Source organism: Saccharopolyspora sp. NPDC049357 (assembly GCF_040677225.1).
Taxonomy (GTDB): domain Bacteria; phylum Actinomycetota; class Actinomycetes; order Mycobacteriales; family Pseudonocardiaceae; genus Saccharopolyspora.
This window is the reverse complement of record NZ_JBFAQJ010000035.1, coordinates 1-56,432: the sequence shown is the minus strand read 5'-3', so window position 1 is coordinate 56,432 and position 56,432 is coordinate 1. Positions and strand designations below refer to the sequence as shown.

51 protein-coding genes (1 of these 51 running past the window's edge) are annotated in these 56,432 nt (G+C 70.2%); 28 read left to right on the top strand and 23 right to left on the bottom strand.

The window, feature by feature from the left end:
* On the top strand, positions 1-1,041 hold the 3' portion of the coding sequence (locus AB0J91_RS24940; protein WP_363873167.1) for a hypothetical protein. The gene continues 162 nt to the left of window position 1, outside the view; only the last 1,041 of its 1,203 coding nucleotides appear in the window; its start codon lies beyond the left edge, outside the window; its stop codon occupies positions 1,039-1,041.
* Here the strand turns inward: AB0J91_RS24940 and AB0J91_RS24935 are convergent.
* The 7 genes from AB0J91_RS24935 to AB0J91_RS24905 form a co-directional block, all read right to left on the bottom strand.
* Positions 1,038-1,868 (bottom strand): methylenetetrahydrofolate reductase, encoded by an 831-nt coding sequence (locus AB0J91_RS24935; protein ID WP_363873165.1) that lies wholly within the window; start codon positions 1,866-1,868, stop codon positions 1,038-1,040. The two genes, AB0J91_RS24940 and AB0J91_RS24935, sit on opposite strands and share 4 nt — an antisense overlap.
* Positions 1,865-2,488 carry an MBL fold metallo-hydrolase gene (locus tag AB0J91_RS24930; RefSeq protein WP_363873162.1) on the bottom strand — a complete coding sequence of 208 codons (624 nt, stop codon included), beginning with the start codon at positions 2,486-2,488 and terminating at the stop codon, positions 1,865-1,867. Before AB0J91_RS24930 ends, AB0J91_RS24935 begins: the two co-directional genes overlap by 4 nt.
* The gene (locus tag AB0J91_RS24925; RefSeq protein WP_363873159.1) at positions 2,485-3,570 is read right to left on the bottom strand and encodes an S-(hydroxymethyl)mycothiol dehydrogenase; all 1,086 of its coding nucleotides are present in this window, start codon (positions 3,568-3,570) and stop codon (positions 2,485-2,487) included. Before AB0J91_RS24925 ends, AB0J91_RS24930 begins: the two co-directional genes overlap by 4 nt.
* A gap of 14 nt (positions 3,571-3,584) precedes the next feature.
* Positions 3,585-4,178 carry a sarcosine oxidase subunit gamma family protein gene (locus tag AB0J91_RS24920; RefSeq protein ID WP_363873156.1) on the bottom strand — a complete coding sequence of 198 codons (594 nt, stop codon included), beginning with the start codon at positions 4,176-4,178 and terminating at the stop codon, positions 3,585-3,587.
* Positions 4,171-6,987: a 2Fe-2S iron-sulfur cluster-binding protein gene (locus AB0J91_RS24915; protein WP_363873153.1), complete on the bottom strand. Its 2,817-nt coding sequence runs from the start codon at positions 6,985-6,987 to the stop codon at positions 4,171-4,173. The genes AB0J91_RS24920 and AB0J91_RS24915 overlap by 8 nt, the downstream gene beginning before the upstream one ends.
* On the bottom strand, positions 6,984-7,247 hold the full coding sequence (locus tag AB0J91_RS24910) for a sarcosine oxidase subunit delta (RefSeq protein ID WP_132673143.1): 264 nt from the start codon (positions 7,245-7,247) through the stop codon (positions 6,984-6,986). The genes AB0J91_RS24915 and AB0J91_RS24910 overlap by 4 nt, the downstream gene beginning before the upstream one ends.
* Before the next feature lie 105 nt (positions 7,248-7,352).
* Positions 7,353-8,582 (bottom strand): sarcosine oxidase subunit beta family protein, encoded by a 1,230-nt coding sequence (locus AB0J91_RS24905; RefSeq protein ID WP_363873151.1) that lies wholly within the window; start codon positions 8,580-8,582, stop codon positions 7,353-7,355.
* A 421-nt stretch (positions 8,583-9,003) separates the two neighbouring features.
* On the opposite strand from AB0J91_RS24905, the gene AB0J91_RS24900 reads away from it, so the two are divergent.
* The 4 genes from AB0J91_RS24900 (at position 9,004) to AB0J91_RS24885 (ending at position 14,903) form a co-directional block, all read left to right on the top strand.
* The gene (locus AB0J91_RS24900; protein ID WP_363873148.1) at positions 9,004-11,469 is read left to right on the top strand and encodes an FAD-dependent oxidoreductase; all 2,466 of its coding nucleotides are present in this window, start codon (positions 9,004-9,006) and stop codon (positions 11,467-11,469) included.
* Positions 11,470-11,515: 46 nt separating this feature from the next.
* Complete coding sequence (locus tag AB0J91_RS24895; RefSeq protein ID WP_363873145.1) at positions 11,516-12,871, top strand: L-serine ammonia-lyase; 1,356 nt, start codon at positions 11,516-11,518, stop codon at positions 12,869-12,871.
* Between the two features lie 10 nt (positions 12,872-12,881).
* Positions 12,882-13,718, top strand: a complete 837-nt coding sequence (purU, locus tag AB0J91_RS24890) for a formyltetrahydrofolate deformylase (RefSeq protein WP_363873142.1) — start codon at positions 12,882-12,884, stop codon at positions 13,716-13,718.
* A gap of 66 nt (positions 13,719-13,784) precedes the next feature.
* Positions 13,785-14,903, top strand: a complete 1,119-nt coding sequence (locus AB0J91_RS24885; RefSeq protein ID WP_363873209.1) for an aromatic ring-hydroxylating dioxygenase subunit alpha — start codon at positions 13,785-13,787, stop codon at positions 14,901-14,903.
* 100 nt (positions 14,904-15,003) lie between these two features.
* Here the strand turns inward: AB0J91_RS24885 and AB0J91_RS24880 are convergent, their stop codons facing one another.
* Positions 15,004-16,434: an MFS transporter gene (locus AB0J91_RS24880; protein WP_363873139.1), complete on the bottom strand. Its 1,431-nt coding sequence runs from the start codon at positions 16,432-16,434 to the stop codon at positions 15,004-15,006.
* A 321-nt stretch (positions 16,435-16,755) separates the two neighbouring features.
* On the opposite strand from AB0J91_RS24880, the gene AB0J91_RS24875 reads away from it, so the two are divergent.
* Together AB0J91_RS24875 and AB0J91_RS24870 are read left to right on the top strand one after the other, a co-directional pair.
* Positions 16,756-17,091 carry a bifunctional 3-phenylpropionate/cinnamic acid dioxygenase ferredoxin subunit gene (locus AB0J91_RS24875; protein WP_363791800.1) on the top strand — a complete coding sequence of 112 codons (336 nt, stop codon included), beginning with the start codon at positions 16,756-16,758 and terminating at the stop codon, positions 17,089-17,091.
* Positions 17,091-18,254 carry an FAD-dependent oxidoreductase gene (locus AB0J91_RS24870; protein ID WP_363873136.1) on the top strand — a complete coding sequence of 388 codons (1,164 nt, stop codon included), beginning with the start codon at positions 17,091-17,093 and terminating at the stop codon, positions 18,252-18,254. The genes AB0J91_RS24875 and AB0J91_RS24870 overlap by 1 nt, the downstream gene beginning before the upstream one ends.
* Positions 18,255-18,475: 221 nt before the next feature.
* Here AB0J91_RS24870 and AB0J91_RS24865 read toward each other — a convergent pair whose 3' ends face one another.
* Entirely contained in the window at positions 18,476-19,141 is a 666-nt protein-coding gene (locus AB0J91_RS24865) for a GntR family transcriptional regulator (RefSeq protein ID WP_363873206.1), read from the bottom strand.
* A 185-nt stretch (positions 19,142-19,326) separates the two neighbouring features.
* Positions 19,327-19,917, bottom strand: coding sequence for a TetR/AcrR family transcriptional regulator (locus AB0J91_RS24860; protein ID WP_363873133.1), 591 nt, complete (start codon positions 19,915-19,917; stop codon positions 19,327-19,329).
* 144 nt (positions 19,918-20,061) lie between these two features.
* Here AB0J91_RS24860 and AB0J91_RS24855 point away from each other — a divergent pair, with 144 nt between their 5' ends.
* On the top strand, positions 20,062-21,240 hold the full coding sequence (locus AB0J91_RS24855) for an NADH:flavin oxidoreductase (protein ID WP_363873203.1): 1,179 nt from the start codon (positions 20,062-20,064) through the stop codon (positions 21,238-21,240).
* 225 nt (positions 21,241-21,465) lie between these two features.
* Here AB0J91_RS24855 and AB0J91_RS24850 read toward each other — a convergent pair whose 3' ends face one another.
* On the bottom strand, positions 21,466-22,266 hold the full coding sequence (locus AB0J91_RS24850; RefSeq protein WP_363791792.1) for a crotonase/enoyl-CoA hydratase family protein: 801 nt from the start codon (positions 22,264-22,266) through the stop codon (positions 21,466-21,468).
* A gap of 152 nt (positions 22,267-22,418) precedes the next feature.
* On the opposite strand from AB0J91_RS24850, the gene AB0J91_RS24845 reads away from it, so the two are divergent.
* From AB0J91_RS24845 to AB0J91_RS24835, 3 genes are read left to right on the top strand one after another with little or no spacing between them, the layout of a single operon-like run.
* Positions 22,419-23,537 (top strand): acyl-CoA dehydrogenase family protein, encoded by a 1,119-nt coding sequence (locus AB0J91_RS24845; protein ID WP_363873130.1) that lies wholly within the window; start codon positions 22,419-22,421, stop codon positions 23,535-23,537.
* Positions 23,537-24,616, top strand: coding sequence for an acyl-CoA dehydrogenase family protein (locus AB0J91_RS24840; RefSeq protein WP_363873127.1), 1,080 nt, complete (start codon positions 23,537-23,539; stop codon positions 24,614-24,616). Before AB0J91_RS24845 ends, AB0J91_RS24840 begins: the two co-directional genes overlap by 1 nt.
* Positions 24,613-25,827: a CoA transferase gene (locus AB0J91_RS24835; RefSeq protein WP_363873124.1), complete on the top strand. Its 1,215-nt coding sequence runs from the start codon at positions 24,613-24,615 to the stop codon at positions 25,825-25,827. Before AB0J91_RS24840 ends, AB0J91_RS24835 begins: the two co-directional genes overlap by 4 nt.
* Here AB0J91_RS24835 and AB0J91_RS24830 read toward each other — a convergent pair.
* Together AB0J91_RS24830 and AB0J91_RS24825 are read right to left on the bottom strand one after the other, a co-directional pair.
* Positions 25,811-26,419, bottom strand: coding sequence for a class I SAM-dependent methyltransferase (locus tag AB0J91_RS24830; protein ID WP_363791784.1), 609 nt, complete (start codon positions 26,417-26,419; stop codon positions 25,811-25,813). The genes AB0J91_RS24835 and AB0J91_RS24830 overlap by 17 nt on opposite strands.
* Positions 26,420-26,476: 57 nt before the next feature.
* The gene (locus AB0J91_RS24825; protein WP_363873121.1) at positions 26,477-27,316 is read right to left on the bottom strand and encodes a PaaX family transcriptional regulator C-terminal domain-containing protein; all 840 of its coding nucleotides are present in this window, start codon (positions 27,314-27,316) and stop codon (positions 26,477-26,479) included.
* A 123-nt stretch (positions 27,317-27,439) separates the two neighbouring features.
* Here AB0J91_RS24825 and AB0J91_RS24820 point away from each other — a divergent pair, with 123 nt between their 5' ends.
* Together AB0J91_RS24820 and AB0J91_RS24815 are read left to right on the top strand one after the other, a co-directional pair.
* Positions 27,440-28,306 (top strand): amidohydrolase family protein, encoded by an 867-nt coding sequence (locus AB0J91_RS24820; protein ID WP_363873200.1) that lies wholly within the window; start codon positions 27,440-27,442, stop codon positions 28,304-28,306.
* Positions 28,307-28,398: 92 nt separating this feature from the next.
* Positions 28,399-29,715, top strand: a complete 1,317-nt coding sequence (locus AB0J91_RS24815; protein ID WP_363873118.1) for an MFS transporter — start codon at positions 28,399-28,401, stop codon at positions 29,713-29,715.
* A 259-nt stretch (positions 29,716-29,974) separates the two neighbouring features.
* On the opposite strand, the gene AB0J91_RS24810 is transcribed toward AB0J91_RS24815, so the two are convergent.
* Entirely contained in the window at positions 29,975-30,211 is a 237-nt protein-coding gene (locus tag AB0J91_RS24810) for a response regulator transcription factor (RefSeq protein WP_363792267.1), read from the bottom strand.
* 390 nt (positions 30,212-30,601) lie between these two features.
* Here AB0J91_RS24810 and AB0J91_RS24805 point away from each other — a divergent pair, with 390 nt between their 5' ends.
* Positions 30,602-31,885 carry a glutamate decarboxylase gene (locus AB0J91_RS24805; protein ID WP_363873115.1) on the top strand — a complete coding sequence of 428 codons (1,284 nt, stop codon included), beginning with the start codon at positions 30,602-30,604 and terminating at the stop codon, positions 31,883-31,885.
* A 19-nt stretch (positions 31,886-31,904) separates the two neighbouring features.
* The gene (locus AB0J91_RS24800) at positions 31,905-32,837 is read left to right on the top strand and encodes a nitrilase-related carbon-nitrogen hydrolase (protein WP_363791776.1); all 933 of its coding nucleotides are present in this window, start codon (positions 31,905-31,907) and stop codon (positions 32,835-32,837) included.
* Between the two features lies 1 nt (position 32,838).
* On the opposite strand, the gene AB0J91_RS24795 is transcribed toward AB0J91_RS24800, so the two are convergent.
* Positions 32,839-33,609 (bottom strand): 5-oxoprolinase subunit PxpA, encoded by a 771-nt coding sequence (locus tag AB0J91_RS24795; RefSeq protein ID WP_363873112.1) that lies wholly within the window; start codon positions 33,607-33,609, stop codon positions 32,839-32,841.
* A gap of 179 nt (positions 33,610-33,788) precedes the next feature.
* Between AB0J91_RS24795 and AB0J91_RS24790 the strand changes: the two genes are divergently transcribed.
* From AB0J91_RS24790 to AB0J91_RS24775, 4 genes are read left to right on the top strand one after another with little or no spacing between them, the layout of a single operon-like run.
* Positions 33,789-34,682 (top strand): carboxyltransferase domain-containing protein, encoded by an 894-nt coding sequence (locus tag AB0J91_RS24790; RefSeq protein WP_363873197.1) that lies wholly within the window; start codon positions 33,789-33,791, stop codon positions 34,680-34,682.
* Positions 34,679-35,659, top strand: coding sequence for a biotin-dependent carboxyltransferase family protein (locus tag AB0J91_RS24785; protein WP_363791771.1), 981 nt, complete (start codon positions 34,679-34,681; stop codon positions 35,657-35,659). The genes AB0J91_RS24790 and AB0J91_RS24785 overlap by 4 nt, the downstream gene beginning before the upstream one ends.
* Before the next feature lie 20 nt (positions 35,660-35,679).
* Positions 35,680-35,919, top strand: coding sequence for an acetyl-CoA carboxylase (locus AB0J91_RS24780; protein WP_363873109.1), 240 nt, complete (start codon positions 35,680-35,682; stop codon positions 35,917-35,919).
* Positions 35,916-37,268, top strand: coding sequence for an acetyl-CoA carboxylase biotin carboxylase subunit (locus AB0J91_RS24775; protein WP_363873106.1), 1,353 nt, complete (start codon positions 35,916-35,918; stop codon positions 37,266-37,268). Before AB0J91_RS24780 ends, AB0J91_RS24775 begins: the two co-directional genes overlap by 4 nt.
* Before the next feature lie 39 nt (positions 37,269-37,307).
* Here AB0J91_RS24775 and AB0J91_RS24770 read toward each other — a convergent pair whose 3' ends face one another.
* The 5 genes from AB0J91_RS24770 to AB0J91_RS24750 form a co-directional block, all read right to left on the bottom strand.
* Positions 37,308-38,786, bottom strand: coding sequence for an amidase (locus tag AB0J91_RS24770; protein WP_363873104.1), 1,479 nt, complete (start codon positions 38,784-38,786; stop codon positions 37,308-37,310).
* Positions 38,787-38,855: 69 nt separating this feature from the next.
* Positions 38,856-39,500: an alpha/beta hydrolase gene (locus AB0J91_RS24765; RefSeq protein ID WP_363873101.1), complete on the bottom strand. Its 645-nt coding sequence runs from the start codon at positions 39,498-39,500 to the stop codon at positions 38,856-38,858.
* 3 nt (positions 39,501-39,503) lie between these two features.
* The gene (locus AB0J91_RS24760) at positions 39,504-39,824 is read right to left on the bottom strand and encodes a biotin/lipoyl-containing protein (RefSeq protein WP_363873098.1); all 321 of its coding nucleotides are present in this window, start codon (positions 39,822-39,824) and stop codon (positions 39,504-39,506) included.
* Positions 39,817-40,806: an alpha-ketoacid dehydrogenase subunit beta gene (locus AB0J91_RS24755; protein ID WP_363791758.1), complete on the bottom strand. Its 990-nt coding sequence runs from the start codon at positions 40,804-40,806 to the stop codon at positions 39,817-39,819. The genes AB0J91_RS24760 and AB0J91_RS24755 overlap by 8 nt, the downstream gene beginning before the upstream one ends.
* The gene (locus tag AB0J91_RS24750; protein ID WP_363873095.1) at positions 40,799-41,770 is read right to left on the bottom strand and encodes a thiamine pyrophosphate-dependent enzyme; all 972 of its coding nucleotides are present in this window, start codon (positions 41,768-41,770) and stop codon (positions 40,799-40,801) included. The genes AB0J91_RS24755 and AB0J91_RS24750 overlap by 8 nt, the downstream gene beginning before the upstream one ends.
* A gap of 241 nt (positions 41,771-42,011) precedes the next feature.
* Here AB0J91_RS24750 and AB0J91_RS24745 point away from each other — a divergent pair, with 241 nt between their 5' ends.
* The 5 genes from AB0J91_RS24745 (at position 42,012) to AB0J91_RS24725 (ending at position 47,134) form a co-directional block, all read left to right on the top strand.
* Positions 42,012-43,529, top strand: a complete 1,518-nt coding sequence (locus tag AB0J91_RS24745) for a helix-turn-helix domain-containing protein (RefSeq protein ID WP_363873092.1) — start codon at positions 42,012-42,014, stop codon at positions 43,527-43,529.
* Positions 43,530-43,629: 100 nt separating this feature from the next.
* Complete coding sequence (locus tag AB0J91_RS24740) at positions 43,630-44,874, top strand: FAD-dependent oxidoreductase (RefSeq protein WP_363873089.1); 1,245 nt, start codon at positions 43,630-43,632, stop codon at positions 44,872-44,874.
* A complete protein-coding gene (locus AB0J91_RS24735; RefSeq protein ID WP_363791750.1) occupies positions 44,871-45,032 on the top strand; it encodes a hypothetical protein in 162 nt (53 codons plus the stop codon). Before AB0J91_RS24740 ends, AB0J91_RS24735 begins: the two co-directional genes overlap by 4 nt.
* Before the next feature lie 22 nt (positions 45,033-45,054).
* Positions 45,055-45,189 (top strand): hypothetical protein, encoded by a 135-nt coding sequence (locus AB0J91_RS24730; protein WP_363873086.1) that lies wholly within the window; start codon positions 45,055-45,057, stop codon positions 45,187-45,189.
* 142 nt (positions 45,190-45,331) lie between these two features.
* The gene (locus AB0J91_RS24725; RefSeq protein WP_363873082.1) at positions 45,332-47,134 is read left to right on the top strand and encodes an NAD(P)/FAD-dependent oxidoreductase; all 1,803 of its coding nucleotides are present in this window, start codon (positions 45,332-45,334) and stop codon (positions 47,132-47,134) included.
* 210 nt (positions 47,135-47,344) lie between these two features.
* Here the strand turns inward: AB0J91_RS24725 and leuD are convergent, their stop codons facing one another.
* Both leuD and leuC read right to left on the bottom strand, forming a co-directional pair.
* Positions 47,345-47,956, bottom strand: coding sequence for a 3-isopropylmalate dehydratase small subunit (leuD, locus tag AB0J91_RS24720; protein ID WP_363873079.1), 612 nt, complete (start codon positions 47,954-47,956; stop codon positions 47,345-47,347).
* Positions 47,957-49,357: a 3-isopropylmalate dehydratase large subunit gene (gene leuC, locus AB0J91_RS24715; RefSeq protein WP_363873076.1), complete on the bottom strand. Its 1,401-nt coding sequence runs from the start codon at positions 49,355-49,357 to the stop codon at positions 47,957-47,959. It abuts the gene before it with no gap.
* A gap of 158 nt (positions 49,358-49,515) precedes the next feature.
* Between leuC and AB0J91_RS24710 the strand changes: the two genes are divergently transcribed.
* Complete coding sequence (locus tag AB0J91_RS24710; RefSeq protein ID WP_363873073.1) at positions 49,516-49,998, top strand: Lrp/AsnC family transcriptional regulator; 483 nt, start codon at positions 49,516-49,518, stop codon at positions 49,996-49,998.
* A 5-nt stretch (positions 49,999-50,003) separates the two neighbouring features.
* On the opposite strand, the gene AB0J91_RS24705 is transcribed toward AB0J91_RS24710, so the two are convergent.
* On the bottom strand, positions 50,004-51,425 hold the full coding sequence (locus AB0J91_RS24705) for an SLC13 family permease (protein ID WP_363873071.1): 1,422 nt from the start codon (positions 51,423-51,425) through the stop codon (positions 50,004-50,006).
* Positions 51,426-51,805: 380 nt separating this feature from the next.
* Here AB0J91_RS24705 and AB0J91_RS24700 point away from each other — a divergent pair, with 380 nt between their 5' ends.
* From AB0J91_RS24700 to AB0J91_RS24690, 3 genes are all read left to right on the top strand, one after another.
* Positions 51,806-55,249: an indolepyruvate ferredoxin oxidoreductase family protein gene (locus tag AB0J91_RS24700; RefSeq protein WP_363873068.1), complete on the top strand. Its 3,444-nt coding sequence runs from the start codon at positions 51,806-51,808 to the stop codon at positions 55,247-55,249.
* Between the two features lie 99 nt (positions 55,250-55,348).
* On the top strand, positions 55,349-56,005 hold the full coding sequence (locus tag AB0J91_RS24695; RefSeq protein WP_363873065.1) for an SDR family NAD(P)-dependent oxidoreductase: 657 nt from the start codon (positions 55,349-55,351) through the stop codon (positions 56,003-56,005).
* A 78-nt stretch (positions 56,006-56,083) separates the two neighbouring features.
* A partial coding sequence (locus AB0J91_RS24690) for a cupin domain-containing protein (protein ID WP_363873062.1) occupies positions 56,084-56,432 on the top strand: 349 nt, incomplete at its 3' end.

The window sequence follows — 56,432 nt, the reverse complement described above, 5'->3', positions numbered from 1 at the left end:
CCGGACATGCCCGAGCGCGTCACCCGGCGGCTCGCCGGCGACCTGCCCGAACTGCTCGGCGACGAGGAGCTGTCGTGGGCCGTCGAGGTCGACGTCGACCCGGTGACCGCGGGCAGGCACAACACCCGCGACATCCTGGCCTCCACCCGCGAGCGGATGGACCACCACCAGTGGGACTACGCCATCTGCCTGACCGACCTCCCGGTGCGCGCCAACGGCCGTCCGGTGGTGGCCGAGGCCGACCTCGACCGCGACGTGGCCGTGGTGTCGCTGCCGGCGCTGGGCGGAACCCAGGTGTACCGGCGGTCCAAGCAGGTCATGCTGCAGATGGTCGACGAGCTCACCGGCCGCGACGGCGGCGGCGAGAACCGCTACGGCCTGGACAGCAAGCTCTCCAGGATCCTCGCGCCGGTGGAGCGCCAGGAGCACGACGGCGAGCACGAGGCGGACGTCCGCTACACCACCACTCGCAGGCGCGGCCGGTTGCGGCTGCTCAGCGGCATGGTGCGCTCCAACGAGCCCCCGCAGCTGATCTTCGGCCTGCGCAGCGCGCTGGCCGCGGCGGTGGCCACCAGTGCCTTCGGCCTGTCGTCCACCACGATCTGGCAGATCGGCGATCAGCTCGGGGCGTTCCGGCAGGTCATCGCCGCGGTGCTGTCGGTGGCACTGCTGGTCGGCTGGTTGATCGTCGCGCACGGGTTGTGGGAGAAGAGGCGCGACAGCAGCGAGAACGACCGCGATCAGGTGTTGCTCTACAACACCTCCACGGTGGCGACGCTGACCATCGGGATCGGGGTCATGTACCTCGGGCTGTTCGTGATCAACCTGGTGGTGGCGCTGTACCTCGTGCCACCGAGCCTGCTCGCCAGCAGCCTCGGCCACCCCGCCGACTTCACCCGGTACCTGGCGCTGGCCTGGGGATTCACCACCATGGGAGTGGTCGCCGGAGCGCTGGGCTCCAGCCTCGAATCCGATCGGGCGGTGCGCCAGGCCGCCTACGGCTACCGCGAGGAGCAGCGCCGCCGCGAGCAGGAGCGCTAGGACAGGCCGGCGAGCCGGTCCTGCCGCCAGCGCTCGGTTCCGGCCAGGTCGTTGAAGGTGAACAGGTGGAATCCGCTGATCGCGTTACCCGGTGAGGTGATCTGGTCGGTCAGGCCGGTGACCAGCTTGTCCGGCCGGTAGCCGCTGGGCAGGAAGAAGCGCCAGAACATCGCCGACTGCTTGGCGAGGAACCGCGCGGACTGGCCGAGGCCGAGACCGGCCGAGACCCGGATCAGCTTCTGCCGGTTCACGCTGCCCGGAACCCCCACCCGGACCGGCGTGGTGATGCCGGAGTCGTGCAGGCGCCCGGCCCAGCCGACGGTGGTCGCGGGGTTGAAGCACAGCTGGGTGACGATCTCGTGCGCGTGAACGGTCTTGCGCCGCAACGCTTCGGCGATCACCGAGTCCGGGATCGTGCCGTGGCCCTCCGGGTACCCGGCGATGCCGATGTGGGAGAAGTCGTGCCCGCCCTCGGCGAGCGCGAGCAGCAGGCTCTCCGCGTCGGGGAAGTCGCCGGCGGGCACGGCGGCGTCACCGCCGACGACGAACACGCGGTCCACGCCCGACTCCAGCAGCCGCGCGGCGATCTCGTCCAGTTCGGCCCGGTCGCGAACCAGCCGGGCCGCCAGGTGCGGGGCTGCGGCGTAGCCGTTCTTGCTGAGCCGGACGGCCAGGTCGACCGTCGGCTCCAGCCCCCTGGCCTCGGTGGTGGTGACGGTCAGCAGCACGTCCCGGGGGACGTGGGCGAGGACCTTCTCCTCGGTGCTGCTGAAGGGCAGGACCTCGTAGGAGGCGTTGCGCAGCGCGGAGGCCAGCACCGCGCTCACCGGGACACCCACTCGTCGAACTGCGCCACGACCTCGCCGATCGTGGTGCCCGGACCGTGGCCGGGCCGGACCCTGGTTCGCGCGGGCAGGGGCAGCAGCCGGGACCGGATCGAGTTGATGATCGCGTCGCGGTCGGAGAACGAGCGCCCGGTCGCGCCGGGTCCGCCGGCGAACAGGGTGTCGCCGGTGAACACGGTCGCCAGGTCCGGGCAGTAGAAGCACACCGATCCGGGGGTGTGGCCGGGGGTGTGGATGACCTGCAGGCTCAACCGTCCGATGTGGAAGGTCTGGCGGTCCACCAGCCGCCCGTCCGGTTCCCGGGCCGGGTGGGTCAGCTCCCACACCGGCCGGTCCATCGGGTGCAGGTACAGCGGTGCGCCGACGGCGTCGGCCAGCTTCGGAGCCATCCGCACGTGGTCGTCGTGGGCGTGGGTGGCCACCACCGCGACCACCTCGCGGTCCGCGACGAGGTCGAGGACCGCGTCGACGTCGTGCGGCGCGTCGATGACGAGGCACTGGTGGTCGTCACCCACGACCCACAGGTTGTTCTCGACTTCGTGGACCTCGCCGTCGAGGGAGAACTTCCCCTCGACGGTGGCGTGGTCGACCCGGATGCTCAATTGAACGTCACCACCGAACGCAGCACTTCGCCGCGGCCCATCTTGGCGAAGGCCGCTTCGACGTCATCAAGGGAGATCTCCTCGCTGACGAACTTCTCGAGCGGCAGCCGGCCCTGCAGGTGGAGCTCGGTGAGCATCGGGAAGTCCCGTTCGGGGAGGCAGTCACCGTACCAGCTGGACTTCAGCGCCCCGCCGCGGGCGAAGACGTCCAGCAGCGGCAGCTCCAGCCGCATCGACGGGTCCGGCACGCCGACCAGCACGGCCGTGCCCGCCAGGTCGCGGGCGTAGAACGCCTGCTCGTAGGTCGCGGGCACTCCCACCGCGTCCACGACCACATCCGCTCCGTGCCCATCGGTGAGCTCGCGGATCGCCTCCACGGTGTCGGACTCGGAGGCGTTGACGGTGTGCGTGGCGCCGAACCCCCGCGCCCACTCCAGCTTCTCGGGATCGGTGTCCACGGCGATGATCCGCCGCGCACCCGCCATGGCCGCCCCGGCGATGGCCCCGTCGCCGACGCCGCCGCAGCCGATGACGGCCACCGAATCACCCGGACCGGCCTGCCCGGTGTTGACCGCGGCACCGATCCCGGCCATCACACCGCAGCCCAGCAAGCCGGCCACGGCCGGTCGCGCCGCCGGGTCCACCTTCGTGCACTGTCCTGAGTGGACGAGCGTGCGCTCGGCGAACCCGCCGATGCCCAACGCCGGCGAGAGCGGAGTGCCGTCGGCGAGCGTCATCGGCCGGGAGGCGTTGTGGGTGTCGAAGCAGTACTGCGGGCGTCCGCGCTTGCAGGCCCGGCAGTTCCCGCACACCGCTCGCCAGTTCAGCACGACGAAATCGCCCGGCTCGACGTTGTGCACCCCCTCGCCGACGGAGTCGACGACCCCGGCCACCTCGTGGCCGAGCAGGAACGGGTAGTCGTCGCCGATGCCGCCCTCGCGGTAGTGCAGGTCGGTGTGGCAGACACCGCACGCCTGCACCCGGATCACGGCCTCACCCGGGCCCGGGTCGGGCACGTGGATGGTGGTGACCTCCACCGGCTTGCCCTTCCCGGTGGACACGACGGCGCGCGCTTCGGTCATGTCAACGCTCCTGTTCAGCGGTTCTGGTGGTGTTCGGCGGCCGCGTCGCGGAGCCAGTCGGCGAGGTAACGCGCGAACGAGGCGCGGACGAAGATCCAGTAGTTCGGCGGTTCGGCGTCACGGCACAGCAGCAGCACGCCGGTGCGGGCCAGCAGGGTCTGCGCGCAGCGGTCCGGCCCGAAGCTGCGCCGGTGCAGGTCCAGCGCACAGCCCTTCGCCAGCAGCTCGGCGGCTTTCGGCCCGGCGACCTCGATGATGGTGCGGTGCGCCGAGACGTCCACGACGGCGCCGTGCTCGTCGCCGAGGGCTTCGGCCACCGTCGCCTGGATCCGGTCGGCCTCGCCTTCCGGACCGACCAGCAGCCACTCGTCCGGTCCGAGCCAGGCGACGAGGAGCCGTTCGGTGCGGGACACCTGCCCGGCCTGGTTGGGCAGCATCGTGCCGAGCGCGGTGCCGATGCGTTCGGCGGCAGGGCTCTTCGGGTCGACGCGCAGCGTGACCTGGGCGGTGAACGACACCTCGGACAGGTGCAGCGCCCCGGGCACCGAGGCGTCGGTCAGCACGTCGGCGTGCGCGGCCAGCGGGGATTCGCCGTAGGGCTCAGCCATCGCGGCGGGCTCCTTCCTTGTCGTAGAAGACCGGTTCGGTGATCTCCACGGGCACCAGCTGGTCGCCCACGTGGCTGTAGATCGTCTGCCCGATGCGATCGCGACCGCCTGCGACGAGCGCGAGCGCGAACGGGCGGCCCAGGGCCGCGCTGCGGTAGCTGGAGGTGACGTGCCCCAGCATCGGCACCGGCGGTTCGGGCAGCTCGCCGGTGGCCACCAGCTGCGATCCCTCCGGCACGACGGGGGAGTCGGCTGGCGGGAGCAGTCCGACGAGGTGCTTGCGGTCGGATCGGGTGGTGTCGGCGCGGGTGAAGGAGCGCATGCCGAGGAAGTCGTCCTTCTTCTTCGACACCGCCCAGCTCATCCCGAGGTCGTGCGGGGTCACCGTGCCGTCGGTGTCCTGGCCGACGATGGGGAAGCCCTTCTCCGCGCGCAGCACGTGCATCGTCTCGGTGCCGTACGGGGTGATGCCGAACGGCACGCCCGCGTCGTGCAGCACCTCCCACACCTCGCGGCCGTACCAGCGCGGCACGTTGATCTCGAAGGCCAGCTCGCCGGAGAAGCTGATCCGGCACACCCGCGCCTGGCGGCCCGCGACGATGCCGTCCTGCCAGGCCATGAACGGGAACGACTCGTTGTCCAGCTCGATGCCCGAGGACACCGCGGCCAGCACGTCGCGGGAGCGGGGCCCGGCCAGCGCGATGGTGGCCCACTGCTCGGTCACCGAGGTCAGGTGCACGCGCAGGTGCGGCCACTCGGTCTGCAGCCAGTCCTCCAGCCACTCCAGCACTCCGGCGGCACCACCGGAGGTGGTCGAGATCAGGTACCGGTTCTCGCCGGTGCGCATCACCGTGCCGTCGTCGAAGACCATGCCGTCGGCGGTGCACATCAGCCCGTACCGGATCCGGCCGATCTTCAGGGTGCTCATCTTGTTGGTGTAGACGAGATCGAGGAACTCGGCGGCGTCCGGGCCCTGCACGTCGATCTTGCCGAGCGTCGAGACGTCCTGCATGCCCACGCCGGTGCGCACCGCGTCGCACTCGCGCAGCACCGCCGCCTGCATGTCCTCGCCCGGCAGCGGGTAGTACCAGGGTCGCTTCCACTGGCCGACGTCCTCGAACGGCGCGCCCTGCTCGACGTGCCAGTCGTGCATCGCGGTGACCCGGATCGGGTCGTAGAGGTCGCCCCGGTCCCGGCCGGCCAGCGCGGCGAAGGCCACCGGCGTGTAGGGCGGGCGGAACGTGGTCGCGCCGACCTCGGAGAGCTCGACGCCGAGCAGCTGGGAGATCACCCCGGAGGACAGGATGCCGGAGGTCTTGCCCTGGTCGTGGGCGGTCCCGATGGTGGTGAACCGCTTGATGTGCTCCACGGAGTCCATGCCCGCCCCGACGGCCTTGCGGACGTCGGACACGGTCGCATCGCGCGCGAGGTCCACGTACTGCTCGTCCTCGCACGCGCAGGTGAGCAGCCACGTCGGCTGCGGTGCGACGACCGGCGGGCACGCCACCGCGGGCACCTCGGCGAAGTCGGCGTCGAACCCGGCCTCGCGCGCCGCGTCGCTGCCCGCCTCGGAACCGGTGCGCAGGCAGTCGTAGGTGCCGAAAACCCCTGCGGCGGAGCCGATCGAGCGGACACCGCGCGCGCTGCGGTCCGGCACGAACGCGCCGATCTCCGCCGAGTAGCGCAGGGTTCCGCGCGACTGGCTGTGCAGGTGGACCGCCGGGTTCCAGCCACCGGAGACCAGCAGCAGATCGCAGTCCAGCTCGACGGTCGCCTCCTCGCCCCGCCGCTGCACCGTCGCCCCGCTCACGCGGCTGGTGCCCGCGGTGCCGATCAGGGCGGAGCCGTTGCGGACGGGGATGCCGCGCTCCACGCAGCGCGAGGCCCACACCGTCGACACCACCGGCCGGACGTCCACCACCGCGGCGATGGCGACCCCGGCGTCGTGCAGGTCGATCGCGGCGGCGTAGGCGCTGTCGTTGGTGGTGAACACGACCGCGCGCTCGCCCGCGAGCACCCCGTAGCGGTGCAGGTAGGTGCGGGCGGCTCCGGCCAGCATCGTGCCGGGGCGGTCGTTGCCGGGGAACACCAGCGGGCGCTCGTGCGAACCGGTGGCCAGCACGACCTCGCGGGCCCGGATGTGCCAGGTCCGCTGCCGGACGAAGGAGTCCTCGCCGTGGTGCTCGACGGCGACGAGGTAGTTGTGGTCGTAGTGGCCGAACACGGTCGTGCGCGGCAGCGCGGTCACCTCGGGGGTGGCGTCGAGCTCGGCCACGACCCGCTGGACCCAGCTGCCGGCCGGCCTTCCCGACAGCTGCTCACCGCTGCCCAGCAGCTGGCCGCCGAACTCGGTGCCCGCATCGGCGATGATCACCCGGGCACCGCTGCGCGCGGCGCTCAGCGCCGCCGCGAGACCGGCGGGTCCGGCACCGACCACGAGGACGTCGCAGTGCGCGTGCGTCGTCTCGTAGCGGGCCGGGTCGGGTTCGGTCGCCAGCCGTCCCTGTCCGGGCAGCCCGGTGGCGGCCAGGCCGTCGCGCAGCTCGACGGTGGTCGCGGTGAGCATCGGCTCCGGGAACGGCTCGTCGATCTGCACCAGCGCGTTCGGTTCCTCGGGGCCCGCGGCCATGATCCCGCGCGGGCGCCCGTGCTTGATGCTGGTGGTGACCTGGTGGACGCCGTTGGCCAGCAGCGCCGAGGCGAGGGTGTCGCCTTCGAAGCCCTCGTACTCCCGTCCGTCGAACCGGAAGCGCAGGGCGCGGTCCCGGTCGATCCGGCCACCCTCGGCCAGCCTGAACTCGTTGCTCACCTCGTCACCGCCCCGTCGTCGTGGAGGATCTCGTTGGTCCTGGTGTCGCGGCGCAGGGTGAACCAGCGCCGGCAACCCGCCTGGTGGTTCCACCGCTCGGCGAAGGCGCCCTTCGGATTGGCGCGGTAGAACAGGAATCGAGCCCAGTCCACATCGGACACCGCCTGCGGATCGGCGGGGTAGGCGACGTCGGCCTGGCCGCCGTAGTGGAACTCGGTCTCGTTGCGCGGCCCGCACCACGGGCAGGGGATCAGCATCATGGGAGCCTCCTTAGGGGATGTGCGGGGTAGCCGCTGCTTCAGGTGTGGGACTCAGCCGGCTCCGCTACCCGCACCGCCAAGCAAAATGGGGCTGGAACAGTTGTCTCAGTGCGCCACGCCGGCGGCGCCGTGTTCGTCGACCAGGGCGCCGGTGGTGAACCGGTCGAGGCTGAAGGGGGCGTTGAGCGGGTGGGGTTCGTCGTGGGCGATGGTGTGGGCGTAGCACCAGCCGACGCCCGGTGTCGCCTTGAAACCGCCTGTGCCCCAACCGCAGTTGATGTAGAGGTTCTCGAACGGGGTCAGGCCCATGATCGCCGAGGCGTCGGGGGTCACGTCCACGACGCCGGCCCAGGTGCGCAGCACGTGCGCGCGGGCGAACATCGGGAACAGCTCGACCGCGGCGGTCAGCTCGCGCTCGATGGTGTGGAACGACCCGCGCTGCCCGTAGGAGTTGTAGGCGTCGATGCCGGCGCCGAGGACGAGTTCTCCCTTGTGCGCCTGGCTGACGTAGACGTGCACCGCGTTGGACATGACCACCGTCGGGTGCACGGGTTCCAGCAGCTCGGAGACCAGCGCCTGCAGCGGGTGGCTCTGGATCGGCAGCCGCAGCCCGAGCTCGTCGGCCAGCACCGAGGTGTGCCCGGCGGCGGCCAGCGCGACCTTGCCGGTGGCGATGTCACCGCGCGTGGTCTTCACGCCGACGATCCGGTCGCCGACCTTGTCGAAGCCGGTGACCTGGCAGTTCTGCACCAGGTCCACGCCCATCCGGTCCAGGGCGCGGGCGAATCCCCACGCGACGTGGTCGTGCTTGGCGATGCCCGCCCGGGGCTGCCAGGTGGCGCCCATGACCGGGTAGCGCAGGTCCGGTGAGGTGTTGAGGATCGGGCAGATCTCGGCCACCTGCTGCGGATCGAGCCACTCGGCGTCGATGCCGTTGAGCCGGTTCGCCCCCACCCGCCGGACGCTGTCGCGGACCTCCTGCAGCGAGTGGGCGAGGTTGAGCACGCCGCGCTGGGAGAACAGCAGCGGGTAGTCCAGCTCCTCCTCCAGCCCCTCCCAGAGCTTCAGCGCGTGCTCGTAGAGCCCGGCGCTTTCGTCCCAGAGGTAGTTGGAGCGGATGATCGTGGTGTTGCGGGCCATGTTCCCGCCTGCGAGCCAACCGCTTTCGAGCACCGCCATGTTGGTGATGCCGTGGTTGACGGCGAGGTAGTAGGCGGTGGCCAGGCCGTGACCGCCGCCGCCCACGATCACCACGTCGTAGGACGGTTTCGGGTCGGCGGGGCCCCAGAGCCAGTCCGGGTGCTCAGGCAAGTCGGCGCCGGGAGTGCGCGGCATGAGAGCCCTCCGTTCGATGGGCGGTGAGCGAGTGCTCGACAGGGGGAGAGGCACTTATGGACAACTGACATATCAGATGGATACCAAAGGTAGCAGCGCATGCCGCGTGGTCAAGGGCTGAAGCCCGGCCGTGTGGAAATCGCGGCGCTCATCTGGGCGTCGCCGCTGGTGGGGGCGCCCGGAAGGGTCGGTGCTCGTGGAGCGGAACGTGCCCGTCGGTGGAATTTCGGCGGCACGTGTTGACCGCGAAACCCGGTGACGCTTATTTTGATGTGCAGTTGATATATCAGTCCTCAGTCAGAGGGCGCCGATCACCTCCGCGCGGCTCCAACCGGTGCCGGAACTGCTCCCCTCGCAACGCATCCCGCCTCGTCGGAGGCGGAGTCTCCCCAGCTTCACACCCGCTCGTTAGGAGACCACCATGAGCACGACCCCTCGCGTCGTCATCATCGGAGCCGGGATCGTCGGCGCGAACCTGGCCGACGAGCTCACGAGCCGCGGGTGGAACCAGGTCACCGTCGTCGACCAGGGGCCGTTGCCGCTCACCGGCGGCTCGACCTCCCACGCGCCCGGCCTCGTCTACCAGACCGGCCCGTCGAAGACGATGACCGAGTTCGCCACCTACACCGTCGAGAAGCTGCAGGGCCTCGACGACGACGGCGACCGGTGCTTCAACCAGGTCGGCGGCCTGGAGATCGCCACCACTCCCGAGCGGCTCGCCGACCTGCACCGCAAGCACGGATGGGCCACCTCCTGGGGCGTTCCCGGCGAGGTCATCGGACCCGAGGAGTGCGCCAAGCTGCACCCGCTGCTCGACGTCGAGAAGGTCCTCGGCGGGTTCCACACGCCCACCGACGGGCTCGCCAAGGCCGCCCGTGCGGTCGTCGCGCTCGCCCGGCGCTCGGTGGCGCGGGGAGCCCGGTTCCGGGGCGCGGTGACCGTCACCGGGATCAACCACAGCCACGGCCGGGTCACCGGCGTCGAGACCGACCACGGCGAGATCCCCGCCGACATCGTGGTGTCCTGCGCCGGGTTCTGGGGCCAGGCCATCGGCGAGATGGTCGGCATGACCGTGCCGCTGCTGCCCATGGCCCACCAGTACGCCAAGACCGACCCGCTGCCCGAACTGGCCGGGCGCAACGACGAGCGCACCGAGGCCAACCTGCCGATCCTGCGCCACCAGGACCGCGACCTCTACTACCGCGAGCACGTCGACCGCCTCGGCATCGGGACCTACGCCCACCGCCCGATGCCGGTGCGGCTGAGCGATCTCCCGCAGGACGAGGAGACCTCGGAGCGGGCGATGCCGTCGATGCTGCCGTTCACCGAGGAGGACTTCGCCGCCTCCTGGGAGCACAGCAAGCGGCTGCTGCCCGCGCTGGAGACCGCGAAGGTCGACACCGGCTTCAACGGCGTCTTCTCCTTCACCCCCGACGGCGGACCGCTCGTCGGCGAATCCCCCGACGTGCGGGGGTTCTGGATCGCCGAGGCCGTGTGGGTCACGCACTCCGCCGGTGTCGCGCGGTCGGTGGCGCAGCTGCTGGTCGACGGGCGCAGCGAGGTCGAACTGCACGGCTGCGACGTGCACCGCTTCGACGAGCTGGAGACCGCGCCCGACTACGTCGAGGAGACCTCCTCGCGCAACTTCGTGGAGATCTACGACGTCAAGCACCCGCTGCAGCCGAAGTTCTCGCCGCGCGAGCTGCGGGTCAGCCCGTTCCACGCGCGCCAGAAGGAACTCGGCGCGGTGTTCCTCGAAGCCCACGGCTGGGAGCGCCCGCACTGGTTCGAGGCCAACGCCCCGCTGGTCAAGGACCTGCCGATGGAGTGGCAGCCGCCCTCGCGCGACGCCTGGTCGGCGATGTTCCACAGCCCCGTCGCCGCGGTGGAGGCGTGGAAGACCCGCACCGCCGTCGCGCTCTACGACATGACCTCGCTCAAGCGGCTGGAGGTCAGCGGGCCCGGCGCGCTGGCGTTCCTGGACCGGCTCACCACCAACAAGGTGGACAAGTCGGTCGGGTCGGTGACCTACACGCTGATGCTCGACGAGGCCGGTGGCGTGCGCAGCGATCTCACCGTCGCGCGGCTGGGCGAGCAGCTGTTCCAGATCGGCGCCAACGGCAACCTCGATCACGAGTACTTGCGGCGCAACCTGCCCGACGACGGCAGCGTGACCCTGCGCGACATCACCGGCGGCACCTGCTGCATCGGCGTGTGGGGCCCGCTGGCGCGGGACCTCGTGCAGCCCCTGAGCCGGGACGACCTGTCGCACGAAGGGCTGAAGTTCTTCCGCTGCAAGCAGATCCACATCGCCGGGATCCCGGTCACCGCCATGCGGGTGTCCTACGTCGGCGAGCTCGGCTGGGAGCTCTACACCAGCGCCGAGTACGGCCAGCGGCTGTGGGACGTGCTCTTCGAGGCCGGCCGGGAGCTGGGAGTGGTGGCCGCCGGGCGGGCCGCGTTCAACAGCCTCCGGCTGGAGAAGGGCTACCGCGCCTGGGGAGCGGACATGACCACCGAGCACAACCCCTACGAGGCCGGCGTCGGGTTCGCCGTCCGGATGCAGAAGGGCGAGTTCGTGGGCCGCGATGCCCTGGCGGGCATCGAGGCCGACTCCGTCGAGCGGCGGCTGGCGTGCCTGACGATCGACGACGGCCGCAGCGTCGTCCTCGGCTCGGAGCCGGTGTTCCTCGACGGGGAGCCCTCGGGCTACGTCACTTCGGCGGCCTTCGCCCACACGCTCGGCACGCCGATCGCCTACGCCTGGCTCCCGGCCTCTGCGGAGGTCGGAACGCAGGTGCAGATCAAGTACTTCGACCGCCTCGTCTCGGCCACGGTCGCGGCAGAACCGCTGGTCGACCCCGAGATGCACCGCATCCGCCGATGACCGCCGGAACCGAGACGAGCGCCGCCCACGACCAGATGGAGCATTCATGAGCCTGTCCGTCTTCGACTTGTTCAAGGTCGGCATCGGGCCGTCGAGTTCGCACACCGTCGGGCCGATGCGGGCAGCGAACCTGTTCGTCGACCACCTGCGCGAGTCCGGGGCGATGCCCCGGGTCGCGCAGGTGCGGTGCGAGCTGTTCGGCTCGCTCGGCGCCACCGGGCACGGCCACGGCAGCGTCAAGGCCGTGGTGCTCGGGCTGACCGGGGAGCAGCCGCACCTGGTCGACCCGGTGGCCGTGGAACCGCAGGTGCGTGCGGTGCGGGAGGAGCACCGGATCAGCCTCGGCGGCGAGCACAAGATCGCCTTCGACGTGGACTCCGACGTCGTGCTGCACCGCAGGAAGCGGCTGGAGTTCCACAGCAACGGCATGACCTTCGAGGCCGTGGACGAGGACGGTGCACGGCTCGTGCACCGCGAGTACTACTCGGTCGGCGGCGGTTTCGTCCTCGACGAGGACGAAACCGGCAACCCGGTGCTGGTCGAGGACGCCACCCCGGTGGCCCACCCGTTCCGCACCGCCGCCGAACTGCTCGCCCACACCACCCGCACCGGGCTGCGCATCAGCGACGTGGTGCTGGCCAACGAAGCCGCCTGGCGCACCGAGGAGGAGACCCGCGCGCACCTGCTGCACATCTGGCAGGTGATGCGCGAGTGCGTCGAGCAGGGCGTGCGCACCGGCGGGGTGCTGCCCGGTGGGCTCAAGGTACGCCGCCGGGCCCGCGAACTGCGGGCGAGCCTCGACGACGATGCCGACGCGATGGAGTGGGTGACCCTCTACGCCCTGGCCGTCAACGAGGAGAACGCCGCAGGCGGGCGGGTGGTGACCGCCCCGACCAACGGTGCCGCCGGGATCGTGCCTGCGGTGCTGCACTACGCCCACCGCTTCCTGCCGGGCTTCGACGACGACGCCGTGGTCCGGTTCCTGCTCACCGCGGGTGCGGTCGGCGCGTTGTTCAAGGAGAACGCCTCGATCTCCGGCGCCGAGGTCGGCTGCCAGGGGGAGGTCGGCTCGGCCTGCTCGATGGCTGCCGCCGGACTCGCCGAACTGATGGGCGGCACGCCCGAGCAGGTGGAGAACGCCGCCGAGATCGGCATCGAGCACAACTTGGGTCTCACCTGCGATCCGGTCGGCGGGCTGGTGCAGATCCCGTGCATCGAGCGCAACGCGGTCGCGGCGATCAAGGCGATCACCGCCGCCCGGATGGCGCTGCGCGGCGACGGGGAGCACCACGTCTCGCTGGACAAGGCCATCAAGACGATGCGCGAAACCGGAGCCGACATGAAGGACAAGTACAAGGAGACCGCTCGCGGCGGCCTCGCGCTCAACATCGTGGAATGCTGAGGAGAATCCTGTGACGTTCACCCTCACCCTGAGCTGCCCGAACCGCACCGGCATCGTGCAGGCCGTCAGCTCCTTCCTCTTCGAGCACGGCTGCGACATCGGCGAGTACCGTCAGTTCGACGACGCCGTGCGCGGCCGCCTGTTCCTGCGCGTGCAGGCCACCGGTGAGGTCGACCCGGACGACCTCACCCGCGCATTCGAGCCGGTGGCAACGGAGTTCGGCATGGACTACGCCTTCCACTCGGACCGGCCGGCCCGCGTGCTGGTGATGGTCTCCAAGCTCGGGCACTGCCTCAACGACCTGATCTACCGCTGGCGCGCAGGCGCGCTGGGCGCCGAGATCGTCGCCGTGGTCTCCAACCACGAGGACCTGCGCCCGATGGCGGAGGCCGCCGGGCTGCCGTTCCACCACGTCCCGGTCACCGCCGACACCAAGCCGGAGGCCGAGGCGCGGCTGCTGCGGATGGTGGACGACTACGCCGCCGACCTGGTCGTGCTGGCCCGCTACATGCAGGTGCTCTCCGATCAGACCTGCAAGGCGCTGCACGGCCGCGCGATCAACATCCACCACTCGTTCCTGCCCGGTTTCAAGGGTGCCAAGCCCTACCACCAGGCCTACGACCGCGGTGTGAAGCTCGTCGGAGCCACTGCCCACTACGTCACCCCCGACCTCGACGAGGGGCCGATCATCGAGCAGGAGGTCATCCGCATCGATCACACCTACGACCCGAGAGCCCTGCAGACCGTGGGCCGCGACGCCGAAGCGCTCGCGCTGTCCCGCGCGGTGCGGTGGTACTGCGAGCACCGCGTCCTGCTCAACGGCAACAGCACCGTCGTGTTCCCCTGACCCCACTTCTGCGTTGAGGAGTTCTTGCTCATGACCACCGGTGAGCTTCCCACCACCGATTCCCAGATGTCCGAGTCCCAACTGCCCGAGAGCCTGCGCGAGACGCTGGGAGGGCACTACTACACCGATCCGGGGATCTTCCGCCTGGAACAGGCGACGATCTTCGAGGCCGGCTGGTTCTGCGCCGTGCTCAGCGCGGACCTGACCGGTCCGGGCAAGTTCGAGACCGTCCAGATCGGACGGGAGAGCGTGCTGGTCACCCGCAACCGCAAGGGTGAGATCAAGGCCTACCTGAACGTGTGCCGGCACCGCGGCGCGCGGTTGTGTACCGAGGAGAAGGGGGAGGTGCGCCGCTCCTTCCAGTGTCCGTACCACGCCTGGACGTACTCCTTCGACGGCGAGCTGATCGCCGCGCCGAACCTCAACGCCATGGACGACGTCGACCGCACCCAGTACGGCCTGCACGAGGTGCACGTGCGGGAATGGCTCGGCTACGTGTGGCTGTGCCTGGCCGAGGAACCGCCGTCGTTCGACGACACCGTCATCGGCGACGTCACCAACCGCCTCGGCACACCGGACGCGATCGTGGGCTACCAGGTCGCCGACCTCAAGCTGGGCAGGCGCATCGAGTACGACGTGAAGGCGAACTGGAAGCAGATCGTCGAGAACTTCATGGAGTGCTACCACTGCGCCACGATCCACCCGGAGCTCACCGAGGTCCTGCCGGAGTTCGCCGACGGCCTGGCCGCGCAGTACTTCGTGGGCCACGGCGCCGAGTTCGGCGAGGACGTGGAGGGCTTCACCGTGGACGGTTCGGCCGGGCTGGCGAAGCTGCCCGGTGTCAACGAGGAGCAGGACCGCCGCTACTACGCCATCACCGTCCGCCCGCTGGTGTTCATCAACCTCGTGCCCGACCACGTCGTCTTCCACCGGATGTTCCCGCTGGCGCCCGACCGCACGCTGGTGCGCTGCGACTGGCTGTACCTGCCCGAGGTGGTCGACTCGGGTGCCGACATCGACCGCTCGGTGGAGCTGTTCCACCGGGTCAACCAGCAGGACTTCGACGCCTGCGAGCGCTGCCAGCTGGCCATGGACTCCCGCTCCTACGCCTCCGGCGGCGTCCTGGTGCCCAGCGAGCACCACATCACCGAGTTCCACGACTGGGTCCGCGAACGCACCGGCTGACCGCGGCTGAGGAGGTGGCCTCGCACCGGACGGGTGCGAGGCCACCTTCGCGCGTTCCAGGGCCTTCGCCGCAGAGGCAGAACGGCTCGGAATCCGCGCTCTAGCGCGGGAGTTCCAGCGGCACACCGTCTTCGGACAGCGGTGGCGGTGGCAGCTCGGCGCTGGAGGTCAGCGGCGCGGCCCCGTCCAGCGGCTTGCCCGCGTGCTCGCGCAGGAAGTGCGTGGCGACGATCCCGATGACGCCGGCACCGATCAGGTAGTAGCCCGGCCAGTCCAGGTTGCCGGTCGCGGTGACCGCGGCCTCGATGATCGTCGGCGCGGTGCCGGCGAACAACGACACCGACAGGTTGAAGATGACCGCGAGGCTGCTGTAGCGGATCATCGTGGGGAACAGCGCGGGCAGCGTCGACGGTGAGACCGCCGCGAAGCACATCAGGCACAACCCGATGATGAGCAGACCGAGCGCCTGACCGCCCGTTCCGGCGCGCAGCAGCCACACGGCGGGCAGCCCGAGCAGCACCAGGGCGACGCTTCCGGTCATCAGCACCGGTTTGCGGCCGATGCGATCGCTGAGCCTGCCCACGCCGACGATGAGGCACAGCATGACCACCATGACCGCGACCTGCATGCCCGTCGCGACCGCGTTGCTGGCGCCGCCCTCGCCGTGGCGGGGGAGCGTGCTGGTCAGGTAGGTGGGGACGTAGTTGGTGAGCACGTAGTTGGTGACGTTCCACGCCACGACGATCCCGGCGGCCACCATCGCGGGAGTCCGGTAGTGGCGCAGCACGATCTGACCCGCGCGCCGCGTCGTCATCGTGGCCAGCACCGGGGAGCGCTCCATGAGCTGCCTGAACGCCGGGGTGTCCTCCAAGCGGATGCGCAGGTAGAGCCCGGTGAGGCCGAGCGGCAGCGCGAGCATGAACGGCACCCGCCAGCCCCACGCCAGCAGCGCGTCCGGAGGAAGCAGGGCGACCACCGCGCCGCAGGTGCCCGCGCCGAGGGCGTAGCCGGTCAGCGTGCTGAACTCCAGCCAGCTGCCGAAGAAGCCGCGGCGCCGGTCCGGCGCGTACTCGGCGATCAGCGTCAGCGCCCCGGTGTACTCGCCGCCTGCGGAGAAGCCCTGCAGCATCCGCACGAGCAGCACGAGGACGGGAGCCAGCAGACCGGCCGCGCCGTAGTCGGGGAGGAGTCCGAGCAGTACCGTGGCGGCCGCCATCATCAGCACCGTGGCGGACAGGACCTTGGTGCGCCCGAAGCGGTCGCCGAGACGCCCGAAGACGAAGCCGCCCAGCGGGCGCATCACGAACGCCGCGGCGAACGCGCCGAGCGTGTACACGGCCGCCCAGGGGCCGAAGTCGGCGAAGAAGACCTGGTCGAGGACCCCGGCGGCCAGGTAGGAGTAGATACCGAAGTCGTACCACTCGGCGACGTTGCCGACCGAGGCGGCCGCGACCGCGCGGTGGACCGTGCGTTCCTCTTGCACGACAGGCGGTCTCAGACCTCGCCGAGGCCGTCTGGGGCGGTCGGTCATGGGATCCCCCGGGTGCGACGCGGTGCGCTGGGTGCCGCGATCTTCGTGTCGCGGTTGTGACCGCGACCTACTACTGATATATCTGTTGGCGAGAAGGTATCCCCTCGGCATCGCCGAAGCAACACCCCGACCCCCTCATCACCGGTCCACGAGGTCGTGACGCGGCAGCGCGCGGCCTCGCGATCGAGCGCGCCCTGGGGTGGAAACCGTTGATAAATCCCTGTTTCGGGCGAAAATCTCCCATTGACGAGCGGGCCGCGGACCCCCATCCTGTTGTTGCGCATAGCACGCGGTGTTCCGCTATTGGCAACAGGAGGCGTAATGATCTTGGTTGGTGAGCTGCTCGACCTGCCGCCGGGTGAGTCGGTCCGCGTGCACGGCGAGGTGGCGATCGCGGTGTTCAACGTCGACGGGGAGCTCTACGCGATCGACGACACCTGCTCGCATCAGGACGCGTCGCTGTCCGACGGGTGGTTGGAGGGCTGCGCGGTCGAATGTCCGCTGCACGCCGCCTGTTTCGACCTCCGCACGGGAATGCCCAGCGGCCCGCCCGCCAAGAAGCCGGTCCGCACGCACGCCGTCACGATCGAGGACGGGATGGTCTACGTGCACGAGTCGACTCGCGTCGGCAGCACCGTCGCGGAGGAGGTCGGTTGATGCGCCACATCACGGTCGTCGGCGCGTCCCTGGCCGGCCTCTCAGCGGTCCGCGCGCTGCGCGAGCAGGGTTTCGAAGGTGAGATCGCGGTGGTCGGCGACGAGCCGCACCGCCCCTACGACCGGCCGCCGCTGTCCAAGGAGTTCCTGGCGGGCGCGATCGACGAGGACGACATCCGGCTCACCGACTCCGACGACGACGAGCTGGACGTGGACTGGCGCTTCGGACGACCCGCAAGCGCGCTCGACACGGCCGGCCGCGCGGTCGTGCTCGCCGACGGCACCCGCATCGGCACCGACGGCGTCGTGCTGGCCACCGGTGCGCGGGCGCGGCCGCTGCCCGGCAAGCCGCTTCATGGCGTGCACACCTTGCGGACCCTGGACGACGCGCGAGCGCTGCGCGCGGAGCTGGTCGCAGGAGCCCGGCTGGTGGTGATCGGCGCCGGGTTCATCGGAGCCGAGGTCGCCTCGACGGCGGTCGCGCTCGGGTGCGAGGTCGACGTCGTCGACAACGGCCCGGTCCCGCTGCGACGAGCGCTGGGGGCCGACATGGGCGAGGTGTGCGCGCGGCTGCACGCTCGCAACGGCGTCCGCGTGCACCCGCTGTCCGGCGTCGCCGAGCTGCTGGGGGAGTCTCGCGTGACCGGTGTGCGGCTGTCCGACGGGCGGGAACTTCCCGCGGACGTCGTCGTGGTCGGCATCGGGGCCGAGCCGAACACCGAATGGCTCGCCGGTTCCGGACTCGACGTCGACCACGGGGTCAGCACCGACGCACGCGGCCGGACCGCGGTGCCGGAGGTCGTGGCAGCGGGCGATTGCGCGCACTCCTACCGCGACTACACCGCGCGTCCGATGCGGCTGGAGCACTGGACCAACGCGCTGCAACAACCGGCCGCCGCCGTGGCGGCGCTGCTCGGCCGGGAGCACTCGGCCCCCGCGCACCACGCGGTTCCCTACTTCTGGTCCGACCAGTACGGGCACAAGATCCAGTTCGCCGGCCACCGCACCGAGGACTGCACCGTTCAGATCGAGGAGGGTGACCCGGAATCCGGCGACTTCCTCGCCCTCTACGTCGACTCGGCGGAGGAACCCGTCGGAGTGCTCGCGGTCGACCGCGCCCGCCCCTTCGGCCAATGGCGCCGCAAGCTCGCACAGCGCCTGTAGGGGCAGTCAAGGGATAGCCGCTGTTTCAGGTGTGGGACTCAGCTAGCACCGCCGCGGGTTCTGAGCGGCTTCGTGGCGAGTACGCCGCGACGCCGATGTCCACCCCCTGGGTAAGCGGGATACATCAGGAGCGGCGCACGGAGACCACGAAGCCGCTGCGCTTTCCCCTTCGGGGGTCTCCGCCACCCGCACCGCCACGCAAAGCAATCCCTCAACAGCTGTTACACCAGGGAGCGCATTGCTTTGTCGAAGTTGAGCACGTGCTCCCTGGCCAGCTGCTCCGCCTTGTCGGGCTTGCGCGATCCGATGGCTCGCAGCAGCGCGGAGTGCTCCATGACGTGGCTGTCGAAGTCCTGCATGCGGTCCAGGAAGACGCAGAAGATCCGCGTCGCGAGGTTGTCGTAGCGGATCAGGGTGTCTTCGAGGTGCGGGTTGCCCGACGCGTGGTAGATCGTGCGGTGCACATGGAGGTCCCAGCGCATGACCTCGTCACGTGCCATCGAGCGGAAGTCCATGCCGTCGAGCTGGTCGACGAGTCCGCCGATCTCCTCCAGGTCGGCCTCGCCGGCGATCTCCGCGGCTCGCCGGGCGGCCAGCGGTTCGAGGTGGACGCGCAGGTCGGAGATGTAGGCCAGATCGGTGATGTCCACGGCCGTGGCGAAGGTCCCCCGGCGCGGGTAGGACACGACCAGCCGGTCGATCTCCAGTCGCTTGAGCGCCTCGCGCACAGGGGTGCGGCCGATCTCCAGCGAGCGCGCCAGCGCCGCGTCGTCGATGGCCGTCATCGGCGGGATGTCCAGCATGATCAGCCGGTCTCTGATCGCCAGGTACGCCTTCTCCGCCATGGACAGGTTGTTGCCCGGTTGCTCCTCGCTCGCAGCAGTCATCATCGCCCCGACTTCATCAGAACAGAGTTCTGACACATCGAATTCTGGTACATCAGTAGTATAGCAGAAAGCATTCCGGGACCATTCGAAGCTTTTGGCGTGCGCGGTGAAATCATTCTGAATTGTGATTTCCACGGCATCGGACGTGCGATTCGCAGGAAATCGCTCGGGGTGCCGTTGCCGGCTCACGGCACGACGGACAGCCAGGTGAGGGCTTCGTCCGCCGCCGCGGCGGCGTGTTCGTGGGAGCCGCTCTCGCTCCACTCGACCAGGGCCGCGAAGGTGGCCGCCTGATATCCGCTGGCCAGGGCGGTGGCGGCGGCGGGGGTGATGCCGGGAACGCGGTGGTCGATGAAGCGGGCGAGCTCGGCGATCCAGGGCCGGTAGGCGGTGGGGGCCGTGCCTGCGATCTCGGGTTCGGCGCACACGACTCGGATCCAGTCGGGCCCGGCGGGTGTCATCGGATCGTCCGAAATGGACGCGACGATCGCGCGGCGGACGGCGTCGCTGACGGGGGTGGCCTCGGGGGTGCCGTCGAGCGCGTCGCGCAGTCGGCGGGTGGCGGCGGGGACGCCGATCCAGGCGATGTCGGACTTGCGCGCGAAGTGCCGGACGAGGGTGCGGACGCTGATTCCGGTGGCCTCGGCGATGTCCTTCCAGCCCACGCGGTCGTAGCCGTGCTCGGTCCAGAGCCGGAAGGTCTCGGTGGCGATGGCGGTGCGGTCGAGCACGGTCGGGCGGCCGCGCTGCGGTGCGGACACGTCGCTGTTGCTCACCTCGCCGACGATAGTCGACCCAGGTCTCCGCGCTGGTCGGCGCCGGTTCATGATTTTGGCTCGATGCGCCAAAATGCTGGTAGGGTGCCGATCGCAACGCCGGACTTCCGACGAGGTGAGGACGAAGCGATGCGCGAGAAGGTCATGCCCGACGTGCTCGGCCCGGCGACGCTGGGGCCGTTGCGGCTGCGCAACCGCGTGCTCAAAGCCGCGACCTACGAGAAGAGGGCCCGTCGCGGACTGGTCACCGACGAGCTGATCGACTTCCACGTGCGGCACGCCGCCGGTGGTGTCGGGATGACCACGGTCGCCTACTGCGCGGTCGCGCCCGAGGGGCGCACCGACGGGCACCAGATCGTCTGGCGCGAGGAGGCCGTCCCGGGTCTGCGGCGGTTGACCGAGGCCGTGCACGCCGAGGGCGCTGCGATCTCCGCGCAGGTCGGCCACTCCGGGCCGGTCGCCGACTCCACCAAGACGAAGCTGCCCGCGCTCGGGCCGAGCAGGTCGCTGAGCCTGCAATCGCTGCGCCCGGTCAAGGCCGCGACCCCCGCCGACATCGACCGGGTCGTCCAGGCGCACGGCCAAGCCGCGACGATGGCCGTGGCAACCGGTTTCGACGCCGTCGAAATCCACTTGGGACACAACTACCTGGCCAGCTCGTTCCTCAGCCCCAAGCTCAACAGGCGCACCGACTCCTACGGCGGAAGTCTCGTGAACCGGGCCCGTTTCGCGTTGCGGATCATGCGCGCGGTCCGCGAAGCGGTCGGCGACCGGATCGCCATCCTGGCCAAGCTGAGCATGGATGACGGTGTGCCCGGCGGGTTCTGGCTGGACGAGGCGATCACGGTGGCGCAGTGGCTGGAGGCCGAGGGCACCGTGGATGCGTTGGAGATGACGGCGGGCAGTTCGCTGCTCAACCCGATGTACCTGTTCAAGGGCGACGCCCCGCTCCGCGAGTTCGCCTCGGTGATGCGCGAACCCATCCGCACCGGCGTGAAGCTGGTCGGCAGCAGGTTCCTCCGCGAATACCCCTACCAGGACGGCTACCTGCTGGACGACGCCCGCCAGATCCGCGCGGCGGTGGACCTGCCGATGGTGCTGCTCGGAGGCATCACCGACCGGCAGATCATGGACACCGCCATGCGGGAGGGCTTCCAGTTCGTGGCGATGGGCCGGGCCCTGCTCCGCGAACCCGACCTGATCAACCGCATCGCGGCGGACTCCGGCACCCGGTCGCTGTGCAACCACAACAACCGCTGCATGGTCACCATCTTCACCGGCTCCCGCTGCGTCCTGACCCCGGAGAACCCACCCCAACACTGATTTCAGTGGAACTCAGGCCCCGGATTTCAGTGGAAATCAGGGATTTCAGTGGAAGTCGGGGACCGGATTTCAGTGGAAGTTGGGGATTTCAGTGGAAGTCGGGGACCGGATTTCAGTGGAAGTTGGGGATTTCAGTGGAAATCGGAGACCCGAGTTCCACTGAAATCCGGGACAGCAGCCGCGGAACGGTCAGCAGCCGCGGAACGGACAGCAGCTGCGGAACGGTCAGCGGCCTCGGTAGGTGGCGGTGCGCTTGTCGAGCACGGCGTCCATGGCTTCGGCGTGGTCGGCGGTGTGGTGGGAGAGGGCCTGCATGGCGGCCGAGAGCTCCAGCACGTGGCGCAGGTCGTTGGTCCGGGACTCCTTGAGCAGCCGCTTGGCCATCCGGGTGGCGTGCGGCGGGTTCTTGGCGACCCGGGCTGCCAGCGCGCGGGCTTCGTCGAGCAGCTGCTCCGGCTCGACGACGTGCGCGACCATGCCCCATTCGAGGGCCTTCGCGGCCGTGACGCGGTCGCCGGTGAGCGCCATCTCCGCCGCGCGCTGCGGGCCGATGGCCTGGGTGAGGAACCAGGCGCCGCCGTCGCCGGGGATGATGCCCAGCTGCACGAAGGACTCGGCGAACCAGGCGTTGGTGGAGGCCACCCGCAGGTCGCACATCATGGCCAGGTCGCATCCGGCCCCGACCGCCGGGCCGTTGACGGCGGCCACCATCGGGACCTCGCACTCGGACAGGGCCAGCGGGATCCGCTGGATGCCGTCGCGGTAGCCGTTGCGCATCTCCCACGGGCTGCCGCTGAACATGCCGGCCTTCTCCCGCATGTCATTGACGTTGCCGCCGGCGGAGAACGCCTTGCCCGCTCCGGTGAGGACCACGCACCGCACGTCGAGGTCCTGCTGCGCCCGCCGCGCGTTGTCCTCGAACGCCTCGATCACGTCCGCACCGGAGATCGGATTGCGCTGATCGGGCAGGTTGATCGTCCAGGTCTCCACGTGATCGGCGCGCTCGACCAGCAGCACATCGGACATGAGAACCGTTCCTCCAAAGCAGCCGGGCCTGACTCGGCGACACCCTACGTGCCCGTGCGGTACCAGGTCATCGGCAAGGCCCGTTGACCTGCGACGTGCGTACCGGTTACGTGGTGAGCGCAACCGTTCCGGATCCAGTGCAGGAGTGGTCGATGCCGTCGTTGATGCCGCCGCCCGTTCGCGAGGACGAGGAGCTGGACGTGGTGCGCCGGGAGGTGCGGGGTTTCCTCGCGGAGCAGGTCGCCGCGGGCGCCTTCGAACCGACCGTGGACAGCTGGTTGAGCGGGTGGGACGTGGGTTTCACGCGCGCGCTCGCCGAGCGGGGATGGCTGGGCATGACCGTTCCCACCGAGTACGGCGGTCACGGGAGGACGTTCCTGGAGCGGTTCGTGGTCACCGAGGAGTTGCTGGCCGCAGGTGCGCCGGTCGCCGCGCACTGGATCTCCGACCGGCAGGTCGCGCCGAACCTGCTGCGCTTCGGCAGCGAGCGGCTCAAGCGGGAGTACCTGCCGCGCATCGTGACCGGTGAGGTGTTCTTCGCGATCGGCATGAGCGAGCCGGATTCGGGCTCCGACCTGGCCAGCGTGCGGACGCGGGCCGAACGGGTCGACGGTGGCTGGCGGGTGCGCGGCACCAAGCTGTGGACCTCCGGGGCGCACGTCGCGGACGCCTTCATCGCCCTCGTCCGCACCTCGCCGCCGGGGGAGGACCGCCACGGCGGGCTGAGCCAGTTGCTGGTGAGGCTGGATTCCCCGGGCGTGGAGATCCGGCCGGTCCTCTCGGCGAACGGGTCGCACCACTTCAACGAGGTCCACCTCGACGGGGTGGTGGTGCCCGACGATCACGTCGTGGGGGAGATCGGCGCGGGCTGGCACCAGGTCACCTCGGAGCTTGCGTTCGAGCGCTCCGGGCCGGAGCGGTTCCTGTCCACCTACCAGCTGGCGAAATCCCTGGTCGGGAGCCTGGAACCGGCCGAGGCGGGGAGGATCGCAGGCAGGCTGGCCGGACTGCACCAGATGTCGCTGTCCATCGCCGCCGCGCTCCAGCGCGGAGACCGGGCGGACGTTCCGGCAGCGCTGGTGAAGGTGCTCGGAACCGTCCTCGAAGGCGACATCGCCGACCTGGCCGACATCGCGACTCCGTCCGGCGAAACCGGCGACATCGCCGCGCTCACCCGCCGAGCCGTGCAGCAGCGGCCCGGGTTCACGCTGCGCGGCGGGACGAACGAGATCTTGCGAGGCGTCATCGCACGCGGATTGGGAATGCGCTGATGACCACCGTCGACCCTGAGCTGCGCGACGTGCTGCGCGAGGTCCTCGCCGGCGACCTCCTCGACCGGCTCGACCAGACCACCAGCGGCGTCGGTTTCGAAGCGGAGCTGTGGGAACGCTTGAGCAGACTCGGTTTCACCGCCCTGACCGCCCCGGAACAGCAGGGCGGCTCAGGCGCGGGATGGCCCGAAGCCGCCGCCCTCCTGAGCGAAAGCGCCGCCGCGGCAAGACATCTCCCGTTCGCCGAGAGCGACCTGCTGGCCCACTGGCTCCTCCGCGCGGCCGGAACTCCCGCGGACGACCCGGCGACTCCGCTGACCCTCGCGATCGTGGAACCCGACGGGACGGCCCGAGCGGTCCCCTGGCTTGGCCAGGTCCCCGCAGTCCTCCTCTTCCGCCGCCCCAACGGCACCTGCGCCGTAGCCGAAACCCCCACCCCACCCCACCCGGATCACTCCCGTAATCAGGGACCTGATCACGGGAGTGATCCGGGTGCCCGGTCCGGGTTGCCTCGGGGGGAGCTGCGGGGGGTTGAGGAACCTCCTGGGGTTGTGGAGGTCGGTTCGGGGGCGCTGGACGAGTTGGTCCTGCGGGGGGCTCTGGCCCGAGGGGTGCAGATCGTGGGGGCGTTGGACGAGGTCGTTCGGTTGTGCGTGGAGCACAGTCGGACTCGGGTGCAGTTCGGGCGTCCGATCGCGAAGTTCCAGGCCGTGCAGCACCTGGTGGCCGACGCCGCCGCTGAAGCGGCTCTTGCGCGTGCGGCGGTGGACGCGGCCGTGCTGGACGCGGCCGAAACCGGAGCGCCCTCGGCGGTCAAGGTCGCGGCGGCCCGGTCCTGCGCCGGTCACGCGGTATCGGTCGTGGTGCGCAACGCCCACCAGGTCCACGGGGCGATCGGCACGACCCAGGAGCACCCGCTGCAGCTGTTCACGCTGCCCGCGCTCGACTGGCGCGGCGAGTTCGGCACCACCCGCGACTGGGACCGCTTCCTCGGCGAGACCACGAGGACCTCCTCGCTGTGGGACGTGGTCCTCGGCGGTCCGGCCGAGACGCCCACCCTCCCGGGAGATCACCGATGAGCGGCGAACCGCTGGCCGGAGTGCGGGTCCTCGACCTGTCCACGGTGTTCATGGGGCCGTACGCGGCTCAGGTGCTCGCCGAGTGGGGCGCCGACGTCGTCAAGGTCGAATCGCTGCGCGGCGACCAGGTGCGAGGCGTCGGCGACACCTCGGGCGCCGGGGCCGGGCCGATCTTCGTCAACGCCAACCGGGGCAAGCGCTCCCTCGCCGTCGACCTCAAGAGCGACGACGCCCGCGAGGTGCTGCACGCGCTGGTGCGCGAGACCGACGTGCTGCTGCACAACATCCGCCCTCCGGCGGCGGCTCGGCTGGGACTCACCTGGGACGACCTGCGCGAGGTCAACCCGGCGCTGGTGCTGTGCGCGTTCCGCGGCTACGGCAGGAACGGCCCGCACGCCGACCGCCCCGCCTACGACGACGTGATCCAGGCGGCCTCCGGCATCGCCGACGCCCAGGCCGCCGCGGGCGGTGAGCCGGAGTACTGGCGCTCGGCGGCCTCCGACAAGGTGATGGGTCTCTACGGGGCCGCGGCCACCTGCGCCGCTCTCCGCGCTCGGGAGATCGACGGTGCCGGCCGCTCGGTGGAGATCCCGATGTTGGAGGGGATGGCGTCGTTCATGCTGCTCGACCGGCAGGGCGGCTGGCTCACCGATCCGCCGTCAGGCCCCACCGGTTACCCGAGGACCGACTCCGCGCACCGGCGCCCGTACGCCACCGAGGACGGTCACCTGGCCGTCATGATGTACGCCGACAAGCACTGGATCGCGTTCTTCGACCTGATCGGCCGACCCGAGCTCGCCGAGGACCCGCGCTTCCACGACATCGGGGCGCGCACGACCCACATCGACGAGCTCTACGCGCTGCTGGCCGAGGAGATGGTCCACCGCACCTCGGCGGAGTGGAGCGCGGCGTTCGAACGCGCCGACATCCCGCACGGGCCGGTCAACTCGATCGAAGACCTCTTCGCGGACCCGCAGCTGGTGGCGACCGGCTTCTTCCAGACCGTCGATCAGCCGGGCGTGGGCCCGGTCCGGCTGGCCCGGCGACCGATCGACTTCGGAACGCCACCGCCGCCACCGCGACCGGCCCCGCTGCTGGGCCAGCACTCCCGGGAGGTCCTGGCGGAAGCCGGTATCGCCGACGAGGACGTGCAACGCCTCATCGACGCGGGAGCGCTCGGCACCACCGACGAGATCACTCGGCCGGGCTGAGGATCGCGACGAGGAAGTTCGAGTCCGCGCGGCGCGGGCGCAGGTCCCAGGTGGCCAGCGCGAGGTCCTGCGCGAGCCCGGCGGCCTCCACGTCGGCGAAGAACTCGTCGGGTTCGTACCCGCGTCCGGTCCCGAACCCCACGGCCACCCGGCCCTGCGGCGCCAGGTGCTCGCGGAACCGCTGCAGCACGGTGCGGCGCGTGCTCGGGGCGAGGAAGGTCATCACGTTCCCCGCGCACACGATCACGTCGAACGGTTCGGTGATGCCGTGCGCGGCGAGGTCGAGTTCCGCGAGGTCGTCGACGATCCAGCGCGGCCCCGGGTGGTCCTCCTCCGCGGCCTTGATCAGCGCGGGGTCGACGTCCACCCCGACCACCTCGTGACCGGCCGCCGCGAGGGCACCGGCGACCCGGCCCGGACCGCATCCGGCGTCGAGAATGCGCGAGCCGCGCTCGGCCATCGCGTCGATCAGCCGAGCCTCGCCCGCGAGGTCCTCACCGGCCTCGGCCAGACCGCGCATGCGACCGATGTACCAGGCGGAATGCCCCGGGTCAGCCGCCACCTTCTGCATCCACACGCTCTGCTCGACCATGTCTCCCATTGTGCGCGTCGAGGTGGTCCGCCGGTCAGCGCCCCAGCGGCGCGGGGCTCACGGCCTGGTGGGTCGGATCTGCTCGATCGCCTGCTCGGCCAGGGGAGAGGCGGTGGCGTCGTAGTGGCGGGCGAGGTCGCGGAAGAGCCCCTCCGCGCGGATGGCGGGCCAGTCGGCGTCGAGGTGTTCGGCAGGCAGGTGCGGGTCCTGGCGGACCAGTTGCAGCCAATCGGTGTGCAGCACGAGCTGCCGCGCCAGGTCGTCCGGGGCGGAGGGCAGCGGGGACGGGGCGTCCCAGCGAGCGAGGAAGGCGCGGTAGCGCTCGGCGATGGCGTCGAGGTCGAACGCCTTGCGGACCAGGTCGGCGGCCTCCGTCGGCTTCGCCCGCTGCGCGGTGAACACCGTGACGTGGTCGTTGAGCCCCAGCTCGTCGACGATCCGGACGACGTCGGTCTCGCCCGGTGCGATCCACAGACCGTTCTGCAGCGGGCCGAACCCGGCCCAGATCAGCTTGGAGCGGAGGTCGTGGCGGTCGCTGCGCCGGGCGTCGGGCAGCGAGAAGGCCACGAGGGTCCAGTTGCCGTCCCAGTCGCGGTTGACCGCGCCGGTCTGCCAGATCCGCCGCTCGCCGTCCTCGAGGACCTGGCTGGCGTGCTCGGTGAGTCCGAAGTAGACGCGGCGGCCCTGGCGGTGCCGGGTCAGCAGCCCACGCTTGGCCATGCGGCTCAGCGTCGAGCGCACCGCCTCCTCCGAGACGTCGATCCGGTCGAAGACGTCGATGATGCTGCCCGAGTAGACCGCCGTGCCGCGGCCGAGCACGTGCAGGCCCAGGAAGCTGAGCATCAGCGACTGCGGCCGGGCCGAGTAGGTCAGCGCGTCATCGGCGGAGGTGGTCACGTGACCAGCGTAGTCACGCTCAATGTTGGGCACAATGTTGACGGCCGTCATCACATCGCCGTACTTTCGGTCCGGTCGGCACGCTCGCGGAAGGGACCTCCGACTGACATGACCGGACACGCCATGAACGTCGACGAACTGGTCGCCATCGACGTGCACACCCACGCCGAGATCTCCAAGGACGGCCACGGCTCGCTGAGCCCGGAGCTGTTCGGGGCGTCGGAGGAGTACTTCAAGGCTCAGGGGCACCGGCAGCCGAGCATCGCCGAGATGGCCGATCACTACCGGCAGCGGCGGATGGCCGCGGTGGTGTTCACGGTGGACGCCGAACACGCCACCGGGCATCCGCGCATCGCCAACGAGGAGGTCGCCGAGAGCTGCGCCGAGCACTCCGACGTGCTGATCCCGTTCGCGAGCGTGGACCCGTGGAAGGGCAAGGCAGGGGTGCGGGAGGCGCGTCGCCTGGTCGCCGAGCACGGGGTCCGCGGGTTCAAGTTCCACCCGAGCATCCAGGGCTTCTCCCCGAACGACCCGATGGCGTACCCGCTCTACGAGGCGATCGAGGAGCTCGGCGTGCCGGCGCTGTTCCACACCGGGCAGACCGGTATCGGCGCGGGCGTGCCGGGTGGTGGCGGGATCCGGATGAAGCACTCGAACCCGATGCTCGTCGACGACGTGGCCGTCGACTTCCCCGAGCTGCGGATCATCCTCGCGCACCCGTCGTTCCCGTGGCAGGACGAGGCGCTGGCGGTGGCCACGCACAAGCCGTTCGTCTACATCGACCTGTCGGGCTGGTCGCCGAAGTACTTCCCGCCGCAGCTCGTGCACTACGCGAACTCGCTGCTGCAGGACAAGGTGCTGTTCGGCTCGGACTACCCGGTGATCACGCCCGACCGCTGGCTGTCGGACTTCGAGAAGCTCGACATGAAACCGCACGTCCGGCCGAAGATCCTCAAGGACAACGCGGTCACCCTGCTCGGGCTGAGGTGAACGACCAGCGGTGCCAGAACCGCTGAACCATCCGCTGTGGACAGTCAATCCGCGCTGGTGCCGGTGGCACCCCCGACGACGAGGGTCTCAGCATGACAGATCCGACCACACCTCCACCGGCGCAGCTCCGACGCGCCGTCGCGTCCAGCTTCCTGGGCAGCGTGATCGAGTACTACGACTTCCTGCTCTACGCGACGGCGTCGGCCGTGGTGTTCAGCCAGGTGTTCTTCACCAACCTCGACCCGCTGGTGGCGACGGTGGCCAGCTTCGGCACGTTCGCCACCGGTTACCTGGCGCGCCCGATCGGCGGTCTGGTCTTCGGCCACTTCGGCGACCGGCTCGGCCGCAAGCGGATGCTGGTGCTCACGATGCTGCTGATGGGCATCGCCAGCTCGCTGATCGGACTGCTGCCCACCTACGAGCAGATCGGTGCGTGGGCGCCGCTGGGACTGGTGCTGCTGCGGGGCCTGCAAGGCGTCGCCGTCGGCGGTGAGTGGGGTGGTGCGGTGCTGATGTCGGCCGAGCACGCCACCTCGCGACGCGGTCTGTGGGCCAGCTTCACCAACGCGGGCGCGCCCTGCGGCATGGTGCTGTCCACCGCGGTGCTGACCGGCACGGCCGCGGTCCTCGGCGAGGACGCGTTCCTGGCCTGGGGCTGGCGCATCCCGTTCCTGCTCAGCATCGCGCTGCTGGTGCTGGGGCTGTTCGTGCGGTTGAAGGTCGCCGAACCCCGGCTGTTCCAGGAGTCGGAGCGCGCCAAGACGGCACCGCTGATCGAGGTGCTGCGCACCAGGCCGAAGCAGCTCGCGCTCGGCGTCGGAGTGGGGCTGTCGGCGTTCGTGGCGCAGTCCACCCTGACCACCTTCGTGCTCGCCTACGGCGTGCAGGCGGGGTTCAGCAGGCAGGTGGTGCTCAACGCGATCACGATCTCCTCCGCGTGCGCGGTCGTGGGCATCATCGCGTGGTCGGCCGCCTCGGACCGCCTGGGCAGGCGACCGGTGGTCCTGGCGGGCGCCATCGCCATGGCCGCCTACAGCTTCGCCCTGTTCCCGATGGTCGACAGCGGGAGCGGAGCCCTGCTGGTGACCGCTCTGGTGCTCGGGCAGGGCGTGCTGCACCCGATGATGTACGGCCCGCTGGCCGCCCTGTACACCGAGCTGTTCAGCACCGGGAGCCGTTACACCGGAGCCTCCCTCGGCTACCAGCTGGCGGGGTTGGGCGGCGGTCTGGCCCCGGTGCTGTTCGCGCAGCTGCAGAGCAGCGGAGCGGGCACGATCGCGCTCTCCGGCACGATCACCGCCTTCTGCGCGCTCACCGTCGGGTGCGTCCTGGCCCTCCGCGAGACCAGCGGCCACGACCTGAGCGGCACCGCGCAGGCGCAGCGCGTGGAGGGCGGGACGCTTCCCTGAGATCCGACAACCACCTCCTTGCCGTATTGAACTGATCGCGCGCCTGGTCGACTCTGTCGGACGGTGGTGATCTGCTCCTGAGATCCGCTCCGCCACCTCCACGCCTGATCCTGTTCGGACGGAAGGAGCTGATGTGGCCACCTCACAGCGTCGCGGTGGGCGGGTTCGCCTGCGCGGCACACCTCCGGGCGAGGCGCCCGGAGGTGCACGAGGATTCGGACGCGGACCTGGAGCGGTTCTGCGGTACCACTCCCGCGAGCTAACCCATGCGGCCCAGCGCCTTCACCACGGCTGAAGTCCGGTCGCCCACACCGAGTTTCGTGAAGATGTTCCGGAGGTGGTTCTTGACCGTGCGTTCCGATATCCCCAGTGATCGTCCGATCTGCTTGTTGGAGGAGCCGCGAGCCAGGTGATCGAGCACCTCTCGTTCCCGCTTGGTCAGCGGTGAAAGCACCTCGGTCAGCGTGGTTTCGGAAGAATCCGATGATTCGAGCATGTTGATCCTTAATGAAGCTAGCTGACCGACCTGGTTCAGAACCTGACGCATCGCACGCGAGTGCTCGACGGCCTCGTGCAGCAACGCGGTGATCGCCCGGTCCAGAGCCCGGTCAGATGAACGGGCCATGAAATGCCTCCACTGGGCGGATCGTCCGGGGGCACCCTGCACCCGTCCTTTCCTACTTCCCATTTCGCCACAGCATTACGCGCGAATTACGACCCTGTCCGCGAATCCCTCGTATGAGTGGGTAATTGCCCCGTGTGGACCAGTCCCAGCGGCCTGGGACTAGTTCGGAAGATCTGGGGCGAATTGTTCATGGTAACTGGTCCTGCCTGGTCGTAGCGTTGATCGTGTTTCGCACACAACCAGGAACAGGAGCATTCGACGATGTCTGCTTTGCCGAAGGCGTTCGAGGAATCATCGGGTTGCTCGACGCAACTTCGGGGCGGGATCCCTTTATTCGGAATGGACGCGGATGAGGCTTTCAAAGCCGTCACCGAAAGGCTGAGCGGAGACGGCCCGCCGGAGCGCAACCTCGCGACCTTCCTGACCACATCGATCGAACCGGAGGCTCACCGGCTGTACCGCGAGTACCTGAACTACAACCTCGTCGACCGAGAGCAGTACCCGGCCATCGACGCGCTGCTGCGCGAGTGCGTCGACATCATCAGCGCGCTGTGGCACGGCGATGCGGGCCAGGTCGTGGGCAGTGCCACCACCGGGTCCAGCGAGGCGGCGATGCTCGCCGGTGCGTCCTTGCTGCGGACCTGGCAGGACCGCACCGGCGATCGGCTGAGCCGGCCGAACATCGTCATGGGTGCCGGCGCGCACGCCTGCTGGAAGAAGTTCTGCCGTCACTGGGGGGTGGAGGCCCGCGTCGCTCCGGCGACCGACAACGGGCCGGCGCTCGACGGCAGCGTGGTCGAGCGCCTCTGCGACGAGCGGACCATCGGCGTCGTCGGAATCCTGGGGTCCACTCTGGACGGCCGCTACGAACCCATCGCCGAGATCGCGGAGCGGCTGGACCAGCTGGAGGAGCAGCGCGGTATCGACATCCCGCTGCACGTCGACGCCGCATCGGGCGGTTTCATCGCACCGTTCCTGGACCCGGAGCTGCTCTGGGACTTCCAGATCCCGCGAGTGGTCTCGATCAACGCTTCCGGCCACAAGTCCGGCATGGTGCTGCCTGGCCTGGGCTGGTTGCTGTGGCGTGACCGGAGCCGTCGCCGCCCCGAACTGGGGGTTCGGATCAACTACCTCGGCGGCGACGACGCCCACTACGAGCTGACCTTCTCCAGGTCGGCGGCTCCCGTGGTCATCCAGTACTACAACTTCGTGCGCCTCGGGCTCGCCGGTTTCCGCGCCGTGCACGCCCGTTCCAGGTCGCTCGCGCAGCGGCTGGCCACGCGGTTGCAGGCAACCGGACGGCTGCGGGTTCTGGGCGACGGCAGTGAGTTACCCGTGGTCGTGGTGACCGCGGAACCGCCCGTCGACCTGCGGGAGGTGTCCAAGCGACTGGCCGATCTCGGCTGGTCCGTACCCGTCTACACCTTCCCGCCGAAGCTCGACGACGTCGAGGTGATGCGCATCGTCGTGCGCGGTGATCTCACGTCGGAGGCGGTCGAGACCCTCGCGACCGCCGTCGAGGAATTCGTTTCCCACGCGAACTGATCGGAAAAGGAGAACATCCATGCGTCCCGTCCGAATCGTCAGCCGGTTGACCGACCGCGAACCACCGCGGTCCGGCACCGGGATTCGCCTCGCGCTCTTCCAGGGCGAGAACCCCTCGGGAACGCCCGAGGCGGTGGCGGAGAACCTCCTCCGGATGGAGGAGGTGTTGGCGCTCGCCGCCGGCTACGGAAGCCAGCTGTGCGCCTTCCCCGAATGCTTCAACACCGGCTACGCGCTCAACCGCGAGCTGTGCGAGCAGCTCGCCGAGCCGAGTGACGGAAGGAGTGTCGAACTGGCCAGGAAGCTGTCCACCCAGCACGAGATCGCGGTCGCCCTGCCCTACGTCGAAAGGGGCGCCAACGGTGCGCTGCACGACTCGGTGGCCCTCGTCGCCGACGGGGAGCTCCAGGCCAACTACCGCAAGACCCACCTCTACGGCGAGGCCGAACGGGTGAACTTCACGCCGGGGCACGACCTGCCACCCGTGGTCCAGGTGAACGGGTTCCCGGTCGGGCTGCTCAACTGCTACGAGTGCGAGTTCCCGCCGCTGTACCAGAGCCTGGTGCGGCGGGGAGCGCGACTGATCGTCGGCCCCACGGCCGCCGACCGGCACTTCACGCTCCAGAACGGGCACCCGACGCTGGTGGCCTACCCCGACGCCACCGAGCACATCATCCCCGCGATGGCCGCCGTCTGGCGGGTTTTCGTGGCCTACGCCAACCGGCGCGGCTGGGAGGTGTCCGACCGCGGCCAGTGGGAGTACCGGGGCAACTCCGGCATCTGGGCGCCGGACGGCTCCCCGGTCGTCAGCGCCGGGCCGGAGGAGCGCGCGGTGGACTCGTTGCTGCTGGCCGACTGCCTGCCCGAAGCGGTGCCGCCGTTCAGCCCGGAAGGTGACCACCTGAGCGATTCGCGGATGGCCGAATCCGAAAGGCTGTTGCCCGCGGGCTGAATCAGCCTCGAGCGTCCGCCACTTCGGCCATCGGCGCAAGACGGACACCCGCGGAGGCGAACCGTTCGCGGATCGCCTCCGCGATGTCCACCGCGTTCGGCCGGTCGCCGTGCAGGCAGATCGTGTCGGCGTCGACCGGGATGGGTTCGCCCGACACGGAGCGCACCTCGCCCCGCAGCACGGCCTCCGCCTGATCCGCGCAGGTCTCCGGCGACTTCGGCAGCGGCTCCGGTTCGATGATGATGTGCCCGGAGTCGTCGTAGTCGAGGTCGGCGAAGGCCTCGCGGATCACCGGGAACCCGCGTTCGGCGAGGCGTTCGGACACGGGCCCGGCCAGCAGCACGACCCGCACGCCGGGAGCCGCGGTCGCGAGTGCCTCCACGATGGCTTCGGCGACCCCCTCGTCCTTGAGCGTCAGCCCGTAGAACGCGCCGTGCGGCTTGACGTGCCGGATCGTCTCACCGCAACGAGCGGCGATCGCCTGCAGCGCCCCGAACTGGTACAGGCAGGCGCGCGCGGCGTCCTCCGGGCTCAGCGCCATGGCGCGCCTGCCGAAACCGGCGAGGTCGGGAAAACCGGGGTGCGCGCCGACAGCGGTGTCCCCGTCGCGTGCCAGTTCGACGGAGCGCTGCATCGTCGCCGGGTCCCCGGCGTGCCAGCCGCAAGCGATGTTCACCGACGTCACGAGGGGGATGAGGCGGGCGTCGTCACCGAGACGCCACCGCCCGAAGCTCTCCCCAGCATCGGCGTTGAGATCGACGAGAGTGCGCATGGACTCACCTCCGGATCCGGGCGCCCACCTTAGTTTCCGGTGATTGCGCACGCAGATCAATCAGCCTATCCTCTCACTCGAAGGTGGTCGATTGGTGACCGACGCGCTGCGTCGAGCCGTCCCGCGGCGCATTCTCGACTGGCACTCGTCGGGTGATGCGGAGGTGCGCCGTGACCGTGATGGAGGTTCAACTACCACCGGCTCGGTACGAATTCGGCGGGGATGAGTTCATCTTCGTCGAAATCGACCGCGAGATGAGCCTGGAGGCCAATCTCAAGGCGATGGCCATCACCGGCGCGTTGCGCCGGGAGAACATCGACGGGGTCGTCGACATCTGCCCGTCGAACGCTTCATACCTCGTTCGGTTGGATCCGGATCGCCTGCATCCGACCGAACTCGTGGAGGAACTGCGCCGACTGGAACGCACGGCGGGTGAGCTGCGCAGCGATGATGCTGTGAGCACCCGGATCGTGGACGTGCCGGTGCTCTTCGACGACCCGTGGACTCGCGAAACCCTGATGAGGTTCCGCGATCGCCACCAGGACCCGGAGGTCACCGACCTCGAATACGCCGCCCGGATCAACGGGTTCTCCGATGTCCCGTCGCTGATCGAGTCGATCACCTCGGCGCCGTTCCTGGTCACCATGCTCGGGTTCGTCCCGGGACTTCCGTTCTGCTACCAGATGGTTCCGCGCGACCGGCAGATCGAGGTGCCCAAGTACGTGCGCCCGCGCACGGACACACCGGAGCGCGCGTTCGGCTACGGCGGCGCGTTCTCCGTGGTGTACCCGGTGCGAGGTGCCGGCGGGTACCAGCTGTTCGGGATCGCGCCCGCTCCGGTCTTCGACCTGGCGCAGCGGCTTCCCGACTTCGCCGACGACATCGCGTTCCCGCGTCCCAGCGATGTGCTGCGGTACCGGGCGATCGACCGGGACGAGTACGACCGCACGCGCGTGGAGGTCGAGGAGGGTCGGTTCCGCTACCGGATCCGCGAGGCGGAACTGGTTCCGGCGGAACTGCTCGCAGACCCGGACGCGGTCAACCGCGGGCTGTTGGAGGTGCTGTACAGATGAGTTCCTTGATCGTGCGCACGAGCGGCCTGTCCACGACCGTCCAGGACTCGGGTCGGGACGGCCAGTACGCCATCGGGATGCCGCCTTCGGGCGCGATGGACCAGTACTCCTACGCGGTCGCGAACATGCTGGTCGGCAATCCCGACGGCGCCGCCGTGCTGGAGGCGACCTACATCGGGCCCGAGCTGGAGTTCACCGATTCCCGCAGCGTTGCGGTCACCGGAGCCGACAGCGTCGTCACCATCAACGGCGAACCGGCGCCGACCTGGCAGACGCTGGGGATGAAGGCCGGTGACGTGCTGGCGGTGAAGGCCGTGCGCGCGGGTGCCCGGCCCTACATCGCGGTCAGCGGTGGCGTGGACGTGCCGCTCTACCTCGGCTCGCGCTCGACCTACATGCTCACCGGCATCGGCGGTTTCGAAGGCCGCGCGCTGGTCGACGGGGACCGGGTCCCGCTCGGAGGGGCAGTGGAATCGCCCGCGCCGGGCACCGTGATTCCCGCCGAACTCATCCCGGAGTTCCCGGAATCCACGGTGCTGCGGCTGGTCGTCGGGTTGTGCGCCTACCGGTTGACCGAGCGAGCGCTGGAGTCGTTCCTCACCACGGAGTGGAAGGTCACCAAGGACGCCGACCGGGTCGGTTACCGGTTGCGCGGCGGGTCGCTGGAATTCGTCGAGCGGGAGCAGCCGTTCGGCGCGGGAAGCGACCAGGCCAACGTCGTCGACCTCGGTTACCCGGTCGGGTCGGTGCAGGTTCCCGGCGGTGACGAGCCGATCGTGCTGCTCAACGACGCGGTCACCGGTGGCGGCTACGCGACCATCGGCACCGTGATCTCGGTGGACCGGGACCGGATGGCGCAGGCCAGGACCGGCAGCAAGGTGCAGTTCGAGCGGGTGGACATCGATGGTGCGGTGGCCGCTCGGTCCGAACGGCGTGCACGTCTCGAAAAAGCGCGGGCGGCGGTTGCCGGCGCCTAGAGCCGGCGGAGGGGGAATTGATGTCCACAGTGGATGCTCAGATGCCCGGGGTTTTCTACCGGCGCCCATCGCCCGAATCGGACCCGTACATCGAGCCCGGAACCGTGGTGCGATCCGGGCAGACGATCGGGCTCATCGAGGTGATGAAGACCTTCAACGAGGTCAAGGCCGAACGCGAATGCCGGGTCAGCAAGATCTTGCTCGACGACGGTGACGAGGTGGACATCGGCCAGACGATGTTCGAGGTCGATGACGTATGAGCGGCCTGCGGCGAGTGATGGTGGCCAACCGCGGCGAGATCGCGGTTCGGATCATCCGTGCGTGCCACGTGGCGGGTGTCGAAGCGGTGGCGGTCTACTCCGACGCCGACGAGCACTCGAAATGGGTTCGGATGGCCGATGATGCGGTGCACATCGGTCGTTCCGCCGCGCAGAAGTCGTACCTGGACCCGGACGCGCTGCTCAAGGCGGCGCGTGCGACCGAGGTCGACGCGGTGCACCCGGGTTACGGCTTCCTCTCCGAGAGCGGTGCTTTCGCCAGGGCGATCGACGAGGCGGGGCTGGTGTTCATCGGTCCTCGACCGGCGGTCCTGGAGCAGATGGGTGACAAGGCGGCCGCGCGCGGTGCGGCGGCCTCGGCCGGTGTTCCGGTGGTTCCCGGCACCGACCCGATCGACGATCCGGCCGACGTGCCCCGGCTGGCCGCGGAGATCGGATTCCCGTTGCTGCTCAAGGCGGCCGCAGGAGGCGGAGGACGCGGCATCCGGCCGGTCCACGACCTCGACGGTCTGCTGGACGCACTTCCCGCCGCCCAGGCGGAGGCGCGTTCGGCGTTCGGGGACCCGGCGGTCTACCTGGAGCGCGCCGTGGCCAACGCCAGGCACGTGGAGGTGCAGGTCCTCGCCGACGACCACGGCAACGTGGTGCACCTCTTCGAGCGGGACTGCTCGGTGCAGCGGCGCAGGCAGAAGCTCATCGAGGAGGCGCCGGCGCCAGCGCTGCACGAGGAGACCCGGCAGGCCATCACCGCCGCGGCGGTGCGGCTGGCCGAGCACGTCGGGTACCGCGGTGCGGGCACTGTCGAGTTCCTCGTCGACGGTGACGGCAACTTCTACTTCATCGAGATGAACGCGCGGGTCCAGGTCGAGCACCCGATCACCGAGGCGATCACCGGCGTGGACGTCGTCGCGGAGCAGTTGCGCATCGCCGGTGGCGAAGCGCTGTCGATGGACCAGTCCTCGATCGAGCGTCGCGGCGCGGCCGTTGAACTGCGCATCAACGCCGAGGACCCGGAACGCGATTTCGCCCCCACACCCGGCGAGATCACCGTCCTGCGGCTGCCGGGAGGACCCGGCGTCCGGGTCGACACGGGCATCTCGCAGGGAGACCGGATCAGCCCGTTCTACGACTCGCTCATCGCGAAGATCATCTGCTGGGGCGCGGACCGGGACCAGGCCTACGCCCGAGCCCGGCAAGCGCTCACCGAGTTCCAGGTGGAAGGCGTGGCCAGCACGGCAGCCCTGCACCGAGAACTCACCAACGACCCGGAACTGGCAGCGGGCCCGGTCCACACCCTGTGGCTGGAACACCACCTCAGCAACGGCCGGTGATCCTGCCGTCGTCGGTGGAATCCGTTTCGCCGCAGGTGCTTACCGGGATGGTTGCCCTACCTCGCCTCTGCTCGGCGTCTGGAAGCCGCCGATCTGGTCTTCGAGCAGTTCGGCCAGGCGCAGCGGGGTGCGGTCCTCGAACGTCGGACCGATGAGCTGCACTCCCACGGGTAGTCCCTCGGGGGACAGGCCCGCAGGAATCGCGGTGGCGGGCAGGCCGGGCATGGTGGCCAGACCGGCCCAGACGAGCTGATCGAAGTACGGGTGCTCGACGCCGTCGATGTCGAGCCGGCGGTCCAGCAGGTCGGGGTCGTGGTCGTGCGGGAACGCGGGAGTCGGCGTGATCGGGCACGCCACGGCATCGAACTCGTCGAACAGCTGCCGCCAGCCGTGGCGGTGGAGTTCGCGGCGGTGGTTCACCTCGATCCACTCGCGGTGGCTCAACACCATCCCGCGCAGCCGCGCCGCGTCGAGGCTCTGGTCGTCCGCGCTCAGGCGGGCTGCGCGGGCCCGCAGCTGCTCGTAGGCGTCGATGGGAAAACGGGCGACGGAGCCGGAGAACAGCAGTTGCGCGTAGAGCGAGGCCGCTTCAGCGAGATCGGACAGCAGGGGGGTGTGCCGTTCGACGCGGGCACCTCCGGCGACGAGCGCGTCGGCCACCCGGTTCACTCCTGCTCGCACCGCGGCCCCGGTCGCGATGAACGGGTGCTCGTCGAGGACCAGCACCCGGAAGTCGCGGAGCCGATCGTGGCGCGCGGGCGGCAGCGCCACGTGGTGCGCCTTGCCGAGCGTCAGCGGGTCCGGTCCGGCCATGACGTCGAGCAGGAGCGCGAGGTCGCGGGCGGTGCGCGCCATCGGACCGGCGACGACGAGGTCGTGCTCGACCGGCAACGCCGGTCCGGGCGGCGGGACCATGCCGCGGGTCGGCGCCAGTCCGAGCGTCGGCTTGTGCGCGTAGACGCCGCAGAAGTGCGCCGGGGTGCGCAGCGAACCGGCGAGGTCGGAGCCGATGGACAGCGCACCGAACCCGGACGCCAGGGCCGCCGCGGATCCGCCGGAGGAACCGCCGGACGTGCGGCCGTGGTCCCACGGGTTGTTGGTGGTGCCGTGGATCTCGTTGAAGCTCTGCAGATCCTGCAGGCCCAACGGCACGTTCGTCTTGCCGAGCACCACCGCACCGGCGGCTTTGAGTCGCGACACCTGCACCGCGTCCTGGGCCGGTACGAAGTCCCGGTGCTGCGGCATGCCCCAGGTCGTGGGCATCCCGGCCACGTCGTAGGACTCCTTGACCGTGACTGGAACGCCCAGCAGCGGCCGGTCCTCGCCCCGGCGGAGCGCCTGGTCGGCCTGATGCGCCGCCGCCCGAGCACGATCGAAGTCGGGCGCGCAGATCGCGTTGATCTCCCCGTCGTCCCGCTCGATCCCGGCGATCGCCACCTCGGTCAGTTCCGCCGAGGACACCTCACCAGCGCGCAACGCGGCCGCCAGCTCTCCGGCCGATCGAAAGTTGTCATCCATGGTTCGGACGCTAACCGCACACCGCGCAGGCCATGAAATCCCGCTTCGCGCAACGGAGAAGTCCGCTCCTCAGCCGTCGAAGAACTCCAGGGCCGAGGTCTTGAAGGTCCTGCTCGACACGGCGTTGAAGTGGTTGCGGCGGCCCAGGGAGACGTACGGGACGTTCAGGGCCGTGGCGAAGGAGAGCGCGTCCGCGGCCACTTCGTCGTCGTCCCCCGCGGCGAGCAGGACGGGGGCCGGGGGCCGGCCGGAGAGGCGGTGACCCGCCATGCCTTCGATGCACGGGCCGAGGTCCTCGCCGGAGAGGGCCTGCTGGACGCGGAGCATGGATTCGCGCTGGACCGCGCCGCCTCCGATCCCGCCGAGCGCGAGGGCGCGGACCCGCTCGGGGGCCAGCCGGGCCAGGGCCCAGCCGACGACACCGCCCATCGAATAGGTCACCACGTCCACCGCGGGCACCTCCGCCGCGTCGAGCACGGCGAGGACGTCGCGGGCGAGGTCGTCGGGGGAGTAGCCCGTCGTGGCGCGTTCGCTGTGGCCGTGCCCGCGCAGGTCTGTGACCACGTGCCCGCGATCGGCCACCGCGCGGAGCCAGCCGGTGCGCTCCCACGTCCGCTCCGAATCGGAGGCGAACCCGTGCAGGAGCAGCACCGGCCGGGGACCGGGTTCGACGTCGTACCAGAGCTTCACGCCGTCACGCGCGGTCGCGGGCATCGGTCAGTCCTCCGGCGGGGTCAGGTGGACGCGTCGCTGCGGCTTGTGGTCGACCGGAACCGTGCCGACGATGCCGGCGTGGTCCTCCACGGTGAAGGTCACCAGCGGGGCGCCGACCGCGAGCTCCTCGTCCTCCCCGACGTGCAGCCGCGATACCCGGCCGCTCTGCGGTGAGGGGATCTCGACCGCGGACTTGGTGGTCTCCAGCTCCACCAGCGGGGCGTTGTGCTCCACCCACTCTCCCTCGGCCACGAGCCATTCCAGGATCCTGGCGCTGATCAGACCTTCGCCGAGGTCGGGCAGCGGGAACGTCACTTCAGCCACGGCGGTACTCCAATGCGGTCTGCACGGCGGTCAGGATGCGGTCGACGCTGGGCAGGTACTCGTCCTCCAGCGACCCCGACGGGTAGGGCACGTCGAAGCCCGCGACGCGCTGAACGGGGGCGCGGAGTTCTCCGAAGCAGCGCTCGGTGATCAGCGCGGACACCTCGCCGCCCAGACCTGCGGTCAGCGGCGCCTCGTGCACGACCACGGCGCGGCGGGTGCGGGCGACCGATTCACCCAGCCCTTCGGCGTCGATCGGCTTGAGCCAGCGCAGGTCCAGCACCTCCAGCTCCACGCCGTCCTCCGCGGCGAGCTCGGCGACCTGCTCGCAGCGCGACACCATCGCGCCCCAGGCGACGAGCGTGGCGTGCCTGCCCCGGCGCACCACCCGGCTGCGACCGACCGGCAGCGCCTCCACCGGCTCGGCCGGGTCGAAGTCCTCGCGCTGCCAGTAGCGCGACTTGGGCTCCATGAAGATCACCGGGTCCGGGTCGGCGATCGCCTGGCGGAGCAGGTGGTAGCCCTCCGAAGGGCCCGACGGCGAGACGACCTTGAGGCCGGGGACGTGCGCGAACAGCGACTCCAAGCTCTCACCGTGGTGCTCCGGTGCCCGGATCCCGCCGAAACTGGGCAGCCGCAACGTGATCGGCATTCCCAGCGTCCCCCGGCTGCGGTAGTGCATGCGGGCCACCTGGTTGACGATCTGGTCGATCGCCGGGTAGCTGAACCCGTCGAACTGGATCTCCGGAACCGGGCGCCAGCCCGCCATCGCCAGCCCCACCGACATGCCCATGATCGCCGACTCCGCCAGCGGGGTGTCGAAAACCCGCTGCTCGCCGAACTTGTCCTGGAGGCCGTCGGTCACCCGGAACACGCCGCCGAGCGTGCCCACGTCCTCGCCGAAGATCAGCACCCGGTCGTCGTCCTCGCAGGCGTGGCGCAGCGCGGTGTTGAGCGCCTGCTGCAGCGAAAGCTCAGGCATCCTGCGACTCCTTCCAAGCGCGGTGCTGATCGAGCAGGGCGGTGGTCGGCTCGCGGTAGACGAAGCTGAACAGCTCGTCGGCCGGTGGCGACTGCATGGCGTGCAATCCCGCGGTCGTCCTGCGCACGACGTCCGCTGCGTGCTCCTCGGCGTCGGCGATCCCCTCGGCGGACACCGATCGCATCGCGCGGATGATCGGGTCCTGCTCGGCGCTGAGACGTTCCTCCTCGGCGCTGCGGTAGCGGCTCGGATCGTCCGATGTGGAGTGCGGGCCGAGCCGGTAGGTCATCGCCTCGATCACCGTGGGCCCGCCGCCCGCGCGGCCGCGTTCGAGCGCGGCCCGGGTCGCCTCGAACACCGCGGTGACGTCGTTGCCGTCCACGCGCAGGCCTTCGATGCCGTATCCGGCGGCGCGCGCCGCCACCGAGCCGCCCGCGACCTGGTCACCGGTGGGCAGCGAGATCGCCCAGCCGTTGTTCTGGCAGAAGAACACCACCGGCAAGCGGTAGATGCCCGCGAAGTTCATCGCCTCGTGCACGTCGCCCTGCGAGCTGGCGCCATCACCGAAGTAGGTCAGCGCGGCCCCGCCGGTGCCGTCCAGCTTCGCACCCATCGCCCAGCCCACGGCGTGCAGCACGGGTCCGCCGACGACGGCGTTCGGCGGCGCGAGGCGGGCGACGTTCGGGTCGTAGAGGCCGCCGTGCCAGATGTTGAGGTGCATCGCCATGTAGGCGACCGGATCCACCCCCAGCGCGACCGCCGCGCCCAGCTCGCGGTAGGTGGGGAAGGCGAAGTCGCGGGCGCGGTCCAGCGCCGCCGCGCTCCCGATCTGAGCGGCCTCCTGGCCCCTGGCCGGAGCGTAGGCGGGCAGCACGCCCTGCCGCTGCAACGCGACCGCCTCCTCGTCGAGGCGGCGCGTCACCACCATCAGGCGGAAGAGCTCGCGGAGATCTGCGTCGTCCATGAACGAAAGCGTGCGCACCGGGTCCTCGACAGTGCAACAGTGCGATTTTCGACTGCTCAGGTTGTCCGCTTTGCCGAGCGGCAGCAGTGCCGCGCTGTGCAAGTTGTCCAGTCCCCAGCCCCGGTACTCCGAACGTGCAAGCGCACTCGCCGCGGTCCTCCTGCCCTCGGCGATCAGCAACCCGGCCCTCCTGGAAGGACCCCGGCCCTGCGCTCGGCGCTCGAAGCCTGATCATGGGTGCATGGTCAAGCTGGACCGACTGATCAACGTCCTCGGTGGGTACGGGGCGCGGCTGGTGTGCTCGCCGCGCAGCCGGTCGACCGAGTTGCGGGCGGTGGCGCTGCACGACCCGGACGAGCAGGTGCCGGGTGGTGATGAAGTGCTGCTCGCCGTCGGTGTCGACGAGCAGCGAGCAGCGGAGGTGCTGTCGGAGACCAGCGCCGTGGTCGTGGTGTTCCGGCTCGACCGGATCGAGGAGCGCGCACTCGCCGTCGCCGGGGAGCGGAAGGTCGCGGTGCTGCTCGTCGACCCCGCCGTGTCCTGGGGACAGCTCGCGGGAGTGGTCTACGGACTGGTGCTCGAAGGGCGCGAGACCGAGGCGGGCCGGGGCCCGACGGACCTGTTCGCGCTGGCGGACGCGCTGGCCGAATCGGTCGGCGGTCCGGTCACGATCGAGGACCACCGCTCGGGCGTGCTCGCCTACTCGCAGCGTCAGGAGACGGCCGACCAGGCCAGGCTGGAGACGATCCTGGGCAGGCGGGTGCCGGAGGGTGTCCGCCGCGAGCTCAGCGAGCGCGGGGTGTTCCAGCACCTCGCCGAGTCCGACGAACCGGTGTTCGTCGAGCCCTCCGGTGCCCGGCGGGGACGGGCCGTGGTCGCCGTCCGGGCGGGCAAGGCGCTGCTCGGCTCGATCTGGGTCGGGACCTCGTCGCCCTTGGACGCCGAGCGCCAGTCCGCTCTGGTGCAGGCGTCCCGCACCGCCGCCGCGCACCTGCTGCGCACGCGCGCCAGCGCGGACCTGGAGCGGCAGGTCGAATCGGATCTGGTGATCGGGTTGGTCGAGGGCCACTCCGACGTCGTCACCGTGCTGAGCCGGCTCGGTTTTCGCGGTGACCGGTTCCGCGTCGTCGCGGTCCAGGCGCACAACCAGGGGGAGCACGACTCGGCGGCGCTGCTCGTCTTCGAACTCGCGACCGTGGGTTTCGGCTGGTCGCGGCCCGGGCGCAGCGCCCTGTTCGCCAACACCGTCTACACGATCCTGCCCCACGAGGACGGTGAAGCCGCGCGCGAATGGGTGCGGGCGCTCGCGCGCGAGATGCCCGAGGGCGTGGCGGTCTTCGCCGGGATCGGCGGCCCCGCGAGCCCGGACGAACTGGTCGACAGCAGGCGGGAGGCGGACGAGAGCCTCGCGGTTCACGCCGCGAAGCCGGCGGGATCGCCCGTCGTGGTCTACGACGACTCCTGGCACGAGATCCTGCTGCGCCGGCTGCAGCACGTCGCCGCGGGCGGGCGCACGCCCGCGCGCGGTCCGGTGGCCGAGCTGCGGCGGCACGACCAGGAGCACGGAACCCGGCTGATCACGACGCTGCGGACCTGGCTGGAGGTGCAGGGCGACCTCGGCGCCGCGGCGGCTCGCCTGGAGATCCACCCGAACACGGTGCGCAACCGGATGCGCAAGGTGACGCAGGTGGGAGCCCTCGACCTGGAGGACCCGGACACCCGGCTGGCGTTGGTCATCGCTCTCGCCGCCGAGCAGTAGTGGAAACCGCACAACCGACGGCTGATTGGTTGTGCGGAATCCACAGTGCCGTTCTCGTCCTGGTCGAGCATGCTTCGTGGCGACGAGAAGGAGTGTGGTCATGGGGTCTGCAGCGGGCGGCGCGCCGGGCGCGGTCGTCGTCGTGGGCGCCGGTGTGGTCGGACTGTCGACCGCGTGGTTCCTGCAGGAGCGCGGCGTCGAGGTGACGGTCGTGGATCGCAGCGGCGTCGCCGCCGGCGCGTCGTGGGGCAACGCGGGCTACGTCGCCCCGGCCTTCAGCGTTCCGCTGCCCGAACCCGCCGTGCTGCGCTACGGCGTGCGCTCGTTGTTCGACCCCAACGCTCCGCTGCACGTGCCCCGGACCGCGGACCCGGGCCTGTGGGCCTTCCTCGCGGGCTTCGCGCGGAACTGCACGCACCGCACCTGGCAGCGGTCCATGCGGTCGCTGGCGGGCCTCAACGCGGACTGCCTCGACGCCTTCGACGAACTCGCCAAGGGCGGTGTCGGCGCGCCCACCAAGACCGCCCCGGTCGTGGCCGCCTTCGAAAGGCCGGAGCAGGCAGGAGAACTGCGGGAGGAGTTCGAGCGCGCCCGCCTCGGAGGCCAGGAGATCTGGTTCGCCGACGCGGTCCCGTCCGAGGTTCCGCAGCTGTCGTCGCTGGTGAGCACGGCGCTGCGGGTGGAAGGCCAGCGCTACATCGACCCGGGCGAGTTCACCCGGTCGCTCGCCGAGGCCGTCGAGGGCCGAGGCGGGCGGATCCACACCGGGTTCACCGCGCGCGACGTCGTCCGCGACGGCGGCAGGCTGGTCGTGAAATCCACGCAGCACGACTACGTCTCCGCGGATTCGGTCGTGCTGGCCACAGGTGCGTGGCTGCCGGAGCTCGCGGTGAAGGCCGGTGTCAAGCGACAAGTGCGCGCCGGACGCGGATATTCGTTCACCCTGCCCGTGGAAGAACCCGTTCCCGGCCCGATCTACCTGCCCGCGGCGCGGGTCGCCTGCACGCCGTACCAGGGTGGTCTGCGCGTGGCGGGCACCATGGAGTTCCGCTCGCCCGACGTGGCGCTCGACGGTCGCCGCATCGAGGCGATCGTGCAGTCCGCCCGGCCGTTCCTGCGCGGTGTGGACTGGGAAGGCCGCCACGACGAGTGGGTCGGCCCCCGGCCGGTCACCGCGGACGGCCTGCCGTTGATCGGGGCGTCGAAGATGTCCGGCGTCCACATCGCCGGAGGGCACGGGATGTGGGGGCTCACGCTCGGACCGATCACCGGGCGCCTGCTGTCCGAGCGGATCGTCACCGGCGAACGTCCCGCCGCACTGCGGCCTTTCGACCCCTTGCGATGACGACCGGCGAGTTGTCCGCGACCGAGCGTCGCGAACTCGAATGGCTGCGCAAGGAGAACAGGCTCCTGCGCACGGAGAAGGAGATGTTGCTCCGCATCGCCACCGAATACGCACTGGAACACCGCAACCCCGGACCGCCGCGCGAGAACCACGGCTGACCGGACGCTCATGGAGGTCATCTTGCCGGAGTGGATCCAATTCAGCCTCGCGCTGCTCGCCTTCTTCCTGCTGGCCCTGAACCACTGGTTGACCCGGCGCGCCCACGGCCTGCGCAAGAGCAGGTCGGAGAGCCGATCTCCCTCGCCGATGGGCTGATCGCCTGGCTGCGAGCGTGCCCGATGTGTCGGCTCTGGTTCGGATCGCCGAGGCGTGACGTGCTAACTTGGAATAAGTCACCTGATTTAAATCCAAGGTCGTCGCGCCCCGTGGACGCAGGCGCGCAGCGAGAAAGGCCGCGATGTCGACGCTCCCTCCCTCGATCCCCGAGTTCTCCGATGCCGAGGTCGACGCGCTGCGTCAGCGGTACCGCGCGGAGCGTGAACGCCGGGTGCGGCCCGAGGGCAGCGCGCAGTACGCGCGGGCCGAGGGGAACTTCGGCTACTACGCCGAGGATCCGCACGCCGAGGAGCTCAGCAGGGAACCGCTCCACGACCGGGTCGACGCGATCGTGCTCGGTGGCGGGTTCGGCGGCCTGTGCGCGGGTGCGCGACTGCGCCAGGCAGGCCTGGAGCGGATCCGGATCATCGAGAAGGGCGGGGACTTCGGCGGGACCTGGTACTGGAACCGCTACCCGGGCATCCACTGCGACATCGAGTCCTACGTCTACCTCCCGCTGCTGGAGGAGGTGGGATACGTGCCGAAGTGGAAGTACTCACCGGGGGAGGAGATCCGGCAGCACGCGATGGCCATCGGCCGCACCTTCGACCTCTACCGCGACGCGTGCTTCCAGACGGGTGTCACCGAGCTCCGCTGGGACGACGGTGAGTGGATCGTGCTCACCGACCGGGGCGACGAGATGCGGGCCGCCTACGTGGTCGTCTCCAACGGCACGCTCGACCACCCGAAGCTGCCGGGCATCCCGGGCATCGAGTCCTTCCGCGGGCACACCTTCCACACCAGCCGCTGGGACTACGGCTACACCGGGGGCGGACCGGACGGCGGGCTGGACGGGCTCGCCGACAAGCGGGTCGCGATCATCGGCACCGGTGCGACCGCGATCCAGGTCGTCCCGCACGTCGCGCGGGATGCCGCGCGGCTCCACGTCTTCCAGCGCACGCCGTCCTCAGTGGACGTGCGCGACAACCGCCCGACCGACCCGGAGTGGGCGGCGTCGTTGGAACCCGGTTGGCACGCGCGGCGACGGGAGAACTTCCAGGCCGTCGTGACCGGGCAAGCGGCGGAGGTCGACCTCGTCGACGACGCCTGGACGGCGAGCGCGAACGTGCTGGGCAAGATCATCGCCACCGACGCGCGCGCGGACTGGGACGTCGACGAGTGGGAGCGGATCGAGGAACTGCTCGACTTCGAGAAGATGAACAGGCTGCGCGCGAGGGTCGAGCAGGTCGTGCACGACCCGGCCACGGCCGAGCTGCTCAAGCCCTGGTACCGGTACGGCTGCAAGCGGCCCACCTTCAGCGACGAGTACCTCGAGGCGTTCAACCGGCCCAACGTCACGCTGGTCGACACCGCCGACCACGGCGGGGTGGAGCGGTTCACGGAGAACTCCGTGGTCGTCGGCGGGCAGGAGTGCGAAGTGGACTGCGTGATCTTCGCGACCGGCTTCGAGGTCGGCAAGTCCGACGTCATGACCGGCCGCCTCCCGGTCCACGGCAGGGACGGCACGCGGCTGCTGGACGCCTGGCGCGAGACCGGTGTCCGGACGCTGCACGGATTCTGCAGCAACGGTTTTCCGAACCTGTTCCACCTGGGAGCGCTGCAGAACGCCCCCTCGGTGAACTTCGTCCACGTGCTCGACGAGCAGGCGATCCACGTCGGCGCGGTCATCGCCGCAGCACGCGAGCGCGGCGTGAAGTGCGTCGAACCCGCGGTGGAAGCCGAAATCGACTGGGTCGCCACGATCGAGTCCACCTCGCCCGAGCGCGGCTGGTTCGACGCGGAGTGCACGCCGGGCTACTACAACAACGAGGGCTCGGCCCGCCCCCGCCGCACCTTCGGACCCGGTCCGGCCGTGTTCCAGCGGCTGCTCCAGGACTGGCGCACCGGCGACGGCATCGACGAAGTCCTCGGCGACGCGAGCTGACGCGCCCGTGCCGAAAGACGCCACCCCGGAAGGGGGAGCCGGGGTGGCGTTTTCGGTGAGGTGCTAGCAGTTCGGCTCGACCGGTTCGCTCTCGAACCGGTCGGCGAGGAACCGCCCGGCGTCGGCGTTGCCCGCGAAGATCCCGAAGAGGTGGTCCGAGACGTAGGTCTTCCAGGTGACCGACCGTCCTGGCCCGCAGCACCTGACCGGTCACCGGCCGCCTGCCGCCCACCTCCTGCCGGTGGTGGGCAAAGCCGGACGTCGTCGGGATTCGTAGCCCGCGATGTCGTCGGTGTGCTGCGAGGTGCGTCCGATGTCGTCGAGCCCGGCGAGCATGCGTTCGCGCACGTCGGGCTCGATGGGGAAGGGCTCGTCGATCCCGCGTGCCCGAACCCGCTGGGCCACGAGGTCGACGGTGACCGGCGCGGTGGGCTCGGCTTCGAGCAGCCGCCACAGCCGTTCGACGACCGGAGTGGGCACGACCACCGGCAGCAGTCCGTTCTGGTGGGCGTTGCCGGCGAAGATGTCGCCGAAGCGCGGTGCGATGACCGCGCGGAAGCCGTAGTCGGTGAGCGCGTACACCGCGCCCTCGCGAGAGGAGCCGGTGCCGAAGTTCGGGCCGGCCACCAGGATCGTCGCGGCCGAGTAGGGCTCGACGTTGAGGACGAAATCGGGGTCATCGCGCCAATCGGCGAACAGGTCCTGGCCGTGACCGGCCTTGGTCAGCCGGGTCAGGAACCGGACCGGGATGATCTGGTCGGTGTCGACGTCACCGGCGCGCAGCGGCGCGGCCTGTCCGGTGTGGACGGTGAACTCCTGCATCTAGCGCTCCAGATCCGCGGGGGAGGTGAGACGGCCGGTGACGGCGCTGGCGGCGGCCACGGCAGGGGAGACGACGTGCGTGCGCGCCCCCTTGCCCTGACGGCCCTCGAAGTTGCGGTTGTTGGTCGACGCGGCCCGCTGCCCGGGACGCAGCCGGTCCTCGTTGACCGCCGCGCACAGCGAGCACCCGGAGGTGCGCAGCTGCACCCCTGCCGCGGTGAACACCTCGTCGAGACCTTCGGCGACGGCTTGCCCGCGAACTGCGTCCGAGCCGGGCACGAGGTAGACCTGCACGCCTTCGGCGACGGTGCGACCGCGCAGCACGTCGGCGGCGGCGCGCAGGTCCTCGATCCGGCCGTTGGTGCAGGAACCGATGAAGACGGCGTCGATCTCGACGTCGCGCAAGAACGTACCCGGCCTCAGGTCCATGTAGGACAGAGCCCTGGTGGCCGCGGCGCGTTCCTGCGGGTCCGCGAAGGTGGCCGGATCGGGCACGGTCGCATCGATCGGCGCGCCCTGAGCGGGATTGGTGCCCCAGGTGACGAACGGGCGGATCTCGTCGCCCTCCACGACGACCTCGCTGTCGAAGGTGGCGTCGTCGTCCGAGCGCAACGTCCGCCAGTGGGCGACCTCGGCCTCCCACTCGGCCCCGGTGGGGGCGTGCGGGCGACCCGCGAGGTAGTCGATCGTCGTGTCGTCGGCAGCGATCATGCCTGCGCGGGAACCGGCTTCGACGGTCATGTTGCACACCGTCATCCGCGCCTCCATCGACAGCGCCTCGATCGCCGGGCCCTGGTACTCCACGACGTGGCCCTGCGCGCCCAGGGTGCCGATCTGCGCGATGAGCGCGAGGATCAGGTCCTTGCCGGTGACGCCCGTTCCGAGCGTCCCGGTGACGGTGACCCGCATCGTCTTCGGCTTGGTCAGCGGCAGGGTCTGAGTGGCCAGCACGTGCTCGACCTGCGAGGTCCCGATGCCCATCGCCAGCGCGCCGAACGCACCCATCGTCGTGGTGTGCGAGTCGCAGCACACGACCGTCATGCCGGGGTGGACGAGTCCGAGCTCGGGCCCGATGACGTGGGCGATGCCGCGCTCGGGGTCGCCGCGACGGTAGACCTCGATCCCGAATTCCGCGCAGTTCTCGGCCAGCAGCGCGGCCTGCCGCCGCATCGCGGGTTCTTCGATGCGCTTGAGCAGGTTCTGCGTCGGGACGAGGTGGTCCTCGGTGCCGAGGGTGAGGTCGGGCCGGCGCACCGCACGTCCCGCGGCGCGCAGGCCGTCGAACGCGATCGGGGTGTTGATCTCGTGGAGCAGGTGCAGGTCCACGTAGAGCAGGTCCTGCGCGCCGTCGGTGCGCACGACGTGGGAGTTCCAGACCTTCTCGGCCAGCGTCCGGGCCAACGGGGCCTCCTCGTTCAGCTCGTCGGATTCGTTCCGACTGGTTCCTGGTTGCTCCTGAGTCAGTGATCAACCGAATGGGTGGGCATCTGGTACAACAGATCGACGATGCTGGATGCCAATGTCCGGGAAGCCGGATCACTCGCCCAGGAGGAGCCCTCATGCCATCCCCCTTCGAGCCGCTGGACATGGCCGTGCTCCGGCTCATCGCCGAGGAACCCCGTGCGGGTGTGCGCGAGTACGCCCGCCGGCTCGGCGTGGCCAGGGCGACGGTGCAGTCCAGAGTCGACAAGTTGCAGCGCCTCGGCGTCCTGATCAGCTGGCGACCGCAGTTCGACCCGGCCGCCATGGGTTATCAGGGCTTGGCCTACGTCCGGCTCAACCTCGCGCAGGGCAGGTTGGACCACGCGCTCGACGGTCTCAGCCGGATTCCCGAGGTCATCGAGGCGAACGCGGTCGCCGGTGACGCCGACCTGCTGTGCCGGGTGGTCGCCAAGGACAACGCGGGGTTGGAGGAGGTCCTGCAGCAGATCATCGCCGTGGACGGCGTCGAGCGGATCTCCACCGAGGTGGTGCTGAGCCGCCGCATCATGCCGAGGATCTCGCCGCTCATCCGCAAGCTGCACGACGAACTCGGCCGCTGAGCGCCTCATCCGAGCACCATCGACAGCGGCACGATCACCGCGATGGCCACGACCGAGGCCACCGAGACCGATGCCGAGAAGGTCTTGAGCGTGCCGCGCGTGGTCAGTCCGGTCAGCGACTGCAACAGCCAGAAGGTGTTGCTGGTGACGTGGATGGCGAACAGCGATCCCGCCCCTGCCGCCAGCGCGATCCACACCGCGTCGAGCCCGATCACCGGCGCGAGGGGGGCGAGGATCCCGGCCGCCGTGATCGCCGAGATCGACACCGAGCCGACCGCGATGTGCAGGATCGCCGCGACCACCCAGACCATCAGCAGCGGGAAGGCGGTGCTCGCCGAGAAGTACCGGCCGAGGATGTCACCGAGGCCGATGTTCTCGATCGTCAGCGCCAGCGAGCCGCCGACCCCGTTGAGGATGAGGATCTGCCCGCTCTCCCGGAACCCGTTGCGCAGCGCCTCGTCCATCGCTGCCTTCCCCACCGCGCGCCGGGTGACGAGGATGGTGCCGATGAGGCCCACCAGCAGCGCGATGACCGGGTCGCAGACGAAGGCCAGCGGCGCGATCTCCAGCTCGACGATGTCGAGGATCGCACCGGTCGCGATCAGCCCCAGCGCTCCCAGCACCGGGGCGAACAGCAGGATCAGCGGCGGCCGGGAGGTCGTGGTCACCTCGGTATCCGACGCGACAGCGCTGGACGCAACGGCTCTCGCCGGGTGCGCACCGCCCGAACCCCGCGGGCCCGGTGCGCTCTCGGGATCACTGCCGGTGACCGCAGCGGACGCGGGCAGCTCGTCCGTGCTCTCGTCCCACCAGCCGTGGCGGAACACGAACTGCATGATCGCCACCGAGATGACGGTGGTGGGAACCGCGACGAGCAGGCCGAGCGACAGCATGGTTCCCAGCGGGACGCCGAGCACGCCGGCCAGGGCGAGCGTGGCGATGCCCGGCACGACCATGACGACGCCGACTTCCATGCCGATCGCCATCGCCGAGATCATCCGGGGCGTGCCCGCCTTGCCGATGCGCATTCCCAGTCCGCGCGCCAGCGGCGCCACGATCACGACCAGCACGTCCAGGAAGATCGACTGGAGCACGGTCGCGACGCTGACCGACAGCGCGTACGGCATGCGCTTGGGCCCGATGTGCTTGAGCAGGGCTTCGATCAGCCGCTCGATCGCGCCCGACCGCTGCAGCAGCGATCCCGCGAGGACGCCGAAGGCGACGAGCAGGCCGATCTCGGCCATGAGATCGCCGAAACCCCGAGTGATGGCTTCGATGGTCCCGTCGACGCCCAGGCCGGAGGTCATTCCCAGGTAGGAGGAGCTCAGCAGCAGGGCGATCACGGGATTGACCCGGAACCGGGTGATCAGCAGTACCGCGGCGAGGATCGCGAACGCGGTGTTGAGCAGGATCAGGCTGTTGGTCATGGCGGTGGCATCCCCGTGTCGCGCTCGGTGATGAGCGATCGGACGTCGTTGTCGTGAGGGCTGCGGGTGGGCCGTTGTGGAGCGAGAACGTAACCGCCGGTGTCCAATGCGTAAATAGTCAGGCTGATTTCTGGACCAGTTGTGCAATTCGATCATGATTTTGCGTGCCACGGCGTGCCAAGGGATCAGTGAACCACCGGCTGACGTCCGTTTGTGCACCAGAAGTACATCCGATACGACCGTTGGCACAGTTCCTGGAACGCGGCGCACCGCGAAATCTGGCCGTTGGACCAGAAAGTGTGGAATCAGTTGAACAACCGGGTTTACCAGGCATAACGTGACCCGCGTCTCGTCTCGACGCGTTTGGAAGAGGTGCCGGCTTGAGCACGACCATCGACACGCCGACCCGCGGTTCGTTCTCGCTCGACGCCCGCTACCTGGCCGAGGACGGTGCGGTGTACCTGACCGGCGTGCAGGCGCTCGTGCGAGCCCTGCTCGACCGGAGCCGGCACGACCGGCGGGAAGGGCACCGCGGTTCGCTGTACGTCACCGGTTACGAGGGGTCCCCGCTGGCCGGCTACGACCTGGAGATCCAGCGCCGTTCCCGGCTGATGGCAGACCACGGCGTGGTGCACGCGCCCGCGCTCAACGAGGAGCTCGCCGCGACCGCGCTGGTCGGCACCCAGCTCGCCGGGCAGGTCGCCGAGCTGACCACCGACGGCGTCACCGGCTTCTGGTACGGCAAGGCCCCCGGCCTGGACCGGGCCACCGACGCGATCCGGCACGCCGCCTTGATCGGCACGTCCCCGAAGGGCGGTGTCGTCGCGCTCGTCGGAGACGACCCGAGCGCGAAGTCCTCCACCGTGCCCTGCTCGTCCGAACCCGCCCTGGCGGACCTGCAACTGCCGACCTTCTACCCGGCGGACTCCCAGGAGGTCATCGACCACGGTCTGCACGCCGTCGAGCTGTCCCGCGCCAGCGGGCTGTGGACGGCGATGAAGGTCGCCACCAACGTCGCCGACGGCGCCTCCACCGCCCACGTCGATCCGCGGTGGACCGCCCCGGACATGGACGGGCTTCCCGGTGACCTGCGGGCCTACTCGCACGTCCCGCACGCGCGCCTGCTCGGCCCCGAGCTCGCCGAGCTGGAGCGGAGCCTGAACCAGGTCAGGATGCCGATCGCGCTCGAGTACCTGCGGCGCAGCGGCGTCAACCGGATCCTCGGTGCGACCGGCTCGGCCCGGATCGGGATCGTCGCGGCCGGCAAGACCTACCTCGACGTGCGGCAGGCGCTGGACGAACTCGGCCTCGACGAACCGGCCTGCGAGGACCTGGGGATCCGGCTTCTGAAGCTGGGCGCGGTGATCCCGGTCGAACCGGAGATCGTGCGCGAGTTCGCCAGCGGGCTCGACGAGATCGTGGTGGTGGAGGACAAGCGGGCCTTCCTGGAGGTCGCGCTCAAGGAGATCCTCTACGGGCTTCCGGGTGCTCCGCGCGTGACCGGCAAGCGGGACCCGCACGGCGCTCGGTTGTTCAGCGACGTCGGCGAGCTCGACCCGGGCGCAGCCGCGGCCGGACTGCGACGACGTCTGCGCGACAACGGATTCCCCGTTCAGTCCGAACAGGACGCGAAGCGACCCGAGCGGATCATGCTGCCGCTGGCCGCCCGCACCCCCTACTTCTGCTCCGGGTGCCCGCACAACTCCTCGACGAAACCGCCGGAAGGCGCGCTCGTCGGCGGTGGCATCGGCTGCCACGCGATGGTCCTGCTGATGCCGGAGGAACAGGTCGGCACCGTCACCGGGCTGACGCAGATGGGCGGCGAAGGCGTGCACTGGATCGGCATGGCGCCCTTCGTCAGCACCACCCACTACCTGCAGAACCTCGGCGACGGGACCTTCGCCCACTCGGGCAGCCTCGCGATCCGGGCGGCGGTGGCCGCCGGGGCGCCGATGACGTTCAAGATCCTGTTCAACTCGACGGTCGCCATGACCGGTGGGCAGGACGCGGTCGGCGCTCGCGGTGGCCTGACGCAGCTGGTGGAAACCGTGCTCGCAGAAGGGGTCTCCCGCATCGTCGTGACGGGCGACCGGCCGGACCGCGTGCGAAAGGCGTTGCGCCGAGACGGAGTGCTCCGCGACCGGGTGAGCGTGCGCCACCGGGACGAACTCGTCGAGGTCCAGACCGAGCTGTCCCGCGAGCCGGGTGTGACGGTCCTCGTGCACGACCAGGAGTGCGCGGCCGAGAAGCGGCGCAAGCGCAAGCGCGGATCGCTGCCCACCCCGGCGACCAAGGTCATGATCAACGAGCGGGTGTGCGAGGGGTGCGGTGACTGCGGGCAGAAGTCGAACTGCCTCTCGGTCCGCCCGGTCGACACCGAGTTCGGCCGCAAGACGCAGATCCACCAGTCCTCCTGCAACCTCGACTACTCGTGCCTGGACGGCGACTGCCCGTCGTTCGTCACCGTCGTCCCCGACACCGAGAAGCGCTCCGCGACACCGGTCGTGCCGCCGGTGGGTCCTCTGCCCGAGGCGGTGCCGCAGGTCCCGGTCGACGACTTCACCCTGCGCATCACCGGAGTCGGCGGCACCGGCGTCGTGACCGTGGCCCAGGTGCTGGCCACCGCCGCGGCCATCGACGGCAGGCACGTGCGCGCCCTCGACCAGACCGGCCTCGCCCAGAAGGGCGGCGCCGTCGTCTCCGACGTCAAGATCAGCACCACCCCGATCGCGCGAGCGGCCAAGATCACCGACGGCGAGTGCGACCTCTACCTGGGATGCGATTCCCTCGTGGCCACCGACCCCGGCCAGCTCAAGTCCACCAGCCCGGACCGGACGATCGCGGTCGTGTCCACCGCGGAGGTCCCCACCGGGCACATGGTCGTGGACCCCACCGCGACCTTCCCCGACCAGGGCAGCGTCCGCTCGGCCGTCGACGAGCACGTGGCGCGGGCGCACCACCTCGCCGCCGACCGGCTCTCGCTGGAACTGTTCGGCGACGAGCAGTTCGCGAACATGCTGCTGGTCGGGGCCGCCTTCCAGGCCGGGGCGCTCCCGCTGCCGGCCGAGGCGGTCGAACAGGCGATCCGCCTCAACGGCGTGCGCGTCGAGGAGAACCTGCTGGCCTTCGGCCACGGCCGCCGCGCCCTCGTGGGCGAGCCCGCTCCCGAACCAGCGCCGATGACCCTCGACGAGCTGATCGCGCACCGCACCGACGAGCTCACCGACTACCAGCACGCCCGCTACGCCGCCGACTACCGGCGCTTCGTCGACCAGGTCCGGGCCCGCGAGGACGAGGCGGTCCCGGGCAGCACGGTGCTGACCGAGGCGGTGGCCCGCCACCTGTTCAAGCTCATGGCCTACAAGGACGAGTACGAGGTCGCCCGGCTCTCGCTCGACCCGGCGCTGGAGAACAACGTCCGCGCGCAGTGGGGGCCGGGCGCCCGGGTGAGCTACCGGCTGCACCCGCCCGTGCTCCGGGCCCTGGGCATGCGGCGCAAGATCGCGCTGGGCCCGTGGTTCCGCCCCGCGTTCCGCGCGCTGCGCGGACTCCGGCGGCTGCGCGGCAGCGCCCTCGACCCGTTCGGCCACGCCCACGTCCGCAAGGTCGAACGCGCCCTCATCGTCGAATACCGCACGGCCGTCGAAGAAGCCCTGCCCGCCCTCAGCGGAACCACCCTGCCCGCGGCGCTGGAACTCGCCGAACTGCCCGACATGATCCGCGGCTACGAGCAGATCAAGCTCGACTCGGTCGAGAAGTACCGCGAGCGCATGACCGCGATCCGCGAGACCCTGACCGAACTCTCCGCGGAGGTACCGGCCTGACCACCTCGCTGGAGCGGCCTCGGAGGTGTTGGATGGAGGCCCGGCGCCTCCGAGGGCAGGGCACGACGTGCCGGACGTTCGTCCGATGAAGGGAGAGCCATGACCACCATCGCGATCATCGGTGCCGGTCCGGGACTGGGCGCCTCCGCGGCGCGCCGGTTCGGGCGGGAGGGCTTCTCCGCCGCGTTGATCTCGCGCACGCAGGACAACGTCGACCGCCTCGCCGCCGAACTCGGCGACGACGGGGTCCGGGCACGCGGGTACGCCGCCGACGTGCAGGACCGGGAACGCGTGGTGGAGGCGCTGAAATCCGCCGCCGACGATCTCGGAACGATCGAGGTCCTGCAGTACAGCCCGGCACCGCGCAGGGAATTCCTGCGTCCCGTGCTCGACACCGGCGTCGACGACTTCGCCGCCGCCGTCGAGTTCTCCCTCCACGGCTCGGTCACCGCCGTGCAGCAGGTGCTGCCCGGGATGACCGAGCTGGGCAAGGGCACGATCCTGCTGGTCAACGGAGGCAGCGCGGCGACGCCCAACGGCAACGTCGCGGGCACCTCCGTCGCGTTCGCCGGCGAGTCCGCCTACGGGACGATGCTGCACGACGCCCTCGCACCCCGGATCCACGTCGGGCAGCTCGTCGTTCCCGGAACAATCGGCGGGGGAGACCCCATGTTCGCCCCGGACGCGCTGGCCGAGAAGCTCTGGACGATGCACGTGCAGCGCGGCAACTTCCGCGTCACCGTCGGGCCGGCGTGACGGGCGGGGCAGAAAGCCCCTGGCACCTGTTTCGCGGCGGGAACACGCTGGTCGGGTAGCGCTCGGAAGGAGCGGATCATGACCATGCACAGCACACAAGCGGTCGAATGCCGCGGCTTCGACCGTCCCGACGACGTACGCGAGTTCGAGCACGGCCGCGCCGAGGTGCTGCAGATGGCGGGCGGCGCCATCGGGCGTCTCGTGCTGCACCCCGGATGGCAGTGGAGCCAGGACGTCAAACCCATCGCCGGCACCGACTGGTGCGAGGCACCCCACTTCCAGTACCACGTCTCCGGGACGTTGCACGTGAAGATGTCCGACGGCAACGAGTTCGACGTCGGCCCCGGCTCGGTCAGCTCCCTGCCGCAGGGCCACGACGCCTGGGTCGTCGGCGACGAGGACGTCGTCCTCGTCGACTGGTACGGCG

Coding starts and splice junctions, on each gene's coding strand:
- AB0J91_RS24925 (WP_363873159.1), bottom strand. CDS start 3,570: ATGACCGAAGCGCGCGCCGTCGTGTCCACCGGGAAGGGCAAGCCGGTG.
- AB0J91_RS24920 (WP_363873156.1), bottom strand. CDS start 4,178: ATGGCTGAGCCCTACGGCGAATCCCCGCTGGCCGCGCACGCCGACGTG.
- AB0J91_RS24910 (WP_132673143.1), bottom strand. CDS start 7,247: ATGATGCTGATCCCCTGCCCGTGGTGCGGGCCGCGCAACGAGACCGAG.
- AB0J91_RS24905 (WP_363873151.1), bottom strand. CDS start 8,582: ATGCCGCGCACTCCCGGCGCCGACTTGCCTGAGCACCCGGACTGGCTC.
- AB0J91_RS24900 (WP_363873148.1), top strand. CDS start 9,004: ATGAGCACGACCCCTCGCGTCGTCATCATCGGAGCCGGGATCGTCGGC.
- AB0J91_RS24895 (WP_363873145.1), top strand. CDS start 11,516: ATGAGCCTGTCCGTCTTCGACTTGTTCAAGGTCGGCATCGGGCCGTCG.
- AB0J91_RS24885 (WP_363873209.1), top strand. CDS start 13,785: ATGTCCGAGTCCCAACTGCCCGAGAGCCTGCGCGAGACGCTGGGAGGG.
- AB0J91_RS24880 (WP_363873139.1), bottom strand. CDS start 16,434: ATGACCGACCGCCCCAGACGGCCTCGGCGAGGTCTGAGACCGCCTGTC.
- AB0J91_RS24875 (WP_363791800.1), top strand. CDS start 16,756: ATGATCTTGGTTGGTGAGCTGCTCGACCTGCCGCCGGGTGAGTCGGTC.
- AB0J91_RS24870 (WP_363873136.1), top strand. CDS start 17,091: ATGCGCCACATCACGGTCGTCGGCGCGTCCCTGGCCGGCCTCTCAGCG.
- AB0J91_RS24865 (WP_363873206.1), bottom strand. CDS start 19,141: ATGACTGCTGCGAGCGAGGAGCAACCGGGCAACAACCTGTCCATGGCG.
- AB0J91_RS24855 (WP_363873203.1), top strand. CDS start 20,062: ATGCCCGACGTGCTCGGCCCGGCGACGCTGGGGCCGTTGCGGCTGCGC.
- AB0J91_RS24850 (WP_363791792.1), bottom strand. CDS start 22,266: ATGTCCGATGTGCTGCTGGTCGAGCGCGCCGATCACGTGGAGACCTGG.
- AB0J91_RS24845 (WP_363873130.1), top strand. CDS start 22,419: ATGCCGTCGTTGATGCCGCCGCCCGTTCGCGAGGACGAGGAGCTGGAC.
- AB0J91_RS24840 (WP_363873127.1), top strand. CDS start 23,537: ATGACCACCGTCGACCCTGAGCTGCGCGACGTGCTGCGCGAGGTCCTC.
- AB0J91_RS24835 (WP_363873124.1), top strand. CDS start 24,613: ATGAGCGGCGAACCGCTGGCCGGAGTGCGGGTCCTCGACCTGTCCACG.
- AB0J91_RS24830 (WP_363791784.1), bottom strand. CDS start 26,419: ATGGTCGAGCAGAGCGTGTGGATGCAGAAGGTGGCGGCTGACCCGGGG.
- AB0J91_RS24820 (WP_363873200.1), top strand. CDS start 27,440: ATGAACGTCGACGAACTGGTCGCCATCGACGTGCACACCCACGCCGAG.
- AB0J91_RS24815 (WP_363873118.1), top strand. CDS start 28,399: ATGACAGATCCGACCACACCTCCACCGGCGCAGCTCCGACGCGCCGTC.
- AB0J91_RS24810 (WP_363792267.1), bottom strand. CDS start 30,211: ATGCTCGAATCATCGGATTCTTCCGAAACCACGCTGACCGAGGTGCTT.
- AB0J91_RS24805 (WP_363873115.1), top strand. CDS start 30,602: ATGTCTGCTTTGCCGAAGGCGTTCGAGGAATCATCGGGTTGCTCGACG.
- AB0J91_RS24800 (WP_363791776.1), top strand. CDS start 31,905: ATGCGTCCCGTCCGAATCGTCAGCCGGTTGACCGACCGCGAACCACCG.
- AB0J91_RS24795 (WP_363873112.1), bottom strand. CDS start 33,609: ATGCGCACTCTCGTCGATCTCAACGCCGATGCTGGGGAGAGCTTCGGG.
- AB0J91_RS24790 (WP_363873197.1), top strand. CDS start 33,789: ATGGAGGTTCAACTACCACCGGCTCGGTACGAATTCGGCGGGGATGAG.
- AB0J91_RS24785 (WP_363791771.1), top strand. CDS start 34,679: ATGAGTTCCTTGATCGTGCGCACGAGCGGCCTGTCCACGACCGTCCAG.
- AB0J91_RS24780 (WP_363873109.1), top strand. CDS start 35,680: ATGTCCACAGTGGATGCTCAGATGCCCGGGGTTTTCTACCGGCGCCCA.
- AB0J91_RS24775 (WP_363873106.1), top strand. CDS start 35,916: ATGAGCGGCCTGCGGCGAGTGATGGTGGCCAACCGCGGCGAGATCGCG.
- AB0J91_RS24770 (WP_363873104.1), bottom strand. CDS start 38,786: ATGGATGACAACTTTCGATCGGCCGGAGAGCTGGCGGCCGCGTTGCGC.
- AB0J91_RS24765 (WP_363873101.1), bottom strand. CDS start 39,500: ATGCCCGCGACCGCGCGTGACGGCGTGAAGCTCTGGTACGACGTCGAA.
- AB0J91_RS24755 (WP_363791758.1), bottom strand. CDS start 40,806: ATGCCTGAGCTTTCGCTGCAGCAGGCGCTCAACACCGCGCTGCGCCAC.
- AB0J91_RS24750 (WP_363873095.1), bottom strand. CDS start 41,770: ATGGACGACGCAGATCTCCGCGAGCTCTTCCGCCTGATGGTGGTGACG.
- AB0J91_RS24745 (WP_363873092.1), top strand. CDS start 42,012: ATGGTCAAGCTGGACCGACTGATCAACGTCCTCGGTGGGTACGGGGCG.
- AB0J91_RS24740 (WP_363873089.1), top strand. CDS start 43,630: ATGGGGTCTGCAGCGGGCGGCGCGCCGGGCGCGGTCGTCGTCGTGGGC.
- AB0J91_RS24735 (WP_363791750.1), top strand. CDS start 44,871: ATGACGACCGGCGAGTTGTCCGCGACCGAGCGTCGCGAACTCGAATGG.
- AB0J91_RS24725 (WP_363873082.1), top strand. CDS start 45,332: ATGTCGACGCTCCCTCCCTCGATCCCCGAGTTCTCCGATGCCGAGGTC.
- leuD (WP_363873079.1), bottom strand. CDS start 47,956: ATGCAGGAGTTCACCGTCCACACCGGACAGGCCGCGCCGCTGCGCGCC.
- AB0J91_RS24710 (WP_363873073.1), top strand. CDS start 49,516: ATGCCATCCCCCTTCGAGCCGCTGGACATGGCCGTGCTCCGGCTCATC.
- AB0J91_RS24705 (WP_363873071.1), bottom strand. CDS start 51,425: ATGACCAACAGCCTGATCCTGCTCAACACCGCGTTCGCGATCCTCGCC.
- AB0J91_RS24695 (WP_363873065.1), top strand. CDS start 55,349: ATGACCACCATCGCGATCATCGGTGCCGGTCCGGGACTGGGCGCCTCC.